Below are 56,557 nucleotides of genomic sequence, written 5' to 3'. Positions count from 1 at the left end.
GCTCGGCCGTGCGCGCCAGTTCCGGCAGCACGACCCCGGCCCGGTGGTCGATCTTGAGCGTCGCGAGCTCGTCGGCGCGCGTGTGCCCGCGGTTGACGATGACGATGGGCTTTCCTGCGCGGTGCGCTCGCCGGGCGAACCGCAGCCCCGACATGACGGTGAGCGAGGACCCGACCACGAGTAGGGCGTCGGCGTCGTCGACGACGGAGAATGCTTGCTCTACAAGGGGTTTGGGTACCGCTTCGCCGAAGTAGACGATGTCGGGCTTGAGGATGCCGCCGCACTGCGGACAGTCGATCATCACGAAGTCCGAGGTGTCGGTGAGTGTCGCGTCGGCATCCGGGGCCACCTCGATCGCGCCGCGTCCTGCCACCCGCTCGGCAAAGCCGGGGTTGAGCGACTCGAGCCGTGCGGCGAGCCGATGCCGCGAGATCCGCCAGTCACAGCTCAGACAACGCACGCGTCCGTAGCAGCCGTGGAGTTCGATGACGCCCCGCGTCCCCGCCTTGGTGTGGAGCATGTCCACGTTCTGCGTGATGACCGTCGACACCCGCCCGGCCCGCTGCAGATCGGTGAGCGCCAGGTGCGCGGAACTGGGGCGCGCGGCGTCCATGTGACGCCAGCCGAGATGGTTGCGCGCCCAGTAGTGTCGCCGGAACTCCGGCGACGACAGGAACATCTCCAGCGTCATCGGGGTACGCGGCGGCGAACCCGGGCTGCGGTAATCCGGGATGCCGGACTCGGTGGAGATGCCGGCGCCGGTCAGGACCGCCGCCCGGCATCCGGCGAGCATGTCGGCGGCCTCGGCGATGCGGTCCTCGACGTCGGCGTCGAGCGGGGTGGGCTCGACGGGGATGTCACCGAGCTGAAGACGAGTGCGCACCCTGCCCAGGATAGGCAGGGTGCGCACTCGTCGAGGTCTCACGTCGCCGAGGCACCGTCGGGAGAGCGGTCGGTCATGGCGTCGGCGAGAGACAGTGTTGTCAGGAGACGGGGGCGTCCTCGGCGTGCTTGCCGGCCGGCTGCGGGACGGCGACGAGGGGGTAGACGCCGTTCTCGTCGTGCACCTCGGTGCCGACGACCGGCGGGTTGAACACGCACAGCATCCGCATCCGGGTGTCGGCGGTGACGGTGTGGCGCTCGTGCCCGTTCAGCAGGTACATCGTGCCGGGTGCCAGGGGATAGGTCTCACCGGTCTCCCGGTCGAGCAGCGTCCCGGTGCCCTCCACCAGCCAGACGGCCTCGATGTGGTTGGCGTAGTGGAACTCGTTCACGCTACCGGCGTTGATGGTGGTCTCGTGGAACGAGAATCCCACCCCATCGCCGCCGAGGACGATGCGCTTGGAGCGCCAGTTGCCCTTCGGATCGGCGACGTCGCGCTCGGTACCGGTGATCTCTTCGGTGGTTCGGACGATCATCCGATCACCTCCTTGACTGCGTCGGAAAGGATGGACAGGCCGCGATCGAGGTCCGCGCGGGAGATCGTCAGCGGCGGGAGCAGCTTGACGACCTCGTCGGACGGCCCCGAGGTCTCGGCGAGCAACCCGTTTCCGAAGGCCTGCGCGCAGACCTTGCCGGCGGCGGTGTGGTCCTCGAAGGCCAGGCCGCGGACCATCCCGCGACCGCGGGTGGAGATGCCGTCGTAGCGGTTGCAGAGGTCGGAGAAGACCTCGTGGATGCGGTCGCCCTTCTCGTGGATCTCGCGGCTGAGGGTGTCATCGGTCCAGTAGGTCTCGATGGCCTTGGCCGCGGTGACGAAGGCGGGGTTGTTGCCGCGGAAGGTGCCGTTGTGCTCGCCCGGGGTCCAGACGTCGAGTTCGGGCTTGAACAGGGTCAGCGCGAACGGCAGGCCGTAGCCGCTGATCGACTTCGAGAGGGTGACGATGTCGGGCTTGATGCCGGCGTCCTCGAAGGAGAAGAACTCGCCGGTGCGGCCGCATCCCATCTGCACGTCGTCGACGATCAGCAGGATGTCGCGGCGCCGGCAGAGGTCGGAGAGAGCGCGCAGCCACTCGGCGCGGGCGACGTTCACGCCGCCCTCACCCTGGACGGTCTCCACGATCACCGCGGCGGGACGGTTCAGTCCGCTGCCGGAATCGTCGAGCACGCGCTCGAACCAGGCGAAGTCCTCGACGACTCCGCCGAAGTAGTTGTCGAACGGCATCGGCGTCGCGTGCACCAGCGGGATGCCGGCGCCGGCGCGCTTCATCGAATTCCCGGTCACCGACAGCGATCCCAGGGTCATGCCGTGAAACGCGTTGGTGAAGCTGATGATCGACTCGCGGCCGGTCACCTTGCGGGCCAGCTTCAGCGCCGACTCGACGGCGTTGGTGCCGGTGGGGCCGGGGAACTGGATCTTGTAGTCCAGCCCGCGGGGTTCGAGGATGTGCTGGGTGAACTTCTCGATGAAGTTGCCCTTGGCGACGGTGGCCATGTCGAGGCCGTGGGTGATGCCGTCGTCGGCGATGTAGTCGATCAGAGCCTTCTTCAGCTCCGGGTTGTTGTGGCCGTAGTTCAGCGAGCCCGCGCCGGCGAAGAAGTCGAGGTATTCCCGACCGTTCTGGTCGGTGATGTAGGACCCCTTGGCGGTGGTGAACACGGCAGGCCAGTTACGGCAATAGCTGCGGACCTCGGACTCGTGTGCGGTGAACACCGAGTCGTCGAAGGTCTTGTCGAGAACAGGGGTGGTGTCGAGAAGTTGCATGTCCTGCTTCCTTCTTCATTGTGACCGCGCTCGTAGAAGGTGAGCGCAGGAGTTCCGGCGTGGTGGTTCGACGACCGTGGGTACCCAGAACTCTCGAAATGTATGCCGGATTTCGGCACTTCTATCCGAGTGATGCCAACAACGGTGTGGCACAGAGTATTTCGCCTGTGATCGATCTGACTATCGTGACCGAGGCGTCGGGATCGCGCGCGGGCCGTCAGGGCTCGGGGATCTCCGGTTCGAGCATGTAGAGGTCCTCGGGCTCGTGTGAGTCCGGAAAAGTGTTGGCGTCGAAGAGATCTCGACGCTCGAATCGAAGGCCTCGGGCCTTGGCAACCGAGGCGAACAGTCGCTGCGACGCGATGTTGTCCGGGCTGATCGTGGTGTGCATGGCCACCATTCCCTGCCGGTTCGCACGGTCGAAGAGGTGATGCAGCATGGACGCGGCGACGCCGTGCCCGCGCATCGAATCGTTGACGGCGACCTGCCAGACCATCAGGGTCGACGGATCGTTCTGGCGGCGGTATCCGGTGACGAAACCGACCGGATTGCCGTCGACTTCGGCGACGATGGACGTCTCGGCGAAGTCATGGCACCAGAGTACGTAGGCATACGACGAGTTGACGTCGAGAACCTTTGAGTCCGAAGCGATTTCCCAGATTCGGGTTCCGTCGGCGACCGTCGGCATCCGATAGTCGACCGTGAGGACAGGTGTTGGGGCCGTTCCTGTTTGTGAAGGGCTCATAACGCTTTCGACGCTAACGAAGGGTCACACCGAAGTCACCCAGCGGCAGAAATTGCCCCATCGAAGCACTACCTTCCCCCTGCTCAGCCATGCAATGTGAATTGGGTCACAACCGTGTTACCCGGAGGTGGGATGTGGGTGTTCGGAGGGTGGGAGAATGGCCGCATGACGAGGATCATCGCGGGCCGGCTGCGGGGGAGAAGGTTGCGCGTCCCGGGCGAGGGAACACGTCCCACATCCGACCGTGTGCGCGAATCCGTCTTCAACATCCTGCAGGCGCGATACGACGTCGACGGCATGCGGGTCCTCGACCTCTACGCCGGATCCGGGGCGCTCGGGATCGAGGCCGTCTCCCGCGGTGCGGCGAACGTCACATTCGTCGAGTCCTCGCGCAAGGCCGGCTCGGTGATCGCCGGCAACGTGAAGGAGTGCGGCATCGGCGGCGTCGCCACGGTGGTGTCGCGGCCGGTGTCGTCGTTCCTGTCGGTCGCGTCGGGCACGCCCTATGATCTCGTCTTCTCCGACCCGCCCTATTCGCTCGACGCGGAAGCCCTCGCCGAGGACCTCCGGCTGCTCGCCGGGTCCCATCTGGCCGACGGGGCGCTGGTCGTCGTCGAGCGGTCTGCGCGCTCCGACGACGACATCTGGCCGGCGGGTTTCGAGATCGTGGTGGACAAGAACTACGGGGACACCCGGGTGGAGGTCGCCGAGTACACCGGCGCCTGAGGTGTGCGTCACCGGGTCGACGCGTCGGCGGTAAGTTCAGGCCATGACGACGGCAGTGTGTCCCGGTTCTTTCGATCCCTTCACCCTCGGCCACCGTTATGTGGTGGAACGAGCGGCGGCGTGCTTCGACGAGGTCGTGATCACGGTGGTGGTCAACCCGAACAAGCGGGGAATGTTCAGCATCGACGAGCGGATCGCGCTCATCGAAGAGGACTGTGCCGACCTCCCCGGCGTTCGCGTCGATCGCTGGGAGGGGCTGCTCGTCGACTACCTGAAGCAGGAGTCGATCCGCACGATCGTCAAGGGCCTGCGTTCGGCGGTGGACTTCGACTACGAGGTGCCGATGGCGCAGATGAACCGCGACCTCGCCGACGTGGAGACCGTCTTCCTCCTCACCGATCCCCGCTTCGCGCACGTCTCCAGCTCGCTGGTGAAGGAGGTCGCCAAGCTGGGCGGCGACGTCACCCCCTTCCTGTCGCCGCACATCCACAAGGCGCTCGTCGCGAAGGTCACCGGAGAGCGCTCGGTCTGATTCTCGGTTCCCCGGTCTCGGGTTCTCCGTCGGAAATCACCTGCGGGAACCCGCGACACGCCACACGCGCTTCACCAGTCACAGACACAACATTCGGCACAATGGCCTCAGATTCACCAACTGTTGCAAACAGGCAAGCGCCGGATTGGGGTGGCTGTGTACCGCGTATTTGAGGCTCTCGACGAGCTCGTCGCCATTGTCGAGGAGGCGCGCAGCGTGCCGATGACCGCCGGCTGCGTCGTCCCGCGCGGCGACGTGCTGGAACTCCTCGACGACATCAAGGACTCGATCCCGGGTGAACTCGACGACGCCCAGGACGTCCTCGACCAGCGTGAGACCCTGCTCGGCGACGCGCGCGAGCACGCCGAGACCACCATCGCCAAGGCCGACTCGGAATCGGAGGCCGTCCTCGCGCACGCCCGCGCCGAGGCCGACCGCATCCTCTCCGAGGCCAAGGCGCAGGCCGATCGCATGGTCGACGAGGCGAGCGCGCACTCCAAGTCGCTGATCGAGGACGCGACCGAGGAGGCCCGCCGCCTGCAGACCAGCGCCGCACGTGAGTTCGAGGCCGTCACCGGCCGGGCGCGCGCCGAGGCCCAGCGCACCATCGACGCCGCCAACAACACCTACGACAAGTCGGTGGCCGACGGCATCGCCGAGCAGCAGCGCCTGGTCTCCGAGACCGAGGTCGTGGCCGCGGCCAAGTCGGAGGCCGAGCGCATCATCGACGCCGCCCACGCCGAGGCGGACCGCCTGCGCGGCGACTGCGACGTCTACGTCGACGAGAAGCTGGCGCAATTCGAGGAGATCCTCACCGGCACCCTGCGCTCGGTGAACCGCGGACGCCACCAGCTGCGGACCGGCGCCGGCATGCACGACTACGTCGAGTACCCGCGCAGCGTCGACGAGACCCGCGAGGCCACGCATTCGCGTGACACGCACCGCGGTTCCTACGACCGCGACCAGGGCTCGCCGCTCGCCGTGTGACCAGGGCCGACCCCGGTGTCGACACACGCCGCCGGGGGCGGTCGATGATTCGGTGATCCGGGCGTATCGTGCAGCTTGTGTCTGATCATGCTGTGACATCAGAAACCGCCCCCGGCGGCGAATCCGCCCCGCGGCGCGACCCCTTCGTTCTCGACGTCCGGTCGATCAACCGCCGCCCCGGCACGATGACCGAGGTGCACCGGACCATCGAGACGACGGTCCGTCTCGGCGTCGAGATGATCGGCGTCCCGGTGGGCTCCGACGTCGACCTCGACCTGCGGCTCGAGTCGGTGAGCGAGGGAATCCTGGTGACCGGCACCGCATGCGGTGAGACCGTCGGCCAGTGTTCGCGCTGCCTCGAGCCCGTCGACGGCACGGTGACGGTGTTCCTGACCGAGCTGTTCGCCTACCCCGACAGCGTCACCGAGCAGACGACCGAGGAAGACGACGTCCACCGCATCGTCGACGACCGGATCGACCTCGAGCAGGCGATCATCGACGCGGTGGCACTCGAGCTCCCGATGTCGCCGCTGTGCGAGCCCGACTGCCCCGGCCTCTGCCAGGTGTGCGGGATCCGGCTGGCCGTCGCCGAGCCCGGTCACGGGCACGATGTGATCGACCCGCGGTGGGCGGGGCTCGCCGGCAAGTTCGCCGAACTCTCCGAGGACAAGGGGGACGCGGGGGACGAGACGAAGGGCGACCGGTAGCACCGTGACTGAGACGCCCGACGAGGCCGGCCGGTTCGCCGCGCTGCTCGAAGCACTCGACACCGACATCCCCGAAGAGCTCCTCACGCTGGCACTGACGCATCGTTCCTACGCCTATGAACACGGCGGCCTGCCGACCAATGAGCGCCTGGAGTTCCTCGGTGACTCCGTGCTCGGCGTGGTGATCACCGAACGGCTCTACCTGCGTTACCCGGACCGTCCGGAGGGTGAACTCGCGAAGATCCGCGCGAGCGTGGTCAACATGCACGCCCTCGCCGACGTGGCCCGCGGTCTCGGCGACGAGGGAGGCCTCGGCAAGTACCTGTACCTCGGTCGCGGAGAAGAGATGACCGGCGGCCGCGACAAGGACTCGATCCTCGCCGACGGACTCGAGTCGATCTTCGGGGCGGTGTTCCTCAGCCACGGCCTCGAGACGTCGCGGCGGGTCATCCTGCGCCTCTTCGACGAGCGCATCGACAAGGCCGGCCGGCTCGGTGCCGGGCTGGACTGGAAGACCTCGCTGCAGGAGCTCAGCTCCGAGCGCGGTTTCGGTCCGCCGCAGTACCAGATCTCCTCGACGGGTCCCGACCACAACAAGGAGTTCACCGCGATCGCGGTGGTCGCGGGGGAGAACCTCGGCGAGGGCGTGGGCCGCACCAAGAAGGAGGCCGAGCAGCAGGCCGCCGCCCACGCGTGGAAGGCGCTGACCGAACGCGGCGCCGATGCCGAGGCCGAGGCGTCGTCGGAATCGGCGTCCTGATCGCACTGGTAGATGCCTGAACTCCCCGAGGTCGAGACCGTCCGAATGGGTCTCGAGAAACATCTCCGCGGGCGCGCAGTGGCCTCTGTGGAGGTCCTCCACCCGCGGGCCGTGCGCCGCCACATCGGCGGCGAACCGGACCTGATCGGGCGGCTGACCGGCAAGCACGTGACCGGTGTGCGTCGTCGCGGCAAGTACATGTGGATCGACGTCGCCGACGCCGCGGACCGTGCTGCTCTGGTGGTGCACCTCGGCATGAGCGGCCAGATGCTCATCGCCCGTGAGGGCGCCCCCGACCACACCCACCTGCGCATCCGCGCCGCTCTCGACGACGGCAACGAACTGCGCTTCGTCGACCAGCGCACCTTCGGGGGATGGCATCTCGACGACTACGTGGTCGACGACCACGGCGTCGATGTTCCCGTGTCGGTCGCGCACATCGCGCCGGATCCCTTCGACCCGGTCTTCGACGCCGTGGTGGTCGTGGACCGCATGCGCGCCAAGCACTCCGAGATCAAACGCGTCCTGCTCGATCAGACGGTCATCTCCGGTGTCGGCAACATCTACGCCGACGAAGCGCTGTGGCGGGCGCGATTGCGCGGGACCCGGGTCGCGGAGTCGATCAGCCGAAAGAAGTTGCGGGAACTGATCGATGCCGCCACCGCGGTCATGTCCGAGGCGGTCGAGGTCGGCGGGACGTCCTTCGACTCGTTGTACGTCAATGTCAACGGACAATCCGGCTACTTCGAGCGCTCACTGAACGCCTATGGGCGCGAAGGGCTTCCGTGTAAGAGGTGCGGGACGATCATGCGCCGGGAGTCGTTCATGAACCGCAGCTCGTACTTCTGCCCGAAGTGTCAGCGCCGCTCGGGTCGATAGGGAAGGCGTGGCGTCTCGGGCCTGCACCCTGCGGCGCCGCCCCGCGGACGGCCGCTGACAGGCGCCGACGCCGCGCGGGAAGTCGTCCACACGACGCGGGCGCAGGTGTCTCGGGAATGTCTGCCCGGCCGGGGACCTTACTATTGTCCGCGGCGTCCGAGCCGCCCCGCCTTCTGAGAGGACTCGCCTGAGCATGACCACCGAGCAGAACACGCCAGCCGCCGAGCCGGCGCACACCGAGCTGTGGGTCGAGCGGACCGGAACCCGCCGCTACACCGGGCACAGTTCGCGCGGCGCCGAGGTGCTCATCGGGTCGCAGGACGTCGACGGCGTCTTCACCCCGGGTGAGCTGTTGAAGATCGCGCTCGCCGCCTGCACCGGCATGGCGTCGGACCGCCCGCTCTCGCGCCGCCTCGGCGACGACTACGACGCCACCATCCGCGTCAGCGGCGACGCCGACCGCGAGAACGAGGTGTACCCGCGCCTCGAGGAGATCCTCGAACTCGACCTCTCCGAGCTCGACGCCGACGCCGCCGATCGGCTCCTCGTCGTCGTGCGGCGCGCCATCGACGCCGTCTGCACCGTCGGGCGCACCATCAAGGCCGGCGCCGAGGTCGACCTGAAGATCACCACGGAATAGCGAGCCGCCATGAGCACCGACAACACTCCGGGCGCCGGCAACACCGAGCAGGTCAGGCTGTCGGCATTTGTCCACGGCCACGTCCAGGGCGTCGGGTTCCGATGGTGGACGCGGTCGCACGCGCTGGAACTCGGGCTGGTCGGCTCGGCGTCGAATCTGGCCGACGGACGGGTGCACGTGGTGGCCGAGGGCCCGCGTGACAAGGTCCTCGCGCTGCTCGACGCGTTGCGCTCCGGCACGACCCCCGGACGGGTGGATCTGGTCGTCGAGAGCATCGATCCGCCGCGGGGAGGCCTCGTCGGCTTCGTGGAGCGGTGAGTGTCACCCGGATCGCATCGCGATGGTGAGTAGTCTGTACCGTCGTGCACCTCAAAAGCCTGACCCTGAAGGGCTTCAAGTCGTTCGCCTCGGCGACGACCCTGCGCTTCGAGCCGGGTATCACGTGCGTCGTCGGCCCCAACGGCTCCGGTAAGTCCAACGTCGTCGACGCCCTGACCTGGGTCATGGGCGAGCAGGGCGCCAAGGCGCTGCGCGGCGGCAAGATGCAGGACGTCATCTTCGCGGGCACCTCGGGCCGCCCGCCGCTCGGCCGTGCCGAGGTCACGCTGACCATCGACAACTCCGACGGCGCGCTGCCCATCGAGTACTCCGAGGTCTCGATCACCCGGCGCATGTTCCGCGACGGCGCCGGCGAGTACGAGATCAACGGCAACTCGTGCCGCCTGATGGACGTGCAGGAACTCCTGAGCGACTCCGGCATCGGACGCGAGATGCATGTCATCGTGGGACAGGGTCGCCTGTCGGCGATCCTCGAGTCCCGCCCCGAGGACCGGCGCGCGTTCATCGAGGAGGCCGCGGGCGTCCTCAAGCACCGCAAGCGCAAGGAGAAGGCACTCCGCAAGCTCGACGCGATGCAGGTCAACCTCGCGCGCCTGACCGACCTGACCGCCGAGCTCCGGCGCCAGCTCAAGCCATTGGGCCGCCAGGCCGAGGTGGCGCGCCGTGCGCAGCATGTCCAGGCCGAATTGCGCGATGCCCGGCTGCGTCTGGCCGCCGACGACCTGGTCACCCGGCGGGCGGAGATGGCCGAGCACGCCGCGGTCGAGGAGGAGGTGCGGCGCCGGCAGGACGAGGTCGCCGCCGAGCTCGACCGGGCCAACGCCGAACTCGCCGAACACGAGCAGCAGCTGGCGGAGATCACGCCGGCCGCGGCGGCGGCCGGGCGTGCCTGGTTCCGCCTGTCGGCCCTCGCCGAACGCGTCGACGCCACCCGGCGCGTCGCCGCCGAACGCAGCCGCTACCTCAGCGAGGCGACCACCGAGACGACCGGCCCCGACCCGGAGGAGCTCGAGGCGCAGGCGCTCGAGGCGGCCGAGCTCGAGGCCGAGCTGACCGAGGCCGTCGAGATCGCGGCCGAACAGCTCGAGACCGCCCGCGAGGAGCTGCGCGAACGCGAGGCGATCGCCGAGGAGGCCGAGGCCGCCCACCTCGCCGCGGTCCGGGCCATCGCCGACCGGCGGGAGGGACTCGCCCGGCTCGAGGGGCAGGTCGACAACCTGAGGACCAAGGCCGAGTCGGCCGACGCCGAGGAACAGCGGCTCACCGACGCGATCGCCGATGCCACCGAGCGTGCCGAAGCGGCTATCGCACAACAGGATTCGGCCGCAGGCGAACTTGCCCAACTGGAGGCCTCCGAACAGGCCCTCGACGAACACCACGAACGCTGCGTCGCCGCGCTGAATCTCTCCAACGAGCGCGTCGCGACGCTGCAGGCGCAGCACCGCGAGGCCGAACAGGCCATCGCATCCCTGTCCGCGCGGGTCGAGGCGCTCTCGATGAACCTCGAGCGCAACGACGGCGGGGCATGGCTGCTCGACAACGCACCCGACGGGCTGCTCGGTCCCATGTCGGAACTGGTCACCGTGGAGCCCGGTTTCGAGACCGCGATCGCCGGGGCGCTCGGCCCGGCGGTCGACGGCATCGTGACCGTCGACGGGATCGCCGCGGTCCGCGCCCTCGTGGCGCTCAAGGCCGGCGACGGGGGACGGGCCGCGCTGATCTGCGGCGGGCTCGACGGCGCGGCCGCGCGCGAGCGCGAGGTGCCGCTGCCCGAGGGAGCCCGGTGGGCCTCGTCGGTGGTCCGCTGCGGGCCGGAGATCCGCGGCGCGATCGACACCGTCCTGGCCGACACGATCATCGTCGACGACCCGGCGCAGGGTCTCGAACTCGCCCGCCGCCTCGGTGTCCGGGCCGTGACACCCGCCGGGGACCGCATCGGTCCGGCGTCGATCGAGGGCGGTTCCTCGCGGCGACCGTCGACGCTGGAGGTCCAGTCGGCCATCGACGCCGCCACCGAGGAGCTCGCCGCGACCCGGCGCCGCGTCGAAGAACTCGAGGCAGCGCTCGACGGCGCCCTGACCGAACAGCGTGAGCGCCGCGAGGCCGCAGAGGAGGCGCTGGCCGCGCTGCACGAGTCGGACGCGAGCGTCGGCGCCGCCTACGAGCAGATGGCGCGGCTCGGGCAGGAGATCCGCACCGCCCGCGCCGAGGCGGACAAGTACACCCGGCAGCGCAGCTTCCTGGAGAAGGGCCGCGAGGAGACCCTGCAGAAGCTCCACGAGCTCGAGGAACGCCTGCGCCTCGCCCGGGACGAGACCGAGGTCGGCCCCGAGGTCGACACCGACGACTCGGCACGGGCCGAGGCCGCGGCCGCGGTCGGCATCGCCCGCGGCGCGGAGATGGAGGCGCGGCTCGCCCTGCGCACCGCGGAGGAACGGCTCGCGTCGGTGCGCGGCAAGGCCGACTCGCTGCGCAGCGCCGCCCAGCGCGAACGCGAGGCACGTGAACGCGCCCGGCGCCAGGACGAGATCCGGCGCCAGGCCGCGGGTGTGGCCGCCGCCGTCGAGCGCGCCGGCGCGCAGGTCGCCGAGCGACTCGCCGCCGCCGTCGCCACCGCCCAGGCCGGGCGCGACGAGCTCGAGGAGATCAAGCAGGCGCGGTCGGCGACGCTCGACGAGCTGCGGCTGCGGGCGGGGGAGCTCTCCACCACCCTCAACTCGCTGCGCGACGCCGTGCACCGCGACGAGGTGGCCCGCGCCCAGGTGGCGTTGCGGATCGAACAGCTCGAGGAACAGATCGTCGAGACCTTCGGCATGGCGCCCGACGAGCTGATCGCCGAGTACGGCCCGGATGTGCCGATGCCGCCGTCGGCGCTCGAGATGCAGGAGTACGAGGAGGCCAAGGCGCGGGGGGAGCAGGTCGTCGCGCCGGCTCCGATGCCCTACGACCGCGCCACCCAGGAGGCCCGCGCCAAGAAGGCGCAGAAGGACCTCAACACCCTGGGCAAGGTGAACCCCCTCGCGCTCGAGGAGTTCGCCGCGCTCGAGGAACGCTACAACTTCCTGTCCTCGCAGCTCGAGGACGTCAAGGCTGCCCGCAAGGACCTCCTCGACGTCGTCGACGACGTCGACGCCCGCATCCTGCAGGTCTTCACCGAGGCCTACGCCGACGTCGAGCGGGAATTCGCCCAGGTCTTCCAGACGCTGTTCCCCGGCGGCGAGGGACGCCTCGTCCTCACCGACCCCGACGACATGCTCACCACCGGCATCGAGGTGGAGGCCCGCCCGCCGGGTAAGAAGGTGAAGAGGCTCTCGCTGCTGTCCGGCGGCGAGAAGTCGCTGACCGCGGTCGCGATGCTCGTCGCCATTTTCCGCGCCCGTCCGTCGCCGTTCTACGTCATGGACGAGGTGGAGGCCGCGCTCGACGACACCAACCTGCGGCGTCTCATCAAACTGTTCGAACAGCTGCGGGAGAAATCGCAGCTCATCGTGATCACCCACCAGAAGCCCACCATGGAGATCGCCGACGCCCTCTACGGCGTCAGCATGCGCGGTGACGGCATCACCACGGTCATCTCGCAGCGCATGCGCGGTGTGAACATGCCCGTGGCCCAACAGGAGGACACCAGCCAGTGAACACCGGAATCATCATCGGCATAGTCGTCGCGGTACTCGTCGTGGCGGCGCTGATCGCGCTCGGACTGGTGCTGTCGCGTCGGCGTCGCATCTCGCTCACCGACAAGCCCGAACAGACGCAGATCGTCGACGGCACGACCCGGCAGGTCGACAGATCCGGTGGGTACAAGGCCGGGTCGGGCTTCACGTTCAGCAGAAGCGACTCGGATACCGCGCTGTCCGAACCCCCGAAGCCCGCGCCGAGACCGGCCCCGAAGCCCGAGGCCCCGATCCAGAAGCCGGTCCAGCCGGTGCAGGAGCGCACCGACGTCGACGGCCAGCCCGGTGTCGGAGACGACGCCGCGGTCCCGCGCGATTCCGTGCGCCGTCCCATCCAGGACATCGCTCTGCCCGACGTGACCGAGGAGAAGGCCGCCGAGCCCGAGGCGGAACGGCCGGAGGTCACCGAGCCCGAACCGGAGGCCGCCGAGAAGACCGCCGAGGAGACGGCCGCGGGGGAGACGGTCACAGACGAGGAGACCGAGACCGCGGCCGAGGCGCCCGCAGCCCCGGCCGCGCCCGAGACCTCGGCCGTCGAGCCCGAGGCCCCTGCCGAGGAAGCCGTCACCGTTCCCGACGACGCCTCCGCGGCCACCGCCGCGCCGCCGCGTGAGGAGATCGCGCCCACCGCCGGTCGCCTCGGCCGTCTGCGCGGTCGCCTGGCCCGCTCCCAGGGCGCGATCGGCAAGAGCGTCCTGGGTCTGCTCGGCGCCGGCGACCTCGACGAGGAGAGCTGGGAGGAGATCGAGGACACGCTGCTGATGGCCGACCTCGGCACGGCAACCACCATGACCGTCGTCGAGCGGTTGCGCACCGAACTCGCGGCCAACCCGGTGCGTAGCGCCGAGGAGGCCCGCGCGCTTCTCAAGCGGGTGCTCGTCGAGGAGCTCGACCCCACGCTGGACCGGTCGATCAAGGCGCTGCCGCATGCGGGGCGCCCCGCCGTCGTGCTCGTGGTCGGTGTGAACGGCACCGGCAAGACCACCACCACCGGCAAGCTGGCCCGTGTTCTCGTCGCCGACGGCCGTCGGGTGCTCCTCGGGGCCGCGGACACCTTCCGTGCGGCGGCCGCCGACCAGCTGCAGACCTGGGGCGAACGCGTGGGCGCCGAGATCGTCCGCGGCAAGGAACAGGCCGACCCGGCCGCAGTGGCCTTCGACGCCGTCGACCGCGGCATCGCCACCGGGGTCGACGTGGTCATGATCGACACCGCCGGCCGCCTGCACACCAAGACCGGCCTCATGGACGAGCTCGGCAAGGTCAAGCGCGTCGTGGAGAAGAAGGCCCCCGTCGACGAGGTCCTGCTCGTGCTCGACGCCACGATCGGCCAGAACGGCCTCGCGCAGGCCCGTGTGTTCGCCGAGGTCGTCGACATCACCGGCGTGGTGCTGACCAAACTGGACGGCACCGCCAAGGGCGGCATCGTGTTCCACGTGCAGAAGGAACTCGGCGTCCCCGTCAAGCTCGTGGGCCTGGGCGAGGGCGCCGACGATCTGGCGCCGTTCGAACCCGAGGCGTTCGTCGACGCCCTGCTGTGATCCCCGCCGTGTGAACACGGCTTCGTGCGCCCGGCTCCGTTCGCGAGCCGGGCGCACGCGTGTCTGCACCCGCCCGATCGCTCCCGGGCACGCGTGCGATCCGAGGCCGCGAAGGAACATTCGGTAGGTGAAACGCCGAGACCCGCCTCAGAGACCTCCTGGCGATTTACGTCCGTGAAATATGAATGGCCGATCGGGTTACGCGCCCGAAACGTGAAGGCACCACTGCTGAAACCGAGTGCCGACAGTCTCTTTGAAGGCGCCGAGCCGTCGGCGCATCCTGAGGAGGTTTCTACAGTGGTTTTGGCGCTGCCAGAAGATGCGTTCGGCGCATTCGACACCGGCGACACCGCGTGGATCATCACCAGCGCGGCGCTGGTCCTGTTGATGACACCCGGACTCGCGTTCTTCTACGGCGGACTCGCACGAGGCAAGTCCGTCCTCAACATGATGATGATGTCGTTCATCTCGCTGGCCACCGTCAGCGTGGTGTATGTCCTCTGGGGCTTCTCGATGGCCTTCGGGAACGGCATCACCGGTGACGACGACATCGCCGGGTTGTTCTCGAACCCCTTCTCGCTCTTCGGCTCCGGCCAGCTGGCCGACACCATTCCCGGCCCGGACGGGACCGAGCTGGTCGTGACCGGCGGCAACTCCATCCCGTCGTTCGTCTTCATGGGCTTCCAGCTGACCTTCGCGGTCATCACCGTCGCACTCATCTCGGGTGCGCTGGCCGAGCGCGTGAAGTTCGCCACCTGGACCGTCTTCACCGTCCTGTGGGCGACCATCGTGTACTTCCCGCTCTCCCACATGGTGTGGGGCGGCGGCATCATGTCGGGCGCCGAGAAGGGCTTCGCGTCGTGGATGTTCGGCAGCACCGACGGTGAGGCCAACGTCGCGCCGATCGACTTCGCCGGTGGCACCGTGGTCCACATCAACGCCGGTATGGCCGCTCTGGTCCTGGCCCTGATCGTCGGCAAGCGCGTCGGCTTCGGACGCACCGCCTACCGTCCGCACAACATCCCGTTCGTCATGCTGGGCGCCGCCCTCCTGTGGTTCGGCTGGTTCGGCTTCAACGCCGGCTCGGAGCTGGCCGCCGACGCCGCAACCGGTCTGGTCTGGGTGAACACCACCGCCGCCACCGCCGCCGCGATCATCGGCTGGCTCGCAGTCGAACTCATCCGCGACAAGCACGCCACCAGCGTCGGCGCCGCATCGGGCATCGTGGCCGGTCTGGTCGCCATCACCCCGGCCTGTGGCAACCTGACCCCGGTCGGCTCGCTCATCCTGGGTGTCGTCGCGGGTGCGCTCGCGGCCCTGGCCATCGGCCTGAAGACCAAGTTCGGCTACGACGACTCGCTCGACGTCGTCGGCGTCCACCTGGTCGCCGGCCTGTGGGGCACCGTCGGCGTCGGCCTGCTCGCCGTCGACACCGGCCTCTTCTGGGGCGGCGACTACAAGCAGCTCGTCGTCCAGGTCGTGATCGCGCTGTTCGCCCTCGTGTTCACCGGCGTGCTGACCGCGATCATCGCCCTGGTGCTCAAGCCTCTCGGCTGGCGTGTCAGCGACGAGGACGAGAAGAGCGGCATCGACGAGGCGGAACACGCCGAGACCGCCTACGAACTGGCATGACGCTCCAGACAATCGCTACTACGCTGACACCCGTGGAGAGGGATAACTAATGAAGCTGATCACTGCAATCGTCAAGCCGTTCACGCTCGAGGACGTGAAGGCCGGCCTGGAGCAGGCGGGAATCCTCGGCATGACCGTCAGCGAGGTCCAGGGCTACGGACGCCAGAAGGGCCACACCGAGGTCTACCGCGGCGCCGAGTACTCGGTGGACTTCGTGCCCAAGGTCCGGGTCGAGGTCGTCGTCGACGACGCAGCCGTGGACAAGGTCGTCGACGTCATCGTCGAGGCCGCCCGCACCGGCAAGATCGGTGACGGCAAGGTCTGGGTCTCGCCGGTCGAGTCGGTCGTGCGAGTCCGCACCGGTGAGCGTGGTGGCGACGCTCTGTAAGTGAGCTCGCGCCCTTTCTGAACACCCGAAGGCGGCCCCGCGTCCGACGACCCGTCGGCGCGGGGCCGCACCGTTCACACCCGGTTTCTCCGGCGCACGCGCCGGAAGACCGCCCGAGACCAGGAGACTCCCGTAGCCGCAACCGATCTCGCCAAGACCCGCCGGCAGCTGACCGAGTCGAGCCGGAACGGGAAACTCGACGCACCGGCACTCCGCCAGGTGCTCGTCGACCTGCACGAGTTCTGGCTGACCAGCAAGGGCGCCGAACTCGGCATCAAACCGAACAGTGGATTCGCCATCGTCGCCGTCGGCGGCCTGGGACGCGGTGAGCTGCTGCCGTATTCCGACCTCGACCTGATCCTGCTGCACGACGACATGCCCGCCGAGCGGGTCTCCGAGGTCGCCGACGGCCTCTGGTACCCGTTGTGGGACGCCAACATCCCGCTCGATCACAGCGTGCGGACCGTGCCGCAGGCGCTGCAGGTCGCCGCCGAGGACGTCACCGCCGCGCTCGGGCTCCTCGAGGCCCGCCACATCGCCGGCGACGAGGATCTGTCCTCCCTGCTCATCGGCGGGGTCCGTCAGCAGTGGCGCAACGACATCCGCAACCGCTTCTCCGACGTCGTCGCGCACGCCCAGGACCGGTGGCGTCGCGCCGGCGACATCGCGCATCGTGCCGAGCCCGACCTGAAGAACGGCCGGGGCGGACTCCGCGACGTCCAGCTCCTCAACGCGCTGGCCATCGCCCAGCTCACCCACGGGATGGGCGGGCTGCGACCGGATTCGCCCGGAGCGAGCCCGCAGGCCGCCTACACCCGGCTGCTCGACATCCGGACCGAGCTGCACCGCATCGCCGGGCGCCCGCGCGAGCAGGTGCGGGCGCAGGACGCCGACGAGATCGGCGCCGCGCTGCGGATCGGGGACCGCTTCGACCTCGCGCGGGTCATCAGCGACTCCGCCCGCACCATCAGCTATTCCATCGACGTCGGCCTGCGCACGGCGGGCAACGCGCTGCCGCGCCGCGGCCTGGCCAAGCTCCGCCGGTCGCCGTTGCGCCGTCCGCTGGACGAGGGAGTCGTCGAGCACAGCGGCGAGATCGTGTTGGCGCGCAACGCGATTCCCAGCAAAGACCCCGGTCTGATCCTTCGCGTCGCGGCCGCGTCGGCCCGGACCGGCCTGCCGATCAGCGCCTCCACGCTGAGCCGGCTCGCCGACTACGCGCCCGAACTCCGGGAGCCGTGGCCCGCCGAGGCGCTCAGCGACCTGCTGGTCCTGCTCAGCTCCGGCCACCACATGGTCGATCCGATCGAGGCACTCGACCGCACCGGTCTGTGGGGCCGGCTCCTGCCGGAGTGGGGCGCGGTCCGCGACCTGCCGCCGCGCGACGCGATCCACACCTGGACGGTGGACCGCCACCTGGTGGAGACCGCCGCCTACGCGAGCTCGATGACGACGCGGGTGTCGCGCCCGGACCTGCTCGTGCTCGGTGCGCTCATCCACGACCTCGGCAAGGGGCGCGGCGCGGACCACAGCGTCGTCGGCGCGGAACTCGCGGTCCAGGTCGGCAACAGGTTCGGGCTGTGGCCGCAGGACGTGCAGATCCTGTCGGACATGGTCCGCCACCATCTGCTGCTGCCCCAGGTGGCGACCCGCCGCGATCTCGACGATCCGGCGACCGCCGAGTACGTGGCCACCACACTCGGTCACAACCGGGTCCTGCTCGAACTGCTCGCGGCACTCGCCGAGGCCGACTCCCTCGCGACCGGCCCGGGGGTGTGGGGGGAGTGGAAGGCCTCGCTGATCGGCGAGCTCGTGCGGCGGTCGATGCGCCACATCGAGGGCGCGCCGCTCGAGGCGCCCGAACCGCTGACGCCCGAGCAGCTCGCGGTCGCGGCCGAGGCGGAGTACGCGGTGCGTCTCGTCCGCGCCGACGGTCAGCACACCTACGACGTGACGATGGTCGCGCCCGATCAACCGGGTCTGCTGTCGAAGATGGCGGGCATCCTCGCACTCGGCGGGCTGCGCTCGCACAAGGCGACCGCGCAGAGCCACGAGGGCAAGGCGATCAACTCGTTCGTCGTGGTGCCGGTGTTCGGCAGTCCGCCCGACGCAGGCCTGCTCCGTCAGCAGCTCATCGCCGCGGTCAACGGCAAGCTCGACGTGCTCGGACGCCTCGACACGCGGGAGAAGGAGTCGCCGATCCCGACCATCGCGACCGTGGCCACCCAGCCGGGTGCGGCGGTTGCGCTCGGTGCCAGCGCGGGCAGCACCGATCCCGATGTCGACGGGGCGGGCCACCCGAAGACTGCGGTGCCGGCGCTGTTCGCCGTCGCACCGCCGCGGGTGACGTGGCTCGATGCCCCGGGCTCCGGCGATCCCGGCGACCGGGAGGCCCTGCTCGAGGTGCGTTCCGACGACCGGGTCGGCTTGTTGAGCCGGGTCGCCGCGGTGCTCGAACGCCACGGCGCCGACATCCGATGGGCCAAGGTGTCCACGCTCGGCGCGACGGTCGTCGACATCTTCAGCCTCCGCCTGGCCGAGGACACCGACGAGGCGCGCACGACCATCGCCGAGGCGATCGTCGCCGTGTGCCCGCCGCCGCAGCCCAAGCGCGACCCCGACGGTGACGGCTCGTCGCCCGGCGGTGCGACCTCCAGGTCCGGGGTGCCGATCTCCTGAGTGTGAGGTCACCGGATCCACATGGAAGTATGGGAACCATGTTCGATTCCCTCTCCGACCGGTTGACCGGTGCCCTGAAGGACCTCCGCGGCAAGGGGCGGCTCTCCGACGCCGACATCGACCGCACCTGCCGGGAGATCCGGCTCGCCCTCCTCGAGGCGGACGTCTCCCTGCCGGTCGTGCGTGCCTTCATCTCCCGGATCAAGGAGCGTGCGAAGGGACAGGAGGTCTCGGCGGCGCTCAACCCCGCCCAGACCGTCGTCAAGATCGTCAACGAGGAGCTCATCGGTATCCTCGGCGGGGAGACCCGGCGGATCCAGTTCGCCAAGAACCCGCCGACGATCATCATGCTCGCCGGTCTGCAGGGCGCCGGTAAGACCACCCTCGCCGGCAAGCTCGGCCACTGGCTGAAGAAGCAGGGGCACACCCCGCTGCTCGTCGCCTGTGACCTGCAGCGCCCGGGCGCCGTCCAGCAGTTGCAGATCGTCGGCGAGCGCGCCGAGGTTCCGGTGTTCGCGCCCCACCCGGGAACGGGCGTCGGCGGCGAGGGAGAACTCGGCGTCACCGCCGGCGATCCGGTGTCGGTGGCGAAGGCCGGCGTCGAGGAGGCGAAGGCCAAGCTCTACGACGTCGTCATCATCGACACCGCGGGCCGCCTGGGCATCGACGCGGAGCTGATGAAGCAGGCCTCCGACATCCGCGACGCCACGCAGCCCGACGAGGTGCTGTTCGTCGTCGACGCGATGATCGGTCAGGACGCGGTGACCACCGCCGAGGCCTTCGCCGAGGGCGTGGACTTCACCGGCGTCGTGCTGACCAAGCTCGACGGCGACGCCCGCGGCGGCGCGGCGCTGTCGGTGCGCGAGGTCACCGGCCGGCCGATCATGTTCGCGTCGTCGGGTGAGAAGCTCGACGACTTCGACGTCTTCCACCCCGACCGCATGGCCAGCCGCATCCTCGGCATGGGCGACGTGCTCAGCCTCATCGAGCAGGCCGAGCAGCATTGGGACGCCCAGCAGGCCGAGGCCGCCGCGACCAAGATCACCCAGGGCGAGCTGACCCTCGAGGACTTCCTCGAGCAGATGCTGATGATCCGCAAGATGGGGCCCATCGGCAACATCCTCGGCATGCTGCCGGGCGCGGGCCAGATGAAGGACGTGCTGTCCCAGGTCGACGACAAGCAGCTCGACCGGGTGCAGGCGATCATCCGCGGCATGACGCCGGAGGAGCGGGCGAATCCGAAGATCATCAACGCCTCCCGCCGACTGCGTATCGCCAACGGCTCGGGTGTGACCGTCAGCGAGGTCAACCAGCTCGTCGACCGCTTCTTCGAGGCCCGCAAGATGATGGCCGCGATGTCGGGCCGCATGGGCATGGGCGGAGTGAACCGCAAGTCGAAGAACAAGAAGGGCAAGAAGGGCAAGAAGGGCAAGGGCCGCGGACCCACGCCGCCGAAGATGCGCGGCGGCTTCCCCGGGATGCCCGGCATGCCCGGGATGCCCGGCGGGTTCCCGGACCTGTCGAACATGCCGCCCGGACTCGACGAGCTGCCCCCGGGCCTCGAGGGCATCGACATCTCGCAGTTCCAACAGCCCACCAGGAAGAAGAAGTAACCCATGGGCACCGGCGCGCGTCACTATCGGGGCAACGATCCGCTGACCGGTGAACCGGTCGAGTTCTGGGTGAGCGGTGAGACCATCTCCACCACACCGGTTCCGGGAGCCGAGACCGCGGTCGACGGCGGCTGGATCCTGCCGGGCCTCGTCGACGCCCACAACCACGTGGGCATCGCGCCCGGGCTCGGCGTCGACATCGAGCAGGCCCGCGGATACGCCTACGCCGACGCCCGCGCCGGGACGCTGCTCATCCGCGAGGTCGGGTCCCCGCTGGACACCCACCCGCTCGACGACGACCCGCTGTGCCCGCGGTTCATCCGCGCCGGCAAGCACATCGCGCGCCCCAAGCGGTACCTGCGCGACTACGGCGTCGACCTCGACGACCCCGACGAGCTCGCCGCCGAGGTGGCGCGCCAAGCGCAGGCCGGCGACGGCTGGGTGAAGCTGGTCGGGGACTGGATCGACCGTGAGGTGGGCGACCTGGCGCCGCTGTGGAGTCGCGACCAGCTCGCGGCCGCGGTCGAGGTCGCGCACGCGCACGGCGCCCGGATCACCGCGCATGTCTTCGGCACCGACGCCCTCGTCGACCTGATCGACGTGGGCGTGGACTGCATCGAACACGGCACCGGACTCACCGGCGATCTCATCGACAAGATGGTGGAGCGTTCGATCGCCTTGGTGCCCACGATGATCCAGGTGGACAACTTCCCGGGGATCGCCGACGGCGCGGGCCGGTTCCCGACCTACGCCGCCCACATGCGCAAGCTGTACGCCGACGCGCCGGCGGTGTTCGACGCCGCGCGCGAGGCCGGCGTGGCGATCTTCGCCGGCACCGACGCGGGCGGGTTCGTCGAGCACGGTCGCATCGTCGACGAGATCGAGAAGCTCTCGGCTGTCGGACTCGGCAACGCGGGCGCCATCGCGGCCGCGAGCACCGAGCCGCGGCGGTGGCTCGGCGCGGGCCTCCTCGACGACGGCGATCGCGCGGATTTCGTTGTGTACGAGGAGAATCCGGTTGACGACCTCGGTGTGCTGCGTCACCCCTCGACCGTGGTGTCATCGGGCCGACATCTGTTGTGAGGAACGCCACAAGCGGTTCGCTGGTTGCGTTTCCTACTCGCGCGTAAGGTAGCAACCGCGTTGCAACGGTCCGTGAGGGGACGGACCGAAGAGTTCCGCGCTGACCCTGCCGAATCCAGGGGACCGTCGAGGGGGATCGACGGGGGATACGGTCGGGAGTCGCGCCTGCGCCCGGGGGACGAATTCGTTCGGGGGGCGTGAGAGACGAGCGACGTACGGCATGTGGTTGTTCTCGCGGGGTGGACAACCACATGCCGTTTCTTTTTCACCGGTTTCCGTCGGCCCGTCCGGGTCCGGATGCCGGATTTCATCCCGGGCCGTCCGGTCTGGCAGAATGGTCCGTCGGTTCGTCGGATCCGGTCACGGCCGCCCGACGGTCACACCGAAACAGATCGCAAAACCGGGTCCACCAGTCCGGGTGGACCGCAGAATTGCGCAGTGACCACACGAAAGTAGTGACATGGCTGTCAAGATCAAGCTCACGCGGCTCGGCAAGATCCGCAACCCGCAGTACCGCATCGTCGTCGCCGACGCTCGGACCCGCCGCAACGGCCGGGTGATCGAGACCATCGGCAAGTACCACCCCAAGGAAGAGCCGAGCTTGATCGAGGTCGACTCCGAGCGCGTGCAGTACTGGCTCGGCGTCGGTGCGCAGCCGACCGAGCCCGTCGCGGCCATCCTGAAGATCACCGGTGACTGGCAGAAGTTCAAGGGCCTGCCGGGCGCCGAGGGCACCCTGAAGAAGGCCGAGCCCAAGCCGTCCAAGCTGGACCTGTTCAACGCCGCGCTCGCCGCCGCCGAGAACGAGCCGGTCGCCGAGGCCGTCACCCCGAAGAAGAAGGCCGCCAAGAAGGACGAGGCCCCGGCCGAGGAAGCCGCTGCCGAGGCTCCGGCCGAGGCCGCCGCAGAGGGTGACGCGTGAGCGCTGTCGTCGCCGACGCGGTCGAGCACCTGGTCCGCGGGATCGTCTCCAACCCGGATGACGTCCGGGTCGACCTTGTCACCGGTCGTCGCGGCCGGCTCGTCGAGGTCCACGTGAGCCCCGAAGACCTGGGCAAGGTCATCGGCCGCAACGGCCGGACCGCGACCGCACTGCGGACCCTCGTCGCCGGCATCGGCGGACGCGGCATGCGCGTCGACATCGTCGACACCGACCGCTGATCCGAACAGCACGGGACGCCTCCATCGTGGATCTCGTCGTCGGGCGTGTGGTCAAGTCACACGGCATTCGTGGCGAAGTCGTCGTCGACATCCGTACCGATGAGCCCGAACTGCGCTTCGCGCGCGGTTCGGTCCTGCGCGGGCGTCTGCCGCGCGGGGGCGGGGAACGTGAATTCACCGTGACAGCCGCCCGGGAACATTCCGGGCGGCTGTTGGTGTCTCTCGCCGAGGTCTCCGATCGCGACTCGGCCGACGCGTTGCGCGGAACGCTGTTCCTCATCGACTCCTCGGAGGTCGAGCCCTCCGACGATCCGGACGAGTTCTACGACCACGAACTCGAAGGGGTGCCCGTTCAACTCACCGACGGCACCGGGGTCGGGGTCGTCGAGTCGGTCCTGCACCTGCCCGCGAGCGAGCTGCTCTCCGTGCGGACGACCGACGACCGGGAGGTGCTCGTGCCGTTCGTGAAGGAGATCGTGCCGACGGTGACGCGTGAGCTCATCGTCATCGACCCGCCGGAAGGGCTGCTCGATCCCGAGTCGGCCGACTCGGACAGATGAGGATCGGACGATGAGGATCGACGTCGTCACGATCTTCCCGGAATATCTCACCCCGCTGCGGGTCGCCCTGCTGGGGAAGGCGATCGACGCCGGCAAGATCAGCGTCGACGTCCACGACCTGCGCGACTGGACCCACGACGTCCATCGCAGCGTCGACGACTCGCCGTACGGCGGCGGCCCCGGCATGGTCATGAAGCCCGAGGTGTGGGGTCCCTGCCTGGACGACGTGTGCCCCGACGACGCGCTGCTCGTCGTGCCCACGCCGGCGGGCGTGCCGTTCACCCAGTCCACCGCTCAACGGTGGAGCACCGAGAAGCACCTCGTCTTCGCCTGCGGCCGGTACGAGGGCATCGACCAGCGGGTCTTCGACGACGCGGCGCGCCGGGTGCGCGTCGAAGAGGTCTCGCTCGGTGACTTCGTCCTCATCGGCGGCGAGGTCGCGGCGATGGCGATGATCGAGGCCACCGTCCGTCTCATCGACGGCGTGCTCGGCAATCCCCGGTCGCACCAGGAGGATTCGTTCTCCGACGGTCTGCTCGAAGGGCCGAGCTACACCCGCCCGGTGAGTTGGCGGGGACTCGACGTCCCGCCGGTGCTGCTCTCCGGCGATCACGCGAAGGTCGCGCAGTGGCGCCACGAGCAGGCGCTCGCGCGGACCCGCGAACGTCGGCCCGATCTGCTCGCCGGCACCCCTCACGATCCCGCGGCGGATGTGAATCCCGACGACTGCGGGGAGCCGGATCCCCGCTAGGATCTCCGGGAACCCACGGCCGGGGTGCCGGCCGGAGAACGTCCAGGGGGGATGGCATGCAGGGCTATTCGGCGATGGTCGAGGAACTCGACCGCCAACGCGCCGAACTCACGCGCATCCGCGCCGCCCTGTCGGATCTGACGTCCCGCGCCACCAGTCACGACCGGCTGGTCGCGGTGACCGTCAACGCCCGCGGACTCGCCGTCGACATCTCCATCGAACCCGCGGCGCTGCGGCGCTACCGGGCCGAGCAGCTGTCGGAGCTGCTGACCACCCTCGTCGCCGAGGCCGATCGTGCCCTGGATGCGCGTCGGGCCGAGTTGCTCGCGGCGGCAGAAGTCTCCGAACCCGACTACCGCGACGTCCGATGACCGACTCCGATCCGTCGCACCGGGAAGACGCCAACGGGCGCCTGGCAGTCGACCCCATGGCCGCGACGGATCTCTCGACCCGGCTCGCCAAGGCCGAGACCCGGCTCCAGACAGTGCATTCCGAGCTCCTCGAACTGCTCGCCGACGCCGACACCGCGATCGGGGTCGGGGCGGCGGCCTCGGCATTCCGCCAGGGGTTCGGACCCGCCACTCAGGTGACCGACCTCCTGAGGGACCTGACGACGCGTCTCGGTGCGTACCGAGAGGTCGTCACCCGGGGCGTCGATGCCGTCGCCGATGCCGACCACGACGCCGCCGCGATGCTCGGCGACGAGGCCGCGGGGCCGCAAGCGGGGACGTCGCGATGAGTGATGCGCCCGCCGATCCGATCATCGGTGTTCCGGGCCGATCACCCCGGGAGATCGCGGAGGCGCTGGTACCCGGGATCTGGCCGACCGCGGATGTGGACGGCCTGCGCACGTCGGCGCAGCGCGCCCGGGCGCTGGCCGAGTCGGTGGAACGGGTGGCCGACGTGGTGGCCTCGGCGACGTCGAAGTTCGCGGCGTTGGTGGCGGGGGAGTTCGGCGACGGCGTCGTCGCGTCGCTGACCGGTATCACCCGCACCGCACCGGAGTCCCTGCCCGAGGTGGCCGGGAGGCTGCGTGCGCTGGCATCCTCGCTCGACGACTACGCCGACGTGGTCACCGAGGCCCGCCAACAGATGTCGGCCGTCGCCCTCGTCGCCGATCGCGACCGCCTGCGCGCCGAGGTCCTCGCCGAGGCCGGCGACGCCTCGTGGCAGGTGAGTGCGGCCAGTGCCGGCCGGATGGCGTTGACGGCAGCCGGAGACGACCTCGTCGACCGGTCGGCGGAAGCCGGGCAATCGGCAGGCTCCCATGCGCCGCCCGCCGCCACGGCCGGGATGCTGCCGTTCGCCCCGATGACGGGGGCGCTGGGCGCGGCGGGTGCGGCGGCCGCCGGTGCCGCTCTCGGAGTGATCGGGCCAGATGCGGGGGAGTCGGGTGCCGGCGACCTGGCCTGGCTGCGCCGTCGGGCCGATGCCCTGCAGGCGACGGTGCCCGCGCCGATCGCGGGGTGGTTCCGCACCGCGGTCGGGGTGGGCGTCGGTGCTCGCGGGCGACGCCTGGTGGTGGTCGGGACCAACGATCCGCAGCCCTACCAGCGGCCGGGGCTCGAACTCGCCGACGACGAGGCGTTGACCGCCGACGGGCGGGCACCGGAACTCGCCATCGTCGAACACATGAGGAGCTCGGGGATCAAGCCAGTGGCCATCGCGTCTGCGACCCCGATGGAACCGGCGACGGTGGCGGCGCTGCGGGCCGCCGACATCGTCGTGCTGGACCCCGGCAGCCCATGGTGAGTCCTGGTAGGGCGCGATTTCGTCGCGCGGGGGTCCCTCTGGCACAATAGTCGGGTTGCCTGTCGACGACGCCCCTCACCAGGGACGCGACCGACACGGTACACCGACGACTCGGAGCACGAACCGGTCGAAGCCGCACGGCCCGCCAGGTTCCTCTGCTCAACGTTCACGCCAGACAAGGACCCGAACAATGAACACGCTCGATTTCCTCGACAAGAAGTCCCTCCGCGACGACATCCCGGAGTTCGGACCCGGTGACACCCTCGACGTCCACGTCAAGGTCATCGAGGGCAGCAAGGAACGCATCCAGGTGTTCAAGGGTGTCGTGATCCGTCGCCAGGGCGGCGGCGTCCGCGAGACCTTCACCGTTCGCAAGGTCTCCTTCGGCGTCGGCGTTGAGCGCACCTTCCCGGTCCACAGCCCGAACATCGCCAAGATCGACGTCATCACCCGCGGTGACGTCCGTCGCGCCAAGCTGTACTACCTGCGCGATCTGCGTGGCAAGGCCGCGAAGATCAAGGAAAAGCGCTGACCCGTCTACTCTGACGAGGTGGCCGACACTCAACGACCCCGCGAAGATCACGACGCAGACGATCCGGATCCCGGCAACGGCGACCCCGGTGCCGAGAAGCGCCCCTGGCGACTGAGGTCCGACACGGACGACAGTGACCAGAAGAGCTCTCGGTCCGGATCGTTCCTGCGCGAAGTCGTGATCATCGTGGGGTGCGTTCTTCTTCTGACCTGGGTGCTGCAGACCTTCATCGGCCGGCAGTACGTCATCCCCTCCGAGTCGATGGAATCGACACTGATCGGGTGCGACGGATGCACCAACGACCGGATCGTCATCGACAAACTGGTCTACCGCTTCGGTGACCCGCAGCCGGGGGACGTGGTGGTCTTCGAGGGCCCCACCGAATCCTGGAACGGCGCCTGGGTCTCGCCGCGGTCGACCAACCCGGTGATGCACAAGGTGCAGGACGTGCTGTCCTGGTTCGGTTTCGCGCCGCCGGACGAGAACGACCTCGTGAAGCGAGTCATCGCGACCGGTGGCCAGACCGTCGAGTGCCACAACGACGAAGGCGTCGGTGTGAAGGTGGACGGCAAGCCGCTGCACGAGCCGTACATCAACATGGAGTTGCAGCGACAGACCTACGCGCTCTTCGGGTCCGCCGGTCCCGAGGGCGAGTTGCCGCCGTGTCTCGGACCCGACTTCGGGCCCATCAAGGTGCCCGAGGGCAACGTGTGGGTGATGGGCGACAACCGTCTCAACTCGCAGGACTCGCGGTACCACGTCGACGACGAGTACCAGGGCACCGTCCCCGTCGGCGACATTCGCGGCAAGGTCCGGACCGTCATCTACCCCTTCTCCCGGATCGGTGGTGTCGGTTCGTACAACCCCCAGCAGTGATGGGATGATGCGGAAACCATGAGCCGGTGGCCACCACGTTCACCCATCCGGCGGGCAGCCGGACTGCGCACCTTCGAGTTCGCCCTGCACCGGCACGGTCTCGGTCCCGTCGCCGGGGTGGACGAGGCGGGTCGTGGGGCCTGCGCCGGGCCGCTCGTGGTCGCGGCCTGTGTGCTCAAACCGACCCAACTCGCCTCGCTCGCCGACCTCGACGACTCGAAGCGGCTCACCGAGAAGACCCGGGAGCAGCTGTACAGGTCGGTCACCCGGTACGCCCACGCGTGGAGCGCGGTGGTCATCGAGGCGGAGGAGATCGATCGCATCGGCATCCACGTCGCCAACATCGAGGGAATGCGTCGGGCGATCGCGGCGCTCGACGTGCGACCCGGGTACGTGCTCTCCGACGGTTTCGCGGTGCCGGGATTGCCGGCGCCGTCGCTGCCGGTGATCGGCGGGGACGGGGCGGCCGCCTGTATCGCGGCGGCCAGCATCATCGCGAAGGTCACCAGGGATCGCATCATGGTGGCGATGGACGACGAGCTGCCGGGCTACCATTTCGCGATCCACAAGGGGTACAGCACGGCACTCCACATGGAGCGGATCGACGCCGTCGGTCCGTCGCCGCAACACCGCATGTCATACCGCAACGTGGCGGCACGAGTGGTCGCCGGAACAGAAGACGACAGGGATAGGCTTACAGGATGAGTGCTGAGGATCTCGAGAAGTACGAAACCGAGATGGAACTCTCTCTGTACCGCGAGTACAAGGACATCGTCGGGCAGTTCACCTACGTGGTGGAGACAGAGCGGCGCTTCTACCTTGCCAACGCGGTCGAGATGATTCCGCGCAACACCGACGGCGAGGTGTATTTCGAACTCCGGATGAGCGACGCCTGGGTCTGGGACATGTACCGGCCGGCGCGCTTCGTCAAACAGGTCCGGGTGATCACGTTCAAGGACGTCAACATCGAGGAGCTCGAGAAGCCGGAACTGCGGCTTCCCGACGAGCCATGAAGAGATCTTTGGTGACGCACGGTGTAGACAAACCGTGAGATGTCCACAGATTCGGCCGCGGCGGAGATGATCCCGCCGCGGCCGAACTGTCTGTGGCTGATGCTGTCGCCATGAGCCGACCCGCCCGCCGTGGCAGACCCGCCGACCGACGTGCGCACATCGGGCGCCTGGGTGAGGACGCCGCCGCCGATCACGCCCGGTCACTGGGTTGGGTTGTGCTCGTGCGGAACTGGCGGAATCGATACGGCGAGCTGGACCTGATCGCGGCCGACGGCACGACGCTGGTCGTCGTGGAGGTGAAGACCCGTGCCGGACGCACGTTCGATGATCCGGTCATGGCGGTCACCCCGGCCAAGCTCTCCCGCATGCGCCGGCTGACGCGGATGTGGCTGGCCGAGCAGGAACGTCGCTGGGAGCGGATCAGATTCGACGTCGTGGCCGTCCGGCTCGACGCCCACGAACCAGAAGACCCCGGTGGTGTGCGCATCACACACCACCGGGGCGTGCACGAGTGACAGAGTCCGGGAACTACAGCTTGCTCAGATCGGAGCGGATGAGCATCACGTTGTAGTCGCTCCACCGTGAGGCGTTGAAGTACAGGTACTTGCCCGTATCTGTGGCCTTCAACGCCGGCGAGGTCGGGAGCATCATCGGCGCGTAGAGCACCGGGTTGCCCGCCGGCACGATGGTCCTGGGGTTGCTCCACGGGCCCTGCGGGTTGTCCGCGGTGCGGAGGCGGATGCCGTTGTCGCCGTCGAGCATGATGTATTTGTTCAGGTACGGACTCCAGGACACGGACAGTTCGGTGACCGGCTGGGTGACGACGCGTGCCGAGCCGTCGTCGGGGATCTCGCTGATGTTGTCGACCCAGCCGCGAGACGAGCCCGCCCAGTACTCGTACCTGTCGAGATGGAGGATGTCCTCGGGCTTGAACCGGGCGAGGAATGCGGCGCCGAATCGTCCGTTGGGCGTGCCGAACTGGTAGATGTGATCGTCGCCCGGTTTCCCGCGTGCGTATGCGTTCTGCTGGAACTTGCCGTTGTTGTACTCGGCGGGCGGCAGGTCGAACGGAAGGGCCAGCGAGACCGGCAGCGGGGAGTTGACGAGGATGGTGCTCTGGTCGGTGACCCAGGTCTGGCCGTTGTTGTCGGAGTAGGCGATCGCAGAGAAGTTGGTGTCCCAGTTGCCCGTCGAGCCCCACTTACGGACCGACATGTAGTTGATGTACTGCCGGTGTCCTCCGCCGGGGAGGGGAAGGGAGATCGCCGCGGTGGGGATCGTCGTGACCTCGACGAAGTCCAGACCGAGCGAGGGGATGAGTTCCTGCGCGTAGTTCGGTTCGCCGGGGGCGATCACGGTGCCCGAGTTCGCGTCTCCCGCAACGCCATCCGGGATGGTGATCGTGTCGTCGGAGAAGTCGTCGTCATCGGTGCGTAGCAGGACGTTGTGGCGCCATTGCTGTCCGGCGACGGTGCAGTTGCCGAAGGTGTCGCCGAATGCCATGAGCGTCTGCCCGCTGCCGTTGTCCCAGGCGATGCCGAGGTCGGTGCCGCTGATGGCGAAGCGGTTGTAGGTGTCGTTGTTGCTCTTCGGTCCGGTGACCCAGCTCAACACCTTGGAGATGGTCCCGCTGTAGGCGGGGAGCGGCCCCTGCGGGCCCTGCGGCTGGGCGCTGGGTTCGGACGAACCGAATCCCTGGCTCGAACCGCTTCCGGAGTTGCCGCAGGGCGAGGCCTCGGCGACACCGGTTCCGGCGGACAGGACGACAGCGGAGGCGCCGATCGCTACGGCTGTTGCCAGCGCCAGTCGGACACCTTTGGTGGAACGGCTGGGCACTCAGGACCTCCGCGTGACAGGTGTTACTGAAGTTATTGACGTGACTATTGTTACTAAAGTTGTGTCACGGTACGTGTCTCAGCGGGTCACGATCCGGTGTCAGCGGATGAGATGGCGCGACTCGGCGTCTGTGCGCGATTGCCAGCCGACTCGTTCGAGTTCGGGGATGTCGCTCTCTCGCTCCGGGTAGCCGATGCACAGGTAGGCGACCAGCTTCCAGCGCGGTGGGACACCGAGTGCCGCGGTCACCTCGTCGGGGTCGAGGATGGACACCCAGCCGACGCCGACGCCGCGGGCACGGGCGGCGAGCCACATGGTCGTGATCGCCGCGACCACCGAATATTCGAGGGTCTCCGGGACGGTCTGGCGGCCGAGCCCGTGGCCCTGGGCGGGTTCGGGGTCGCAGAAGACGGCCAGATGAACCGGTGCGTCGTCGAGTCCGGCGAGTTTCAACGACGAGTACAGCTGCGCGCGCTCGCCCGAGTAGCCGTCGAGTGCCTGCGAATTGCAGCGGATGAAGCTGTCGCGCACGACTTCTCGGGCGGTGGTCGTCTGCACCTCGACCCACCGCCAGGGTTGGCTGTTGCCGACCGACGGCGACAGTTCGGCGGCCTCGAGGATCTCGGGGAGGAGGTGGGCGGGGAGAGGCTCGCGACTGAACCGGCGGACGTCACGCCGCCAGCGGAAGAGTCGGTCGAGATCGTCGACGAAGGTTGTGTCGAAGGTTCCGTCGTCGACGGTCCCGGCCGCCGTCTGCATGCTCATCTGTGTCGTCTCCCGTCCCTCGCACCACACCATACTCAGGGGGCAGGGCCTTCCCGGATCTCGAGACACGGGCGTGCCCGCGTCTTGCGGTGCCGGTGACGGTGGTGAACGGCGACGTGAGCATCGGTGCCGGAGTGCGAAACCCGGGCTGCACAGGGCACCATCCCGATTTCTGTCGCATGCGTACGAATGCGGAGTCGGCGACATCAATCGAGGTCGCATCGGCGGATCGATGTCGCCTGCGACATCGACGCCGACACTCGTCCGGTCCCTCTCGGCGACATGTCGTGGACAACCCGTGAACCATCCACAGATCCGGTCCCGCCGACCGGTGGGTGAGGGTCGGAGTCGTCGTCCTCACCCATGCTGTCCCCATGTTGGGGCAAACACAGGCGGTGGGGCTCAACGCCTTTGCCGCGCGCGTCGTCGACGTGCAGGCGAGCATCAGTTCGGGGTTGCCCGGGTTCTCGGTGACCGGAAACCCGGACGCGTCGGTGCGCGAGGCACGTGATCGGGTGCGTGCGGCGATCCGGAACTCGGGGCTCAGCTTCCCGGAGCTGAAGGTGACGGTGGCGCTGTCGCCGGCCGACATGCCGAAGGTGGGTTCCGGATTCGATCTCGCCATGGCGGTGGCGATCCTGGCCGCCACCGACCAGGTCGCCTCCGAGATGCTCGCGTCGACGGTCTTCCTCGGTGAGCTCGGTCTCGACGGCAGGCTCCGGCCGATCCGTGGGGTGCTGCCCGCGGTGATCGCGGCGCGCCAGGCGGGGTACCGGCGAGCGGTCGTCCCCATCGAGACGATCGCGGAGGCGGCCCTGGTCGAGGGAATGGACGTCGGCGGCGCGTCGGACCTCGGCGAGGTGACGCGTTGGCTCGAGGGCGACCACGTACTCGACACGGTGCACGCGGCGCCGGTCACCCAGGCGCCGCCGGTGCCCGACATGGCCGATGTCGTCGGCCAGCACGAGGCGCGCTACGCACTCGAGATCGCCGCGGCCGGAGCGCATCACGTCCTCATGACCGGGCCGCCAGGCATCGGCAAGACCATGCTCGCCCGACGGTTGCCGGGCATCCTGCCACCGCTCGGGCTCGAGGACTCACTCGAGGTGACGGCCATCCACTCGCTGGTGGGAGAGCTGTCCCCGGGACGCCCGCTCATCACCGAGCCGCCGTTCGTCGCACCGCACCACAGCTCGTCGACCACCGCACTGCTCGGCGGCGGACCAGGATTCGCCCGGCCGGGTGCGGTCTCCAAAGCGCATCGAGGCGTGCTGTTCCTGGACGAGTGCGCCGAGATGGGCAGCCACGTGCTGGAATCACTTCGGGAACCCCTCGAGGACGGGGAGGTCCGCGTCCCCCGACGCGACGGCGTCGCCACGTATCCCGCCCGATTCCAGCTGATCCTCGCGGCGAACCCGTGCCCGTGCGCGCCCGCGCACGATGTCGACTGCGTCTGTAGCGCCGTCGTACGACGCCGCTACCTCGGGAAGCTGTCGGGCCCGCTCATGGACCGGGTCGACATCCGCGTGCGCATGGATCCGCCCGGTAACACGGCCCTCATGAGCGGGTCGGGGGAATCGAGCGCCGAGGTCCGGGCGCGGGTCACCGCGGCACGCGCGGCGGCGGTCGAACGCTGGTCCGAATTCGGTTGGCGCACCAACGCCGAGGTCCCCGGCTCGGCCCTGCGGCAGAAGTTCCCACTGACGCCGGAGGTGCTGCGCCCCATCGAGCTGTTCCTGCGCGACGGCCGCGTCACCGCACGCGGAGCAGACCGCGCTCTTCGTCTCGCCTGGACGCTGTGCGACCTGCGCGGCGCCGAGCGGCCCGTCGAAGACGATGTGGCACAAGCGCTCCTGTACCGCGACCGGGGAGCGAGTTGGTGAGCGCGACATACCCCGCCGAACTCATGGCCTGGGCCTACCTCGCGCGGGTCGCCGAACCGCCGTGTGCGGCGGTGATCGCCCTCGTCGACGCGATCGGGCCGGTCGACGCCGCCTCGGCCATCCGGCGACGCTCGGTTCCCGAAGGATTCGGGGCGGTACTCCCCGCGACCGCCGCCCGGCACGATGCCGACTGCGCGACAGCTGATCTCGACGCCGCAGCCGCGGTGGGCGCACGACTGGTCACCCGCTCGGACGCGGAGTGGCCCGCCTGGTCACTCCTCGCCCTGAGTCAGGCCGACACCGCCGCCCGCGGAGGCGCGCCACTGGCGCTGTGGGTGCGCGGTCCGGCGAGGCTCGACGAACTCGTCACGGACTCGGTGGCCCTCATCGGTTCGCGCGCGGCATCGCCGTACGGCGCACACGTCACCGGACTGCTCGCCGCTGGTCTGGCAGGGGAGGGGTTCACGGTGATCTCCGGCGGCGCCTTCGGCGTCGACGGCGCCGCGCACAAGGCGGTCGTGAGGAGCGGGGGTGTGACCGCGGCCGTGATGGCGTGCGGGATCGACCGCGACTACCCGGCGGCGCACTCGGCACTCCTCGGCGAGATCGCCCGCACGGGGGCGGTGATCAGCGAGTACCCGCCCGGGACGACCGCGGCCAGACACCGGTTCCTCACCCGAAACCGGCTCGTGGCGTCCCTGTCGGGCGGGACCGTCGTCGTCGAGGCGGGTCGGCGTTCCGGCGCCGCCAACACCGCGGCGTGGGCCCGCAAACTCGGCCGACCCCTCGGCGCGGTGCCCGGGCCGGTGACGTCCGCGACCTCGGTGGGGTGCCACCGGATGATCGCCGACGGACTCGCCGTGCTCGTCTCCGATGTGGCGTCCGTGGTGGCGCTCGTGCGGCCGGACGGCGGGGGAGACGTGGGTCGCGGCCGGACCAAACCCACCGACGGACTCAGCGAGGACGAGCTCCGAGTCCACGACGCCATCCCGGCCCGAGGCGGCGTGACCATCGAGGAGATCGCCTTCGCCGCCGGGCTCGAGATCGGCGCGGCGCGCACGGCGCTGGCGCGGCTGGAAGTCGGTGGCCTCGTCGAGAACGTCGCCGGGCAATGGCGGCTGGCATCCGGGTGATCTCGGGCTATGTCGCCGACGCCGCCTGGATTCGTTTCATGTCTCCGGCGGCCGACGCGTCGGCGTCGCGGTACCGACCGCGGGTCGGCCTGTGCGGCCGGTGCCGGGTCGGCACGGTGCCGAACTTAGGGGCGCCTAACCGTCAGGCGTAGGGTGTTCGCATGGCCAAGCGTGTCAACACGATGACGGTTCTCCGCCGCGAGCAGATCAGCCCCCACTTCGTGCGCCTGTACCTCGGCGGCGACGGCTTCGACGATTTCTGGGTCGGGCTCGGGTCATCCGACGATCACGACACCGACATGTACGTGAAGTTCGTCTTCGCGCCGGAGGGTGTCGGCTATCCCGAGCCGTTCGACCTGCAGGAACTGCGCAGCACGCTCCCGCCCGAACAGCAGCCGATCCTGCGGACCTACACCGTGCGCCGCGTCGACGCGGCGAAGCGTGAGATTCTCGTCGACTTCGTCGTCCACGGCGACGAGGGCATCGCCGGTCCGTGGGCGAAAACCGTCGAGCCCGGCACGACTGTCCGGTTCGTCGGACCGGGGAGCGGCTACCGGCCGCGGGGTGACGCGCCGTGGCACCTGCTCGCCTCCGATGAGGCGGGCCTGCCGGCCGTCGCCGCGGCGCTCGAGGCGCTGCCCGACGATGCGGTCGCGAAGGTGTTCATCGAGGTCGCCGGCCCCGAGGACGAGCTCGACCTCATCGCCCCGCCCGGTGCCGAGATCACCTGGGTGCACCGCGGCGGACCGGCGGGGGAGGTCGACGACTCGCTGGCCGGGGACAACGCGCCGCTCATCGCGGCCGTCCGCGCGGCCGAGTGGCTCGACGGCGAGCCGCACGTGTTCATCCACGGCGAGGCGCAGGCCGTGATGCAGAACCTGCGTCCCTACATCCGCAAGGAGCGCGGCGTGAGCGCCGCCAACGCGTCGATCTCGGGGTACTGGCGCCGCGGCCGGACCGAGGAGGGCTTCCGGAAGTGGAAGGCGGAGCTCCGCGCCGCCGAGGAGGGGGCGAAAGCGGGAGCCTGAGCATCGATCCGGCCACGATGCGCGTGTGCGGTTGCACGGCCGTCCCGCGCGCGCTGTGCTGACGGGCATGCTCGACGACTTCGCCGACCACCTGCGCCTGGAGATGGGGCGCAGCGAACACACCGTCCGCGCCTACGTCGGCGGCGCCCGGGCGTTGCTGTCGTTCGCCGGCGCACGCGGCGTCGCGGCGTCCGACATCGACCTTGCGCTGCTGCGGTCCTGGCTCGCCGAGCTGACCCGGCGCGGAGCCGCCCGCACCACGATCGCCCGGCAGGTCTCCGCGGCGAAGACGTTCTGCGCGTGGGCCGTTCGCGAGGGGATCATGGCGACCGACCCGTCCCAGCGACTCAAGGCGCCCAAGGCACACCGGACACTGCCCGCGGTGCTGGCGCCGGAACAGGCAGACGCCGCGATCGCGGCCACGACCGCCGAACGGGACCCCGACGACCCGATCGCCCTGCGCGACCGCCTGATCGTCGAACTCCTCTACGCCAGCGGCATCCGCGTCGGCGAGCTGTGTGGACTCGACGTCGACGACGTCGACACCGGGCGGCGCATCCTGCGGGTCATCGGCAAGGGGGACAAGGAACGGTCGGTGCCCTACGGCGATCCGGCCGCCCGCGCCCTCGACGACTGGCTGCGGCGGGGACGGCCGCGACTGGCCATCGCGGAATCGGGTCCCGCGCTGCTCCTCGGCGCACGCGGCCGGCGACTCGATCAGCGCATGGCTCGAAGCGTCGTGTCGCACGCGGTGGAGGCGGCCGGTGGCCCGGCGATGGGGCCGCACGGGCTGCGCCACAGCGCGGCCACCCATCTCCTCGAGGGTGGCGCCGACCTACGCGTCGTCCAGGAACTGCTGGGACACTCGTCGCTCGCGACCACGCAGATCTACACGCACGTCAGCGTCGAACGCCTTCGTGCGGTTCATCGGCAGGCCCATCCACGAGCGTGAGGTCACCGCGTCGATCGGCGGCCGGGGATCGAGACCCGTCCACGGGGAGCAAGCGCACCCGGACGGCGCCCAGCAGTCCCAACGGGTCGAGGTATGCCGCCTCGCGACCGCTGCCGCGCCGCGCGCCCCAGTGCAGGCAGGCCACCGCGGGACATCCCGGGTGTCCGGCCACCACGGTGCCGATCACCTCGCCGCGGGACACGTGCCCGCCCCGGGCGACCGACGCCCTCACCGGCTCGTACGTCGTGATGATCCCGTCGGGGTGGGCGATCGACACGACACCGCGCCCGGCGACGTCGCCGGCGAACCGCACCCGCCCGGCCCCCGACGCCGTGACCGGGGTGCCCGGCGCGGCCGCCAGGTCGACCCCGCGGTGGCCGGGCAGCCATCGCTTCTCCGGGGCGTCGAAACCGGTCACCACCACCGGTTTCGGAGGCAGCGGGGGAGAATGGCGGAGCGCCTGTGCGCCCGCTGTGGGCGAGGGGACGCAGACCAGGGCGACGAGCACGACGAGCACATGACGAACGACCGGCGGCATGTCTCTTGGACGCGCCGGGTCGTCGTCCGGATCCATCGGGCCCGCGCGGGGACCAAGCGTTTTGGTTCTCGCAGGTCGCGGGCGTAAACTCCTCTGCGCACCTCGTCGATTTCTGACGGGGTGACTTCGCGCGCCTGCGAACACACGCCGAGTGGGCGGTCCCGGGCACGGTCTCCACGGCCGGTCTGGGTGACACCCGGCGGCAGGCGCCAGGGTCGGCACCGACCGGTGCCGACGGACAACTGCGAGACAAAGGAACAATCATGGCTGTCGTGACCATGAAGCAGCTGCTTGACAGCGGCGCACACTTCGGGCACCAGACCCGCCGTTGGAACCCGAAGATGAAGCGGTTCATCTTCACCGACCGCAACGGCATCTACATCATCGATCTGCAGCAGACGCTGACCTACATCGACAAGGCCTACGAGTTCGTCAAGGAGACCGTCGCCCACGGCGGCACCATCCTGTTCGTCGGCACCAAGAAACAGGCTCAGGAATCGATCGCCGCAGAGGCCACCCGCGTCGGCATGCCGTACGTCAACCAGCGTTGGCTCGGCGGCATGCTCACCAACTTCTCGACCGTCCACAAGCGCCTGCAGCGCCTGAAGGAGCTCGAGACCATGGAGCAGACCGGTGGCTTCGAGGGTCGCACCAAGAAGGAAGTCCTGATGCTGACCCGCGAGAAGAACAAGCTCGAGCGCACGCTCGGCGGCATCCGGGACATGGCCAAGGTTCCGTCGGCCATCTGGGTCGTCGACACCAACAAGGAGCACATCGCCGTCGGTGAGGCCCGCAAGCTGAACATCCCGGTCATCGCGATCCTGGACACCAACTGCGACCCGGATCTCGTCGACTACCCGATCCCGGGCAACGACGACGCCATCCGCAGCGCCGCTCTGCTCACCCGCGTCATCGCCTCGGCCGTGGCCGAGGGCCTGCAGGCCCGCGCCGGTGCCGCCGGTGGCGACGCCAAGCCGGAGGCCGGCGCCGCCGAGCCGCTCGCCGAGTGGGAGCAGGAACTGCTGACCCAGGCTGCTGCACCGGCCGGCGAGAACGCCGCGACCGACCAGGCCGCCCAGTAACACCCGGCCCGGGCAACTCCACCACACTCTTTCCGAAGGAGGCTCGCCAACGATGGCGAACTACACCGCAGCCGATGTGAAGCGTCTCCGTGAGCTCACCGGCTCTGGAATGCTGGACTGCAAGAACGCGCTGGCCAACAACGACGGCGATTTCGACAAGGCCGTCGAGGAGCTGCGCATCAAGGGTGCCAAGGACGTGGGCAAGCGTGCCGAGCGCTCCACTGCCGAGGGCCTGGTCGCCGCCAAGGACGGTGCCCTGATCGAGATCAACTCGGAGACCGACTTCGTCGCCAAGAACGACGAGTTCCAAAAGCTCGCCGAGGACATCGTCACCGTCGCCGCGCAGGTCAAGACCAACGACGTCGAGGAGCTGAAGAAGGCTGCTCTCGGTGACGGCACCGTCGCCGACGCCGTCGCGGCCCTCTCGGCCAAGATCGGCGAGAAGCTCGAACTGCGTCGCGTCGCCTACTACGACGGCCCGGTCGCCGTGTACCTGCACAAGCGGGCCTCGGATCTCCCGCCGGCCGTCGGTGTGCTGGTGTCCTACGACGGCGAGGGCGAGGCCGCCGAGGAGGCCGCCCGCAACGCCGCCATGCAGGTCGCCGCGCTGAAGGCCAAGTACGCCACCCGCGAAGAGGTTCCGGCCGACGTAGTGGAGAACGAGCGTCGCATCGCCGAGGAGACCGCCAAGGCCGAGGGCAAGCCGGAGAAGGCGCTGCCCAAGATCGTGGAGGGTCGCGTCAACGGCTTCTACAAGGACGTCGTGCTGCTCGACCAGCCGTCGGTGCAGGACTCCAAGAAGACCGTCAAGGCCCTGCTCGACGAGGCCGGAGTGACCGTCAAGGGCTTCACCCGCTTCGAGGTCGGCCAGGCCTGACCCATCGATCCGGTTCTGCCGGAAAGAGACTCGACTCTCGCCCCGTCTCCCGTCGTGGAGGCGGGGCGAGAGTCGTCCGTGCGTCCCCCGGAATCGGCCGAAGGGTGAGCGTGTCGTGGGTCGCGGAGGGCGAGGACGTACCATGGATGACCGAACCGACGAGTGAGGAAGCGAATGAGCGAACCGTCCGACCCGACGCCATCCGACAACACCAAGACCGAGCGTTCGGGATTCAAGCGAGTCCTGTTGAAGCTGGGTGGTGAGATGTTCGGCGGCGGCGAGGTCGGTCTGGATCCCGATGTCGTCGCAACGGTCGCCGACCAGATCGCCGACGTCGTCAACTCCGGCGTGCAGGTGGCCGTCGTGATCGGCGGGGGCAACTTTTTCCGCGGCGCCGAACTGCAGCAGCGCGGCCTCGACCGCGCGCGGTCGGACTACATGGGCATGCTCGGCACGGTCATGAACTGCCTTGCTCTCCAGGACTTCCTCGAGAAGCGCGGCATCAACACCCGCGTGCAGACGGCCATCACCATGGGCCAGGTCGCCGAGCCGTACCTGCCGCTGCGCGCCCAGCGTCACCTGGAGAAGGGGCGCGTGGTCATCTTCGGCGCCGGCATGGGCATGCCGTACTTCTCCACCGACACCACCGCCGCGCAGCGTGCGCTGGAGATCAAGGCCGAGGTCGTGCTCATGGCCAAGGCCGTCGACGGAGTGTACGACGCCGATCCCCGCACCAACCCCGACGCCAAGCTCTTCACCGAGATCACCCATCGCGAGGTGCTCGACAAGGAACTCAAGGTCGCCGACGCGACCGCCTTCAGTCTCTGTATGGACAACAAGATGCCGATCTTGGTGTTCAATTTGCTCCAAGAGGGGAACATCGCCCGCGCGGTCGCAGGGGAGCGGATCGGCACGCTGGTCAGCACCTAGAGGGTCCCCGGTTCGACCCGCCACACCCACAATCGGCCACCGCGAGGGGGCCTGACGGAACGGAACAAGGAAAAGATGATCGACGACGCGTTGTTCGACGCCGAGGAGAAGATGGAGAAGGCTGTCTCCGTCGCCCGGGAGGACATGACCTCCATCCGCACCGGACGTGCGAACCCGGCCATGTTCAAGGGCATCAACATCGAGTACTACGGTGCCGTGACCCCGGTGACCCAGGTCTCCTCCATCACCACGCCCGAGCCGCGCCTCGTCGTCATCAAGCCCTACGAGGCGTCGACCCTGCGCGACATCGAGACCGCGATCCGCAACTCCGACCTCGGCGTGAACCCGACCAACGACGGCAACATCATCCGCGTGGCGATCCCGCAGCTGACCGAGGAGCGTCGTCGCGAGCTGGCCAAGCAGGCCAGGGCCAAGGGCGAGGACGCCAAGGTCGCCATCCGCAACGTCCGCCGCAAGGCCGTCGACGAGCTCAAGCGCATCCAGAAGGACGGCGAGGCCGGCGAGGACGAGGTGACGCGCGCCGAGAAGGAGCTCGACAAGACCACGGCCAACTACGTCGCCCAGGTCGACGAGCTCGTCAAGCACAAAGAGTACGAATTGCTCGAGGTGTGAGCGAGAAGACGTCCGACCCGGAGAAGAAGTCGCGCGCGGGTCGTGATCTGCCGGCCGCCATCGCCGTCGGTGGCGGCCTCGGCGCCGCGATCATCCTGATCCTGCTGTTCGCGCCGATGCTCTGGTACGTCCTGGTGACGGCCGCTCTCGCGGTCGCGACCTGGGAGGTCACCAAGCGGCTCGGCGATGCGGGATACAAGGTCGCCTCCTGGCCGCTGCTGATCGGCGGCCAGGTCGTCATGTGGATCAGCTGGCCCTACGGGCCGTCCGGGGTGCTGATCGCGTTCGTGGCGACGGTCCTGGTGTCGATGGTCTGGAAGCTGCTGGCGCAGGGCATCTCCAACGCCCCGGAGAATTACCTCAAGGACCTCGCCCTCACGGTGTTCGTGCTGGCCTGGTTGCCGTTGCTGGCGTCCTTCGGCGTCCACCTCGTCACCCAGCCCGACGGCGCCGCCCGGGTCGCGACGCTGATGGTCGTGGTGGTGTGCTCCGACGTGGGCGGTTATGCCTCCGGCGTGCTGTTCGGCAAGCATCCCATGGCCCCGGCGATCAGCCCGAAGAAGTCCTGGGAGGGGCTGGCGGGGTCGCTGGTCGTGGGCACCATCGGCGCGGTGGGTTGCGTCTGGCTGCTGCTCGACAACCACTGGTGGATCGGACTGGTCCTCGGACCGGTGCTCGTCGTCTGCGCCACGCTCGGCGACCTGGTGGAGTCACAGGTCAAGCGGGATCTCGGCATCAAGGACATGGGCACCCTGCTGCCCGGTCACGGCGGGATCATGGACCGCCTCGACAGCCTGCTGCCCTCGGCGTTCGTCGTCTGGGCGGTGTTGACGGCGCTGCTCTGAGACAGGTTCTCTTCCAGAACAGATCAGGCCCGGACGGTGTCCGGGCCTGATCTGTTCTGGACTGCGTTCGGGTCGGCTACTGATGATCGGGCAGGCTGGAGGCCTTCTTCAGCGCCCGGCGCAACTGCAACATCCGCAGACCGCCGATCAGGGCGACGACCAGCGCGCCCGCGATCGCGGCGATGAGCAGGCTGACGCCGAGGGGGAGGTTGACCTCCCAGAAGATCAGCTCGATCCTCTGGTTCTCCAGGTTCTGGACGATGAACACGAGCAGCAGGACCAGGATCACCGCGCCGATGATGACGCCGAACCAGGTGGCCCGGGTCTTGGTGTGCTCGATCTCGGCGACGGTCTGCCGCAGGCGGTCGTGGTCGACCGCGACCGGATCGGGCGTGTCGGAGACCGGGACCGGTGGTTCGGCGTGCGGGTCGTGTCCGCCCTGCGAGCCCCACTGCGGGACCGCGCCCCCGCCTCGACGGTGATCGGGTGTCGTCATGGGTCAATCATGACATGCGACAATGACCAGATGACCTCATTACCGCTGGTGTTCGACGCGCCGAAACGTGGACGGCCGCCGACACACTTCGCCGACCTCGACCGGGCCGGTCGCGTGGCGGCGTTGGCAGAGCTGGGGCTTCCGAGGTTCCGGGCCGACCAGCTCGCCCGGCAATACTATTCGCGGCTCAACGGCGACGTCGAGGAGATGACCGACCTGCCCGCGTCGGCGCGTCCGGGCGTGCGGGACAAGCTCTTCCCGCAGCTGCTGACGCCGGTCCGGCACATCGCCTGCGACGACGGGTCCACCCGTAAGACGCTGTGGCGCCTGCACGACGGCACCCTGCTCGAGAGCGTCCTGATGCGCTACACCGACCGCAACACCCTGTGCATCTCCAGCCAGGCCGGATGTGGCATGGCCTGCCCGTTCTGCGCCACCGGACAGGGCGGCCTCGACCGCAACCTGTCGACCGCGGAGATCGTCGACCAGGTGCGGGCGGCGGCGCGGGCCTTGCGCGACGGCGAACTCGGTGAGCCGGGACGCCTGTCGAACGTCGTGTTCATGGGCATGGGGGAGCCGTTGGCCAACTACAAGCGCGTGGTCGGCGCGGTCCGTCAGATCACCTCGCCGGCGCCCGACGGCCTGGGCATCTCCGCCCGGCACGTGACGGTGTCGACGGTCGGCTTGGCCCCGTCGATCCGGCGCCTGGCCGACGAGGGGCTGTCGGTCACGCTCGCGGTGTCGCTGCACACTCCCGACGACGAGCTGCGCGACACGTTGGTCCCGGTGAACAACCGGTGGTCGGTCGCCGAGGTGCTCGAGGCGGCCCGCTACTACGCCGACAAGACCGGGCGCCGCGTGTCGATCGAGTACGCGCTCATCCGCGACGTCAACGATCAGCCGTGGCGTGCGGACATGCTGGGGGAAAAGCTGCGCAAGGCACTCGGTCCGCTCGTGCACGTGAATCTCATCCCGCTCAACCCGACCCCGGGTTCGGAGTGGGACGCCAGCCCCAAGCCGGTGGAACGCGAATTCGTCCGGCGCGTGCGTGCGAAGGGCGTGTCGTGCACCGTCCGGGACACCCGCGGCCAGGAGATCGCGGCCGCCTGCGGGCAGCTCGCGGCCGAGGAGCGCTAGCTAGACACCTCCCGAACAGCAGAAAACGCCGAGCAGCTCGCGCTCGGCGTTTTTCTTGAGATCAGAAGTGGATCAGGACCACTTGCCGCGGCTCATCCACCAGCCGCGGATCGCGAGGACCAGGATGCCCACGGCGAACACGACGAGGTAGATGTCCTCCACGCGGCCGTTGTGGTTGCCGATCAACATCAGCAGCAGGAAGGCGGCGAAGAACACCGCGGCGCCGTAGAAGGTCTTGGTGGCCACTCCGTGCCAGCCGAAACGAGCCGACGGTGCATCAGCGGGCTCGCGACGCCAGCCGGTGTCGATGAACTCGGTGTGCTCCACATCGGTGCTTGCCACAGCCACTCCTCACAGCGCGGGTTGTCAGATGTCTGACGAACGGTAGTAGTTCTCGATCAGCATAGCGGCACACCCCTATCGCGGGCCCTGCCCGGTCGGCGATTCGGTGACACAATTCGGCGCATGGCTTCCTCAGCGTCCTCGCACGAGCCCTCGTCCGGGTTCCGGCTGACCCCGGGACCGGGTCGTTGTCTGGCCGACTACCGCACCGAGGACTATCCCCGCGACATGATCGGCTACGGCGCCACACCTCCGGATCCGCAGTGGCCGGGCGGGGCGAAGATCGCCGTGCAGTTCGTCCTCAACTACGAGGAGGGCGGCGAGAACAACCCGCTCGAGAACGACCCGGGCAGCGAGACGTTCCTGTCGGAGATCATCGGCGCGCAGGCGTTCCCGAACCGGCACATGTCGATGGAGAGCATGTACGAGTACGGGTCCCGGGCGGGCGTGTGGCGCGTGCTGCGGACGTTCGAGCGTCGCGGCCTGCCGCTGACGATCTTCGCCGTCGCGCAGGCCATGGCACGCAATCCCGAGGCGGCGACCGCCTTCGTCGAACGCGGCGACGAGATCGCCTGCCACGGTTACCGATGGCTCAACTATCAGCTCGTCGATCCCGAGATCGAGCGCGAGCACATGCAGGCCGGCATCGACCTGCTCACCGAGATCACCGGGCAGCGCCCCCTCGGTTGGTACACCGGACGCGATTCGCCCAACACGCGGCGGCTCGTCGTCGAACAGGGCGGCTTCGTCTACGACGCCGACAGCTACGCCGACGACCTGCCCTACTGGGTGAAGGTGCCGCGCGGCGACGACCTCGTCGACCACCTCGTCGTGCCCTACACACTCGACACCAACGACATGCGATTCGCCTCGCCGGGCGGCTTCCCGTCCGGCGAGCAGTTCTTCGCCCATCTGCGCGACGCCTTCGACGTGCTCTACCGGGAGGGGGTCGAGGGTGCGCCGAAGATGCTCTCGGTGGGCCTGCACTGCCGGCTCGTCGGGCGTCCGGCGCGGCTGGCCTCGCTCGAGCGTTTCCTCGACCATGTGCAGTCGCACGACGACGTGTGGATCACCCGCCGCATCGACATCGCCGAGCACTGGCGGAAGGCGCATCCGGCGAGCTGACGGTGCATCCGGCGCCCTGACAGGGACGGCTGACAGAATGGGTGGGTGCCCACACGTGTGTTGATCCTCGGCTCTACCGGTTCCATCGGCGTCCAGGCGCTCGAGGTGATCGCCGAACATCCCGACCGTTTCACCGTCGCCGGACTCGGTGCCGGTGGCGGCAACATCGACCGGCTCGCGCAGCAGGCCGCCGACTTCGGGGTGCCCGCATCGCGACTGGCTGTCGCCGATGCCGCCCGCGCGGCCGAACTCGCGCGGCGACTCGACGCGCCGGTGATCGGCGGCCCGGACGCCATGGTCGACCTCATCGAGTCGGTCGCCGCCGACGACGGCGTCGACGTGGTCCTCAACGCGGTCGTCGGGTCGATCGGGCTGGCCCCGAGTCTCGCGGCGCTTCGCGTCGGCGCACGTCTGGCGCTGGCGAACAAGGAGTCGCTCGTGGCGGGCGGCTCGCTGGTGCTCGACGCCGCCGCGCCCGGGCAGATCGTGCCGGTGGACTCCGAGCACTCGGCGATCGCGCAGTGCCTGCGCGCCGGCACCGTGGCCGAGGTCGACCGGCTGGTCCTCACCGCCTCGGGCGGTCCGTTCCGCGGCTGGACCCGCGAGCAGCTCGAGGACGTCACCCCCGAGCAGGCCGGCAAGCACCCGACCTGGTCGATGGGCCCGATGATCACCCTCAACTCCGCGACGCTGGTCAACAAGGCGCTCGAGGTCATCGAGGCGCACCTGCTGTTCGACGTCGACTACGACCACATCGACGTGACCGTCCATCCGCAGTCCATCGTCCACTCGATGGTCACCTTCGTCGACGGCGCGACCGTGGCGAAGGCATCGCCGCCCTCGATGAAGCTGCCGATCGCCCTGGCCCTGGGCTGGCCCGACCGGGTGCCCGGCTCGTCGCGGGCGTGCGACTTCTCGACCGCGTCGGCGTGGACCTTCGAGCCGGTCGACGACGAGGTCTTCCCGGCCATCGAGCTCGCGCGCGCGGCCGGCCGGGCCGGCGGCAGCCTGACCGCGGTCTACAACGCCGCGAACGAGGCCGCCGCGGAGGGGTTCTTCGCCGGTGCGATCCGCTTCCCGCGCATCGTGGAGATCGTCGGCGAGGTGCTCGGCGAGGCGGATCAGTGGCGTGCCGAGCCAGGTACTGTGGAAGAGGTCTTCGCCGCCGATCGGTGGGCTCGCGAACGCGCTTCCGCGCTGGTCGCGGCCTCGTCGTGATCGGCGCGCAGGCCGTCGAACCCAGTGGTCCGGATGGAGTGAGTACGTGAGTTTCGCGATCGGTGTCACGCTCTTCGCGTTGGCGCTGTTGCTGTCGATCGCCTGGCATGAGTGTGGTCACATGTGGGCCGCCCAGGCGACCGGCATGAAGGTGCGGCGGTACTTCGTCGGTTTCGGACCGACTCTCTGGTCGACGCGCCGCGGCGAGACCGAGTACGGCATCAAGGCGATCCCGCTCGGCGGGTTCTGCGACATCGCCGGCATGACCCCGCACGAGGAACTCGCCGACGACGAGCAGGACCGGGCGATGTACAAGCAGAAGCCCTGGAAGCGGCTCGTCGTGCTGTTCGCCGGACCCGCGCAGAACCTCATCCTCGGCTTCGTCCTGATCATCATCGTCGGCCTCACCTTCGGGCTGCCCGACCTCAGCCCGCCGCCCACCCCGGCGAAGGTGGCCGCCACCCAGTGCGTCTCGTCGACGATCACCATCGCCGACGGCAAGCAGACCAACTCGCCGTGCACCGGTCCCGGCCCCGCCGCTGCCGCCGGCCTGCGCCCCGGTGACGAGATCGTCGCCGTCAACGGCACGCCGGTCGACAAGGCCGCCGACCTGACCCCGGTCATCCGCGAGGCCACCGGCCCGGTGGTGCTCACCGTTCAGCGCGGCGACGAGCGCCTCGACCTGACGATGACGCCGGAGCCGGTCACGGTGACCGCGACCGGTTCCGACGGCTCCACCGAGAGCGTCTCGTACAACATGGTCGGCATCGCCTACGACGCGCCGCCGGCGATCCTGCACTACAACGCGCTCACCATCGTCCCCGGCGCGCTGGGCTTCACCGGCGACCTCGTCGTCGAAACCTGGAACGCGCTGCTGTCGCTGCCCGGCAAGATCGGCGCGCTGTGGACCGCGGTGACCGGTGGCGAGCGCGCGCTCGACACCCCGGTCAGCGTCTACGGCGCGTCGGTGCTCGGCGGGCAGGCCGTCGAACGCGGCCTCTGGGACATGTTCTGGATGCTGCTGATCAGCATCAACTTCTTCCTGGCCCTGTTCAACCTGATCCCGCTCCTCCCGCTCGACGGGGGCCACATGGCGATCGTGGGCTACGAGAAGGTCCGCGACACGGTCCGCCGCTGGTTCGGGCGCGCGCCCGGCGCGGCCGTCGACTACTACAAGCTGCTGCCGATCACCTACGCCGCGGTGGTGGTGATGGCCGGCTTCATGGTGTTGACGCTCACCGCCGACATCGTCAACCCGATCGATCCGTGGTGACCCTCCGCCCCGAATACCACCTGACCCCGACCCCAGCCAGCCACACACCCGACTCACAGAGGTGAACGAGATGAACGCCCCGAATCCTGCCAACGCCGTGCCGATCGGCCTCGGCATGCCGGCCGGACCCCCGCCGGTGCTGGCCCCGCGCCGCAAGACCCGGCAGTTGTTCGTGGGCCCGGTCGGGGTCGGCAGCGACCACCCGATCTCGGTGCAGTCGATGACGACCACCAAGACCCACGACATCAACGCCACCCTGCAGCAGATCGCGCAGCTGACCGCGTCGGGATGCGACATCGTGCGCGTGGCGTGCCCGCGTCCGGAGGACGCCGAGGCCCTGCCGATCATCGCCAAGAAGTCGAAGATCCCGGTGATCGCCGACATCCACTTCCAGCCGAAGTACATCTTCGCCGCCATCGACGCCGGATGCGCCGCGGTGCGCGTGAACCCCGGCAACATCAAGGAGTTCGACGGCCGGGTAAAGGAGGTCGCCAAGGCCGCCGGCGACGCGGGCATCCCGATCCGGATCGGCGTCAACGCCGGGTCGCTCGACAAGCGCATCCTGGCCAAGTACGGCAAGGCGACCCCGGAGGCGCTCGTCGAGTCGGCGCTGTGGGAGGCGAGCCTGTTCGAGGAGCACGGCTTCGGCGACATCAAGATCTCCGTCAAGCACAACGACCCGGTGATCATGGTCGAGGCGTACCGCCAGCTCGCGGCCCAGTGCGACTATCCGCTGCACCTCGGCGTCACCGAGGCCGGCCCGGCGTTCCAGGGCACCATCAAGTCGGCCGTCGCGTTCGGTGCGCTGCTCAGCGAGGGGATCGGCGACACCATCCGCGTCTCGCTGTCGGCGCCGCCGGCCGAGGAGATCAAGGTCGGCGACCAGATCCTGCAGTCGCTGAACCTGCGGCCCCGCAAGCTCGAGATCGTGTCGTGCCCGTCGTGCGGCCGTGCCCAGGTCGACGTCTACAAGCTGGCCGACGAGGTCACCGCCGGCCTCGAAGGTCTCGAGGTGCCGCTGCGCGTCGCGGTCATGGGATGCGTCGTCAACGGGCCGGGCGAGGCGCGCGAGGCCGACCTCGGCGTGGCCTCCGGAAACGGCAAGGGGCAGATCTTCGTCAAAGGCGAGGTCATCAAGACCGTGCCAGAGGCGCAGATCGTGGAGACATTGATCGAAGAAGCGCTGCGGATCGCCGAGGAATCAGGACACACTGGAGACGGCACGTCCGCCGGCTCTCCGGTCGTCACCGTCTCCTGAGGTCGTCGGGCGCTGTCGCGAGTCCCGGGTCGGGAAGTGAGGAGCGGTGGTGCTGAAGCTACTGGGCGACAAACCGCTCGGCGCGCGTGACGCGGCCGCGGTCGAACGCGTCCTCGCCTCGGATCCCGTGGCGATGTGCATGGTGGCCGCACGGTTCGAGACCCACGGCATCAACCCGCGCCTGCTCGGCGGTGAGTTCTGGACGGCCGACGACCCGTCGACGTCGCTGTGCTTCTCCGGGGCCAACCTGATACCGCTCATCGGGGCACGCGCCGACCTAGACCACTTCTCCGACCGCGCCGTCGCCGCGCCGCGCGCCTGTTCGTCGATCGTCGGGCGCGCCGAGCTCGTCCTGCCCATGTGGGAGCAGATCGAGCCCGTGTGGGGGCCCGCCCGCGAGGTGCGGCCCGTGCAGCCGCTGCTCGCCCTCACGAGACCGCCCAAGGTCGCGCCCGACGCCGAGGTCCGGCTCGTCACCCTCGACGATCTCGACGCGTACATGCCCGCCGCGATCGACATGTTCATCGGCGAGGTGGGCGTCGACCCGACGGCAGGGGACGGCGGTCGGTCGTACCGTCGGCGTCTGGCCTCGCTGATCTCCGCGCACCGGGTCTTCGCGCGTTTCGACGGACCGGACGTCGTGTTCAAGGCCGAGATCGGTTCGATGTCCCGGCGCGTCGGGCAGATCCAGGGCGTGTGGGTGGCCCCGGACCGGCGCGGGGAGGGGCTCGGGATGGGCGGCACCGCCGCCGTCGCGGATGCCGTCGCGGCACAGGGCCGGCTGCCGAGCCTGTACGTCAACAGCTTCAACACCACCGCGCGCGCGGTGTACGAGCGGATCGGGTTCACGCAGGTGGGCACGTTCGCGACCGTGCTCGTGGACTGATCCGCCCGCGCCGGGTGTCCGCCCCGGGCAGGTCACATCCGCTGCGCCCGCGTGGCGTCCCGGCGATCGGGTGCCGCGGCCATAGACTCGACCGCGATGTGGCGCACGCGAATCCGATGGACCCCGGCGGTGATCGTCGCGATCTGCACTGTCCTGATCGCGGCGACCGTCGGGTGTTCGACGTCCGAGGACGACGGCCCCCGCCGGGCGGCCGAACGGTTCCTCGAGGCCTACTCCCAGCAGGACCTCGACACCGCGGCGAGCCTCACCGACGCCTCGGACACGTCGTTGCGGGCGATGGAATCGGCATGGTCGGGTCTGGCCGCAGAGGCGCTCGAGGCGAAGGCCGGCCGGGTCCGCGTCACCGGTGACACCGCCGAGGTCCAGGTCGCCTACACCTGGACGCTGCCGCGCGGGCGGGAGTGGTCCTACGACACCGCCCTGCGGATGGGGCGTGTCGACCAGGGCTGGGCGGTGCTGTGGGCCTCGACCGCAGTGCATCCGAAACTCGGTGCCGACCAACGACTCTCACTGCAGATCATCGAGGCGCCGCGCGCCACGGTGAACGAGTCCGACGGCTCGGAGGTCATGGTCAACGGCACCGTGGTCGGCGTGAACTTCGATCCGGTGGAGGCCGCCGAACAGGGTGCCTCGATCCCGGACTCGGTCACCTCCGCGGTCGCGGTGCTGCGCGGGTTCAACCCGGATCTCGACGAGCAGGCCATCACCGAGCAGGTGACCTCGAACCGCCGGCAGTACCCGCTCGCGCGGATGACCCACGCGCAGTTCGACCGCCTGCGCGACCGGCTCGCCATTCCCGGTGTGGTCACCAACGAGCAGGCCGAACTCGTCCCCAAGGACCCGAAGTTCGCCCCGGCGCTGCTGACCGAGGTCAAGAAGGTCGTCGACGGCGAGGTCGCGGGACGCGCCGGGTGGCGGGTCGTGTCGGTGAACCCGAACGGACTCGACGCCGACGTCCTCGCCGACCACGCGCCCGATCCGTCGCCGGCGATCTCGCTGAGCCTGTCGCGCACGGTGCAGACCGCGGCGCAGCGGGCGGTCAACGCCACCAACCGGTTCCAGATCGCGATGGTGGTGGTGCAGCCGTCCACCGGGCGCATCCTCGCGGTCGCGCAGAACCCGGCCGCCGACGCGCAGGGTCCGATCGCCACGACGGGCCTGTACCCGCCCGGTTCGACGTTCAAGATCGTCACCGCGGCCGCCGCGATCAACCGCAAGATGGCCACCCCGGACACCATCGTTCCCTGCCCGGGCGAGATCCAGATCGGTCCGCGACTGATCCCGAACTACGACGGCTTCTCGCTCGGCGCGGTGCCGATGCTGCAGGCGTTCGCCTCGTCGTGCAACACCACCTTCGCCAAGCTGGCCAGCCAGATGGGACCGTCGGACCTCGCACACACCGCCGCGGCGATGGGCATCGGACAGCAGTACTCGATCGCCGGCCTCGACGCGGTGTCCGGGTCGGTGCCGATCGAGAACGAGCTGGTGGCGCGCAGCGAGGACGGCTTCGGCCAGGGCAAGGTCCTGGTCTCGCCGCTCGGTCTGTCGCTGGTCGCCGCGACCGTCGCGAACGGCGTGAAGGCGCCTGTGCCGCAACTGATCCTGGACAAGCCGACTGTCGTCGAGGGGCCCACCCCGACGATGCCGGCCGAGGTCTACCGCCAGCTGCGGCCGATGATGCGCGCGGTGATCACCAGCGGTACCGCGACGGTGATCGACGGTCGGGGAGCGGTGTACGGCAAGACCGGTGAGGCCGAGTTCTCCGGCGGCTCGCACGCCTGGTTCGCCGGCTACCGCGGCGACATCGCGTTCGCGACGCTCGTCGTCGGCGGCGGTGACTCCAACAACGCGGTGGCGGTCACCCGCGACTTCTTCGACGCGCTGGGACCCGGCTACGGCGTGTGACCCGCCGGGTTGGGGTGTCAGCGCGGCGTGCGCTCGGGCAGGATGACCTGCCGCCCGTTGTGGGTGAGCACCTCGACCGGGTGGTCGTAGGTTCTGGTGAGCAGTTCGGTGGTCATCACCTCGTCGGTCGGCCCCACCGCCAGCAGCTCGCCGTGCTTCATCACCGCCACGCGGTCGGCGTAGGCGGCGGCAAGCGTGAGGTCGTGGACGACGAGCAGCACCGCGTTGCCCTGGTCGCGGTGGGCGCCCAGGATCTCCAGGACCTGCTCCTGGTGATGGATGTCGAGTGCCGCGGTCGGCTCGTCGAGCATCATCACCGGGGTGTCCTGGGCGAGCGCCTGGGCCAGCGACACGCGTGCCTGCTGGCCGCCGGACAGATGGGCGAAGGGGCGGTCGACGATCTCGGTGAGTTCGCACAGCTCGACGGCGTCGGCGATGATCTTCGGGGAGTCGACTGCCCGCGGCGTCCGCAGCCACGGGTAGCGGCCCATGGCGACGACCTCGGCGACGGTGAACGGCGTGTCGAGCCGGTTCTGCTGGGTCACCACGCTGCGATGGCGCGCGAGTTCGCGCAGGGGCGTGGTCGCCACGTCCCGGCCGTCGATGTGCACCCTGCCGCCCGACGGCTTGCGGGTTCCCGAGAGCACCGACAGCAGCGTCGACTTGCCGCAGCCGTTGGGGCCGACCAGGGTCACGAGCTCACCGGGGTGCACCTCGAGCGAGACGCCGCGGACGACCTCTCGGCCGCCGAGCGAGACCCGCACGTCCTCTGCGACGATGCCCGGCGTCGTCGCGGGCCGCCCGCCGGTCACCAGCCCGCTCCCGCGCGACGGCTGCGGCGCAGCAGGATGAAGAAGACCGGCCCGCCGATCAATGCGGTGAACATGCCGAGCGGCAGATCGGCGTCGCCGACCATCGTGCGGGCCGCGAGGTCGGCGCCGGTGATGACGAGCGCGCCGCCGATCACGCTGGTGGGCAGCAGGATCGAGTGCCTGGGGCCGACGATGAGCCGCATCACGTGTGGGACCACCAGGCCGACGAAGGCGATGATCCCGGCGAAGGCCACGGCCGCCGCGGTGAGGATCGCGGTCAGCACGATGGCCAGGCGACGGACGCCCTCCACGTTGACGCCCAGCGACGCGGCCTGGATCTCGCCGAGGGCGAGGAGGTCGAGCTTGTGGACCAGGAGCACGCACGCCGCGACGCCGACGACGACCAGCGGCGCGACCACGAGGATCTCGCTCCAGTTGCCGCTCGCCAGGGAGCCCAGCTGCCAGAAGACGATCTGCTCGCGGGCGGCGGTGGAGGCGACGAAGGTGAGGAATGCGATGACGCCGGCGGCGAAGGCGTTCACCGCGATGCCGGTGAGCACCAGCATGATCGCCGACGACGAGCCGTCGCGCAGCGACAGCACGTAGACCGCCGCTGCGGTCACCAGGCCGAACACGAACGCGGCGCCGGCCAGCGCCCAGTTGTTCGCGGCGCCGCCGGCTCCCGCCGAGCCGCCGGCCAGGACGATCACCAGGCAGGCGCCGATCGCCGATCCCGACGAGACGCCGATGATGCTGGGTTCGGCGAGCGGGTTGGCCAGCACGCCCTGCAACAGGCAGCCGGCCGCGCCGAGGGCCGCGCCGACGAACAGGCCGAGCACGATGCGCGGGAACCGCACGTTCCACAGGGCGCCCTCGCCGTTGGGATGCGATGGCAGCGGCCCGATGTCGAGATGCCAGTGGTGGGCGATGCTGCCCAGCACCTCGAGGGGCGGGACGTGGACCTGGCCGATGCCGGCGGAGATGATCGCGAGCACCGCGGTCGCCGCCACCATCACGGTCACGACGACGTTGTTGCGGACCTTGTGCGAGGTTCCCACTGGCGCAGGCGCGGCCGCCGGTGTCTCTTTCGTCGTCACGGAGGCGCTCATACGTAGATCGCTTTCGCCAGTGCGGCCAGGACGAGGCCTACGTCGGGTCCGAAGGTGAGGATCTTGGTCTCGTCCATCTGGACGACGCGGCCGTTGCGCCCGGCCTCGGTCTCGGCGATGCCGGGCAGTTTCAGCACGCCCTCGGGCCCGCCCACGGTCGCCGCGCCCTCGGTCATGACGATGATCACGTCGGGGTCGGCGTGGATCATGGCCTCGGCGGTGACCGCGGTGAACGCGCCGGTGAGGTCGGCCTCGGCGCCGGCGTCGCGGCCGCCGAGTTCGGTGATCAGGTCGTCGACGCCGGAACCGGGGCCCGCGAGCAGCAGCAGGTTGCTGCCGCGGATGTAGAGGAAGGCCATGGTCGGGTCGCCGGACGGCTTCGGCACGAGTTCGCGGGCGGCGTCGATCTGCTCGTTGGTGCGCTCGACGAGCTTCTCGCCCTCGGCCGGGACGCCGAGCGCCCGTGCGACCGACCGCATCAGGGTGTCGTTGGACGCCAGGTCGCGCGTCGCGGGGAACACCACGACGGTGACGCCGGAATCGCGGATCTGGTCGACGGCGTTGGCCGGCACCGTCGACTCGCTGACGAGGATGATGCTCGGGTCGAGTGCCAGGACGGCCTCCGCGTTGAGCGAGTGCCCGCGGTTGGTGACTATCGGCAGTCCCGCGGCGGACGGGAACGCGGTCGCGGTGTCGCGGCCGACCACGTTCGGGCCGAGGCCGAGCGCGAAGACGATGCTGCCGAGGGTGCCGCTGACGTCGACGGCGACGATCCGGCTGACATCGGTCACCTCCACCTCGCCGTAGCGGACGGAGTCGACCGTGACCGGCAGGCGCGGAGTCGGATTCGTGGTGACGGGGGTGATCTCGGTGGTCGCGAGCTCCGCCGTCTGCGGGCCGTTGCGCAGGTGCGCGGTCGGCGAGACGCGCTCCTGCTCGATGGGCGTGACGAAGCACGCCGAGGCGGCCAGCGCGACGACGGTGGTCACGAGCAGAACCAGTAGGGTTCGCACCGATCTGCTCGACGAACTCACCGTCACCACCTTCGAATCCTCTTCTGCGCCATCAGCGGCACACTTTGGTCAGCCAAAGCTTACTTAAGTTCGCCTTCTTGACCGCACACCGGCCCACCCCGGCGCACGGTTAAGGTGGTCACATGCCAGTTCGCAGTGCCCTCACGCCAGGTACCCCGACGCCGATCCGGACCGTCCCCGACCACATCGAGCGTCCGGAGTACGCGTGGAAGCCGACGGTCAACGAGGGACACGAGCCGTGGGTGCAGACCCCGGAGACCATCGAGAAGATGCGGATCGCGGGCAAGATCGCGGCGAACGCTCTCGTCGAGGCCGGCAAGGCGGTCGCGCCGGGCGTCACCACCGACGAGCTCGACCGCATCGCGCACGAGTACATGATCGACCACGGCGCCTACCCGTCGACGCTGGGCTACAAGGACTTCCCGAAGTCGTGCTGCACCTCGCTCAACGAGGTGATCTGCCACGGCATCCCGGACTCGACCGTCATCCAGGACGGCGACATCGTCAACATCGACGTCACGGCCTACATCCACGGCGTCCACGGCGACACCAATGCGACCTTCCTCGCCGGTGACGTCGACCAGGAGGTCCGAGATCTCGTCGAGCGCACCCGCATCGCGACCGAGCGCGGCATCAAGGCGGTCAAGCCGGGCCGCGAGCTCAACGTCATCGGCCGCGTCATCGAGTCCTACGCGAACCGCTTCGGCTACAGCGTGGTTCGCGACTTCACCGGCCACGGCATCGGCGAGACCTTCCACAACGGCCTCGTCGTGCTGCATTACGACCAGCCGAATGTCGACACCGTCATCGAGCCGGGCATGGTGTTCACGATCGAGCCCATGATCAACCTCGGCGGCCTGGCGTGGGAGATGTGGGACGACGGCTGGACCGTGGTGACCGCCGACCGCAAGTGGTCGGCGCAGTTCGAGCACACCCTCGTCGTCACCGAGGACGGCGCGGAGATCCTCACCCTGCCCGACGAGTGACCCCGCGCGGGGAGACCGGTCCGACGGGCGGCGCGCTGCTGGTCGGCGGAACCAGCAGCGACGCGGGCAAGAGCCTGGTCGTGGCCGGACTGTGCCGCGCGCTCGCCAGGTCCGGGGTGCGGGTGGCGCCGTTCAAGGCGCAGAACATGTCCAACAACTCCGTCGTCACCCCCGACGGCGGGGAGATCGGCCGAGCCCAGGCGTTGCAGGCGTTCGCATGCGGGCTCGAACCGTCGACGCGCTTCAATCCGGTCCTGCTGAAGCCAGGCAGCGACCGGCGCTCCCACGTCGTGTTGCGGGGGCAGCCCGCAGGGGACGTCGGCGCCCGCGACTACGTCGCCTGGCGGTCGCGGCTGCGTCGCGTCGTCGTCGAGGAACTCGACTCGTTGCGTCGCGACTTCGACGTCGTCATCTGCGAGGGCGCCGGATCTGTCGCCGAGATCAACCTCCGCGACGGCGACATCGCCAACATGGGCCTCGCGCAGGCCGCGCGGCTGCCGGTGCTGCTCGTCACCGACATCGACCGGGGCGGGTCCCTGGCCCACCTGTTCGGGACGACCGCGGTCCTCGGCGACGAGGACCAGGCGCTCATCGCAGGGTTCGTGATCAACAAGTTCCGCGGCGACCGGTCGATCCTCGAGCCCGGACTGGAACAGCTCCGCGGGCTCACCGGCCGTCCGACCCTGGGCGTGATCCCGTACTCCGACGAGTTGTGGCTCGACGCCGAGGACTCGCTCGCCGCCCCGGTCGGGCGCCGCATCGGTCCGCGCTCGGACTCCGGCGCCGGCGGGGCGGGCCGGTTGCGCGTCGCCGCGATCCGCCTGCCGCGCATCTCCAACTCCACCGACGTCGAGGCCCTGGCGTGCGAACCCGGCGTCGACGTGACGTGGGTCGACGACCCGGGCAGCGTCGCGGCCGCAGACCTCGTCGTGCTGCCCGGCACCCGTGCGACCGTGGCCGACCTCGCGTGGTTGCGCGAGCGGGGCCTCGCCGCGGCCCTGACCGCACGCGCGGAACGGGGAGGTCCGGTCGTCGCCGTCTGCGGGGGCTTCCAGATGCTGGCCCGCACCATCGACGATCCGGTGGAGTCCGGGCGCGGCCGCGTCGACGGTCTCGGCCTGTTCGACCTGACGATCGAGTTCGGCGCCGACAAGACCTTGCGCCAGGCGACCGGCACCGGGCCCGGGGGAGAGGCCATCCACGGTTACGAGATCCGCCACGGGCGTGTCGGGGAGTCGGCGGAGGACACCTGGATCACCGACGACGAGCTCGGCGGCGAGGGCGCCCGGCGCGGCCCGGTTCGCGGCACGCACTGGCACGGGCTGCTCGCCTGCGACGAGTTCCGGCGCTCCCTGCTCGCCGAGGTGGCGGCCGAGTCGGGCCGCTCCGACTTCGCCGTCGCCGCCGACACCGACTTCGCCGCGGCACGTCGTCGCCAGGTCGACCTGATGGCCGACCTCGTCGAGACACACCTCGACCTCGACGCTGTGACCGACCTCATCGCCCATGGTCCGACGTTTTCGACCTCGCTGATCCGCCACCATCTGGAGCCCTACCGGCCCCGTGCGTAGGCGCTATCGTGGCCAGATGACAGAAGAACAGCGTCAGGTGACCGTCGACGGCCTCACCTTCGACGTCCGGATCTCCGGCCCGGAGCGCGGACCCTGGGTCCTGCTGCTCCACGGATTCCCGGTCAACGGGACCTGCTACGATGCCGTCCTCCCGCGCCTGCACGAGTCCGGGCTGCGCACGGTGGTGCTCGACCAGCGCGGCTACAGCCCCGGCGCCCGCCCGCCGGCCGTCGAGGACTACCACCTCGACCACCTCGTCTCCGACGTGATCGGCGTGCTCGACGAGCTCGGCATCGCCTACGCGATCCTCGTCGGGCACGACTGGGGCGGCATCCTCGCCTGGCACCTCGCCGGCAAGTACCCCGACCGGTTCACCGGCCTCGTGGTCGCGAGCACCGGCCACCCGTCGGCGATGCGCGACGCGCTCGCGGCCAGTGACCAACGCGAAAGATCCTCCTACATCAAGGATTTCATCGCCGAGGGTGCCGAGGAGAGGCTGTTGGCCGACGACGGCGCCGTGCTGAGGAAGGCGGGTGTGACCGCCGAGGAGCTCGCACCGCTGCGCGAGCCGGGCGCACTGACCGCGGCGCTGAACTGGTATCGCGCCAACT

Annotated in this window: 58 protein-coding genes (2 of these 58 running past the window's edge); 46 read left to right on the top strand and 12 right to left on the bottom strand. The window is 69.5% G+C overall.

Going from position 1 to position 56,557, the window contains the following annotated elements:
* The 4 genes from E1P53_RS05595 to ectA form a co-directional block, all read right to left on the bottom strand.
* Window positions 1–883: the 5' portion of an NAD-dependent protein deacetylase gene (locus tag E1P53_RS05595; RefSeq protein WP_131733671.1), read on the bottom strand. 38 nt of this gene lie to the left of the window's left edge; the window shows 883 of its 921 coding nt (coding positions 1–883); its start codon is at window positions 881–883; its stop codon lies off the left edge, out of view.
* Window positions 884–983: 100 nt separating this feature from the next.
* Complete coding sequence (locus E1P53_RS05590; RefSeq protein ID WP_006898484.1) at window positions 984–1,418, bottom strand: ectoine synthase; 435 nt, start codon at window positions 1,416–1,418, stop codon at window positions 984–986.
* The gene (gene ectB / locus E1P53_RS05585; protein WP_006898485.1) at window positions 1,415–2,704 is read right to left on the bottom strand and encodes a diaminobutyrate--2-oxoglutarate transaminase; all 1,290 of its coding nucleotides are present in this window, start codon (window positions 2,702–2,704) and stop codon (window positions 1,415–1,417) included. The genes E1P53_RS05590 and ectB overlap by 4 nt, the downstream gene beginning before the upstream one ends.
* 217 nt (window positions 2,705–2,921) lie before the next feature.
* Window positions 2,922–3,449, bottom strand: coding sequence for a diaminobutyrate acetyltransferase (gene ectA, locus E1P53_RS05580; RefSeq protein ID WP_131733670.1), 528 nt, complete (start codon window positions 3,447–3,449; stop codon window positions 2,922–2,924).
* A 165-nt stretch (window positions 3,450–3,614) separates the two neighbouring features.
* On the opposite strand from ectA, the gene rsmD reads away from it, so the two are divergent.
* The 27 genes from rsmD to E1P53_RS05445 all read left to right on the top strand — a co-directional run bounded on the left by rsmD (window position 3,615) and on the right by E1P53_RS05445 (window position 28,786).
* A complete protein-coding gene (rsmD, locus tag E1P53_RS05575) occupies window positions 3,615–4,175 on the top strand; it encodes a 16S rRNA (guanine(966)-N(2))-methyltransferase RsmD (protein ID WP_131733669.1) in 561 nt (186 codons plus the stop codon).
* A 43-nt stretch (window positions 4,176–4,218) separates the two neighbouring features.
* Complete coding sequence (gene coaD, locus E1P53_RS05570) at window positions 4,219–4,707, top strand: pantetheine-phosphate adenylyltransferase (RefSeq protein WP_109237715.1); 489 nt, start codon at window positions 4,219–4,221, stop codon at window positions 4,705–4,707.
* 156 nt (window positions 4,708–4,863) lie between these two features.
* The gene (locus tag E1P53_RS05565; protein WP_006898489.1) at window positions 4,864–5,694 is read left to right on the top strand and encodes a DivIVA domain-containing protein; all 831 of its coding nucleotides are present in this window, start codon (window positions 4,864–4,866) and stop codon (window positions 5,692–5,694) included.
* Between the two features lie 92 nt (window positions 5,695–5,786).
* Entirely contained in the window at window positions 5,787–6,401 is a 615-nt protein-coding gene (locus E1P53_RS05560; protein ID WP_006898490.1) for a YceD family protein, read from the top strand.
* Between the two features lie 4 nt (window positions 6,402–6,405).
* Window positions 6,406–7,161, top strand: coding sequence for a ribonuclease III (rnc, locus tag E1P53_RS05555; protein WP_006898491.1), 756 nt, complete (start codon window positions 6,406–6,408; stop codon window positions 7,159–7,161).
* A gap of 12 nt (window positions 7,162–7,173) precedes the next feature.
* Window positions 7,174–8,040, top strand: a complete 867-nt coding sequence (gene mutM, locus E1P53_RS05550; RefSeq protein WP_131733668.1) for a bifunctional DNA-formamidopyrimidine glycosylase/DNA-(apurinic or apyrimidinic site) lyase — start codon at window positions 7,174–7,176, stop codon at window positions 8,038–8,040.
* A gap of 193 nt (window positions 8,041–8,233) precedes the next feature.
* On the top strand, window positions 8,234–8,680 hold the full coding sequence (locus E1P53_RS05545; RefSeq protein ID WP_006898493.1) for an OsmC family protein: 447 nt from the start codon (window positions 8,234–8,236) through the stop codon (window positions 8,678–8,680).
* 9 nt (window positions 8,681–8,689) lie between these two features.
* Window positions 8,690–8,998, top strand: coding sequence for an acylphosphatase (locus tag E1P53_RS05540; protein WP_131733667.1), 309 nt, complete (start codon window positions 8,690–8,692; stop codon window positions 8,996–8,998).
* Between the two features lie 44 nt (window positions 8,999–9,042).
* Window positions 9,043–12,654, top strand: coding sequence for a chromosome segregation protein SMC (gene smc / locus E1P53_RS05535; RefSeq protein WP_131733666.1), 3,612 nt, complete (start codon window positions 9,043–9,045; stop codon window positions 12,652–12,654).
* A complete protein-coding gene (ftsY, locus tag E1P53_RS05530; protein WP_131733665.1) occupies window positions 12,651–14,231 on the top strand; it encodes a signal recognition particle-docking protein FtsY in 1,581 nt (526 codons plus the stop codon). The genes smc and ftsY overlap by 4 nt, the downstream gene beginning before the upstream one ends.
* Window positions 14,232–14,528: 297 nt before the next feature.
* On the top strand, window positions 14,529–15,863 hold the full coding sequence (locus tag E1P53_RS05525) for an ammonium transporter (RefSeq protein ID WP_006898497.1): 1,335 nt from the start codon (window positions 14,529–14,531) through the stop codon (window positions 15,861–15,863).
* A 49-nt stretch (window positions 15,864–15,912) separates the two neighbouring features.
* Window positions 15,913–16,251 carry a P-II family nitrogen regulator gene (locus E1P53_RS05520; RefSeq protein WP_004572306.1) on the top strand — a complete coding sequence of 113 codons (339 nt, stop codon included), beginning with the start codon at window positions 15,913–15,915 and terminating at the stop codon, window positions 16,249–16,251.
* A gap of 168 nt (window positions 16,252–16,419) precedes the next feature.
* Window positions 16,420–18,930: a [protein-PII] uridylyltransferase gene (locus E1P53_RS05515; RefSeq protein WP_230823444.1), complete on the top strand. Its 2,511-nt coding sequence runs from the start codon at window positions 16,420–16,422 to the stop codon at window positions 18,928–18,930.
* A 38-nt stretch (window positions 18,931–18,968) separates the two neighbouring features.
* On the top strand, window positions 18,969–20,543 hold the full coding sequence (ffh, locus tag E1P53_RS05510; RefSeq protein ID WP_006898499.1) for a signal recognition particle protein: 1,575 nt from the start codon (window positions 18,969–18,971) through the stop codon (window positions 20,541–20,543).
* 3 nt (window positions 20,544–20,546) lie between these two features.
* Window positions 20,547–21,626 carry an amidohydrolase family protein gene (locus E1P53_RS05505; RefSeq protein WP_131733664.1) on the top strand — a complete coding sequence of 360 codons (1,080 nt, stop codon included), beginning with the start codon at window positions 20,547–20,549 and terminating at the stop codon, window positions 21,624–21,626.
* 460 nt (window positions 21,627–22,086) lie between these two features.
* Window positions 22,087–22,548 carry a 30S ribosomal protein S16 gene (rpsP, locus tag E1P53_RS05500; protein ID WP_109237724.1) on the top strand — a complete coding sequence of 154 codons (462 nt, stop codon included), beginning with the start codon at window positions 22,087–22,089 and terminating at the stop codon, window positions 22,546–22,548.
* Entirely contained in the window at window positions 22,545–22,787 is a 243-nt protein-coding gene (locus tag E1P53_RS05495) for an RNA-binding protein (protein WP_006898502.1), read from the top strand. The genes rpsP and E1P53_RS05495 overlap by 4 nt, the downstream gene beginning before the upstream one ends.
* Window positions 22,788–22,813: 26 nt before the next feature.
* Window positions 22,814–23,347, top strand: a complete 534-nt coding sequence (gene rimM / locus E1P53_RS05490) for a ribosome maturation factor RimM (RefSeq protein ID WP_006898503.1) — start codon at window positions 22,814–22,816, stop codon at window positions 23,345–23,347.
* Window positions 23,348–23,357: 10 nt separating this feature from the next.
* Window positions 23,358–24,098, top strand: coding sequence for a tRNA (guanosine(37)-N1)-methyltransferase TrmD (trmD, locus tag E1P53_RS05485; RefSeq protein ID WP_006898504.1), 741 nt, complete (start codon window positions 23,358–23,360; stop codon window positions 24,096–24,098).
* A 56-nt stretch (window positions 24,099–24,154) separates the two neighbouring features.
* Window positions 24,155–24,469: a YbaB/EbfC family nucleoid-associated protein gene (locus E1P53_RS05480; protein ID WP_006898505.1), complete on the top strand. Its 315-nt coding sequence runs from the start codon at window positions 24,155–24,157 to the stop codon at window positions 24,467–24,469.
* Window positions 24,466–24,837 (top strand): hypothetical protein, encoded by a 372-nt coding sequence (locus E1P53_RS05475; RefSeq protein ID WP_040526109.1) that lies wholly within the window; start codon window positions 24,466–24,468, stop codon window positions 24,835–24,837. Before E1P53_RS05480 ends, E1P53_RS05475 begins: the two co-directional genes overlap by 4 nt.
* Window positions 24,834–25,850 carry a hypothetical protein gene (locus E1P53_RS05470; protein ID WP_006898507.1) on the top strand — a complete coding sequence of 339 codons (1,017 nt, stop codon included), beginning with the start codon at window positions 24,834–24,836 and terminating at the stop codon, window positions 25,848–25,850. Before E1P53_RS05475 ends, E1P53_RS05470 begins: the two co-directional genes overlap by 4 nt.
* 190 nt (window positions 25,851–26,040) lie before the next feature.
* The gene (gene rplS, locus E1P53_RS05465; protein WP_006898508.1) at window positions 26,041–26,382 is read left to right on the top strand and encodes a 50S ribosomal protein L19; all 342 of its coding nucleotides are present in this window, start codon (window positions 26,041–26,043) and stop codon (window positions 26,380–26,382) included.
* Window positions 26,383–26,400: 18 nt separating this feature from the next.
* Complete coding sequence (gene lepB / locus E1P53_RS05460) at window positions 26,401–27,258, top strand: signal peptidase I (protein ID WP_006898509.1); 858 nt, start codon at window positions 26,401–26,403, stop codon at window positions 27,256–27,258.
* An 18-nt stretch (window positions 27,259–27,276) separates the two neighbouring features.
* Complete coding sequence (locus E1P53_RS05455) at window positions 27,277–27,963, top strand: ribonuclease HII (RefSeq protein ID WP_006898510.1); 687 nt, start codon at window positions 27,277–27,279, stop codon at window positions 27,961–27,963.
* The gene (locus E1P53_RS05450) at window positions 27,960–28,271 is read left to right on the top strand and encodes a DUF2469 domain-containing protein (RefSeq protein WP_005198978.1); all 312 of its coding nucleotides are present in this window, start codon (window positions 27,960–27,962) and stop codon (window positions 28,269–28,271) included. Before E1P53_RS05455 ends, E1P53_RS05450 begins: the two co-directional genes overlap by 4 nt.
* A 110-nt stretch (window positions 28,272–28,381) precedes the next feature.
* Window positions 28,382–28,786 carry a YraN family protein gene (locus E1P53_RS05445; RefSeq protein ID WP_006898511.1) on the top strand — a complete coding sequence of 135 codons (405 nt, stop codon included), beginning with the start codon at window positions 28,382–28,384 and terminating at the stop codon, window positions 28,784–28,786.
* A gap of 13 nt (window positions 28,787–28,799) precedes the next feature.
* On the opposite strand, the gene E1P53_RS05440 is transcribed toward E1P53_RS05445, so the two are convergent.
* On the bottom strand, window positions 28,800–30,107 hold the full coding sequence (locus E1P53_RS05440) for a glycoside hydrolase family 183 protein (protein WP_131733663.1): 1,308 nt from the start codon (window positions 30,105–30,107) through the stop codon (window positions 28,800–28,802).
* A 99-nt stretch (window positions 30,108–30,206) separates the two neighbouring features.
* On the bottom strand, window positions 30,207–30,866 hold the full coding sequence (gene bluB, locus E1P53_RS05435) for a 5,6-dimethylbenzimidazole synthase (protein WP_040526151.1): 660 nt from the start codon (window positions 30,864–30,866) through the stop codon (window positions 30,207–30,209).
* Window positions 30,867–31,246: 380 nt separating this feature from the next.
* Here bluB and E1P53_RS05430 point away from each other — a divergent pair, with 380 nt between their 5' ends.
* The 4 genes from E1P53_RS05430 to E1P53_RS05415 all read left to right on the top strand — a co-directional run bounded on the left by E1P53_RS05430 (window position 31,247) and on the right by E1P53_RS05415 (window position 35,868).
* Complete coding sequence (locus tag E1P53_RS05430; protein WP_131733662.1) at window positions 31,247–32,755, top strand: YifB family Mg chelatase-like AAA ATPase; 1,509 nt, start codon at window positions 31,247–31,249, stop codon at window positions 32,753–32,755.
* Window positions 32,756–32,778: 23 nt separating this feature from the next.
* Window positions 32,779–33,888: a DNA-processing protein DprA gene (dprA, locus tag E1P53_RS05425; protein ID WP_181954815.1), complete on the top strand. Its 1,110-nt coding sequence runs from the start codon at window positions 32,779–32,781 to the stop codon at window positions 33,886–33,888.
* Window positions 33,889–34,049: 161 nt separating this feature from the next.
* A complete protein-coding gene (locus tag E1P53_RS05420) occupies window positions 34,050–34,916 on the top strand; it encodes a siderophore-interacting protein (RefSeq protein WP_006898516.1) in 867 nt (288 codons plus the stop codon).
* A 67-nt stretch (window positions 34,917–34,983) separates the two neighbouring features.
* Window positions 34,984–35,868, top strand: a complete 885-nt coding sequence (locus E1P53_RS05415; protein ID WP_040526153.1) for a tyrosine recombinase XerC — start codon at window positions 34,984–34,986, stop codon at window positions 35,866–35,868.
* On the opposite strand, the gene E1P53_RS05410 is transcribed toward E1P53_RS05415, so the two are convergent.
* On the bottom strand, window positions 35,816–36,406 hold the full coding sequence (locus E1P53_RS05410) for a M23 family metallopeptidase (RefSeq protein ID WP_083900162.1): 591 nt from the start codon (window positions 36,404–36,406) through the stop codon (window positions 35,816–35,818). The two genes, E1P53_RS05415 and E1P53_RS05410, sit on opposite strands and share 53 nt — an antisense overlap.
* A 263-nt stretch (window positions 36,407–36,669) precedes the next feature.
* Between E1P53_RS05410 and rpsB the strand changes: the two genes are divergently transcribed.
* The 5 genes from rpsB to E1P53_RS05385 all read left to right on the top strand — a co-directional run bounded on the left by rpsB (window position 36,670) and on the right by E1P53_RS05385 (window position 40,773).
* Window positions 36,670–37,488, top strand: coding sequence for a 30S ribosomal protein S2 (gene rpsB, locus E1P53_RS05405; RefSeq protein ID WP_006898519.1), 819 nt, complete (start codon window positions 36,670–36,672; stop codon window positions 37,486–37,488).
* A 52-nt stretch (window positions 37,489–37,540) separates the two neighbouring features.
* A complete protein-coding gene (gene tsf / locus E1P53_RS05400; protein ID WP_006898521.1) occupies window positions 37,541–38,365 on the top strand; it encodes a translation elongation factor Ts in 825 nt (274 codons plus the stop codon).
* Between the two features lie 174 nt (window positions 38,366–38,539).
* Window positions 38,540–39,295 (top strand): UMP kinase, encoded by a 756-nt coding sequence (gene pyrH, locus E1P53_RS05395; protein ID WP_006898522.1) that lies wholly within the window; start codon window positions 38,540–38,542, stop codon window positions 39,293–39,295.
* Window positions 39,296–39,370: 75 nt separating this feature from the next.
* Entirely contained in the window at window positions 39,371–39,928 is a 558-nt protein-coding gene (frr, locus tag E1P53_RS05390; RefSeq protein WP_131733660.1) for a ribosome recycling factor, read from the top strand.
* Complete coding sequence (locus tag E1P53_RS05385) at window positions 39,925–40,773, top strand: phosphatidate cytidylyltransferase (protein WP_006898524.1); 849 nt, start codon at window positions 39,925–39,927, stop codon at window positions 40,771–40,773. Before frr ends, E1P53_RS05385 begins: the two co-directional genes overlap by 4 nt.
* 76 nt (window positions 40,774–40,849) lie before the next feature.
* Here E1P53_RS05385 and E1P53_RS05380 read toward each other — a convergent pair whose 3' ends face one another.
* On the bottom strand, window positions 40,850–41,269 hold the full coding sequence (locus tag E1P53_RS05380) for a LapA family protein (RefSeq protein ID WP_006898525.1): 420 nt from the start codon (window positions 41,267–41,269) through the stop codon (window positions 40,850–40,852).
* A 30-nt stretch (window positions 41,270–41,299) separates the two neighbouring features.
* On the opposite strand from E1P53_RS05380, the gene rlmN reads away from it, so the two are divergent.
* A complete protein-coding gene (gene rlmN, locus E1P53_RS05375) occupies window positions 41,300–42,406 on the top strand; it encodes a dual-specificity RNA methyltransferase RlmN (RefSeq protein WP_006898526.1) in 1,107 nt (368 codons plus the stop codon).
* A gap of 72 nt (window positions 42,407–42,478) precedes the next feature.
* On the opposite strand, the gene E1P53_RS05370 is transcribed toward rlmN, so the two are convergent.
* On the bottom strand, window positions 42,479–42,748 hold the full coding sequence (locus E1P53_RS05370) for a DUF2631 domain-containing protein (RefSeq protein WP_131733659.1): 270 nt from the start codon (window positions 42,746–42,748) through the stop codon (window positions 42,479–42,481).
* 123 nt (window positions 42,749–42,871) lie between these two features.
* Between E1P53_RS05370 and puuE the strand changes: the two genes are divergently transcribed.
* The 6 genes from puuE (at window position 42,872) to E1P53_RS05340 (ending at window position 50,434) form a co-directional block, all read left to right on the top strand.
* A complete protein-coding gene (gene puuE, locus E1P53_RS05365) occupies window positions 42,872–43,873 on the top strand; it encodes an allantoinase PuuE (RefSeq protein WP_181954805.1) in 1,002 nt (333 codons plus the stop codon).
* 45 nt (window positions 43,874–43,918) lie between these two features.
* A complete protein-coding gene (gene dxr / locus E1P53_RS05360; RefSeq protein WP_006898530.1) occupies window positions 43,919–45,091 on the top strand; it encodes a 1-deoxy-D-xylulose-5-phosphate reductoisomerase in 1,173 nt (390 codons plus the stop codon).
* Between the two features lie 46 nt (window positions 45,092–45,137).
* The gene (locus tag E1P53_RS05355) at window positions 45,138–46,364 is read left to right on the top strand and encodes a M50 family metallopeptidase (protein WP_006898531.1); all 1,227 of its coding nucleotides are present in this window, start codon (window positions 45,138–45,140) and stop codon (window positions 46,362–46,364) included.
* 70 nt (window positions 46,365–46,434) lie between these two features.
* Entirely contained in the window at window positions 46,435–47,622 is a 1,188-nt protein-coding gene (ispG, locus tag E1P53_RS05350; protein WP_006898532.1) for a flavodoxin-dependent (E)-4-hydroxy-3-methylbut-2-enyl-diphosphate synthase, read from the top strand.
* A gap of 49 nt (window positions 47,623–47,671) precedes the next feature.
* Window positions 47,672–48,508, top strand: a complete 837-nt coding sequence (locus E1P53_RS05345; protein ID WP_165484396.1) for a GNAT family N-acetyltransferase — start codon at window positions 47,672–47,674, stop codon at window positions 48,506–48,508.
* Window positions 48,509–48,604: 96 nt separating this feature from the next.
* Window positions 48,605–50,434, top strand: a complete 1,830-nt coding sequence (locus E1P53_RS05340) for a penicillin-binding transpeptidase domain-containing protein (protein WP_131733657.1) — start codon at window positions 48,605–48,607, stop codon at window positions 50,432–50,434.
* A 17-nt stretch (window positions 50,435–50,451) separates the two neighbouring features.
* Here the strand turns inward: E1P53_RS05340 and E1P53_RS05335 are convergent, their stop codons facing one another.
* From E1P53_RS05335 to E1P53_RS05325, 3 genes are read right to left on the bottom strand one after another with little or no spacing between them, the layout of a single operon-like run.
* The gene (locus E1P53_RS05335) at window positions 50,452–51,249 is read right to left on the bottom strand and encodes a heme ABC transporter ATP-binding protein (RefSeq protein WP_131733838.1); all 798 of its coding nucleotides are present in this window, start codon (window positions 51,247–51,249) and stop codon (window positions 50,452–50,454) included.
* The gene (locus tag E1P53_RS05330; RefSeq protein WP_131733656.1) at window positions 51,243–52,355 is read right to left on the bottom strand and encodes a FecCD family ABC transporter permease; all 1,113 of its coding nucleotides are present in this window, start codon (window positions 52,353–52,355) and stop codon (window positions 51,243–51,245) included. The genes E1P53_RS05335 and E1P53_RS05330 overlap by 7 nt, the downstream gene beginning before the upstream one ends.
* Window positions 52,352–53,368 carry a heme/hemin ABC transporter substrate-binding protein gene (locus E1P53_RS05325; RefSeq protein ID WP_131733837.1) on the bottom strand — a complete coding sequence of 339 codons (1,017 nt, stop codon included), beginning with the start codon at window positions 53,366–53,368 and terminating at the stop codon, window positions 52,352–52,354. The genes E1P53_RS05330 and E1P53_RS05325 overlap by 4 nt, the downstream gene beginning before the upstream one ends.
* A gap of 143 nt (window positions 53,369–53,511) precedes the next feature.
* On the opposite strand from E1P53_RS05325, the gene map reads away from it, so the two are divergent.
* The 3 genes in view from map to E1P53_RS05310 are tightly spaced (at most 16 nt apart) and all read left to right on the top strand, a layout consistent with a single transcriptional unit that may run on beyond the window.
* Window positions 53,512–54,375, top strand: coding sequence for a type I methionyl aminopeptidase (map, locus tag E1P53_RS05320; RefSeq protein WP_006898538.1), 864 nt, complete (start codon window positions 53,512–53,514; stop codon window positions 54,373–54,375).
* On the top strand, window positions 54,372–55,946 hold the full coding sequence (locus E1P53_RS05315; protein ID WP_131733655.1) for a cobyric acid synthase: 1,575 nt from the start codon (window positions 54,372–54,374) through the stop codon (window positions 55,944–55,946). The genes map and E1P53_RS05315 overlap by 4 nt, the downstream gene beginning before the upstream one ends.
* A 16-nt stretch (window positions 55,947–55,962) precedes the next feature.
* Window positions 55,963–56,557 carry the 5' portion of an alpha/beta fold hydrolase gene (locus tag E1P53_RS05310; RefSeq protein WP_210756467.1) on the top strand. It continues 230 nt past the right edge of the window, so the window shows 595 of its 825 coding nt (coding positions 1–595); the start codon lies at window positions 55,963–55,965; the stop codon falls past the right edge of the window.

The sequence above is a fragment of the Gordonia paraffinivorans genome (assembly GCF_900683595.1).
Classification (GTDB): domain Bacteria; phylum Actinomycetota; class Actinomycetes; order Mycobacteriales; family Mycobacteriaceae; genus Gordonia; species Gordonia paraffinivorans.
The sequence above is the reverse complement of the archived record's forward strand: the minus strand, read 5'-3'. Positions and strand labels throughout refer to the sequence as shown.

Bases quoted from the DNA above. Each gene is read 5' to 3' on its own strand.
- E1P53_RS05590 (WP_006898484.1), bottom strand. From the start codon at position 1,418: ATGATCGTCCGAACCACCGAAGAGATCACCGGTACCGAGCGCGACGTC.
- ectB (WP_006898485.1), bottom strand. From the start codon at position 2,704: ATGCAACTTCTCGACACCACCCCTGTTCTCGACAAGACCTTCGACGAC.
- ectA (WP_131733670.1), bottom strand. From the start codon at position 3,449: ATGAGCCCTTCACAAACAGGAACGGCCCCAACACCTGTCCTCACGGTC.
- rsmD (WP_131733669.1), top strand. From the start codon at position 3,615: ATGACGAGGATCATCGCGGGCCGGCTGCGGGGGAGAAGGTTGCGCGTC.
- coaD (WP_109237715.1), top strand. From the start codon at position 4,219: ATGACGACGGCAGTGTGTCCCGGTTCTTTCGATCCCTTCACCCTCGGC.
- mutM (WP_131733668.1), top strand. From the start codon at position 7,174: ATGCCTGAACTCCCCGAGGTCGAGACCGTCCGAATGGGTCTCGAGAAA.
- E1P53_RS05545 (WP_006898493.1), top strand. From the start codon at position 8,234: ATGACCACCGAGCAGAACACGCCAGCCGCCGAGCCGGCGCACACCGAG.
- E1P53_RS05540 (WP_131733667.1), top strand. From the start codon at position 8,690: ATGAGCACCGACAACACTCCGGGCGCCGGCAACACCGAGCAGGTCAGG.
- E1P53_RS05520 (WP_004572306.1), top strand. From the start codon at position 15,913: ATGAAGCTGATCACTGCAATCGTCAAGCCGTTCACGCTCGAGGACGTG.
- ffh (WP_006898499.1), top strand. From the start codon at position 18,969: ATGTTCGATTCCCTCTCCGACCGGTTGACCGGTGCCCTGAAGGACCTC.
- E1P53_RS05505 (WP_131733664.1), top strand. From the start codon at position 20,547: ATGGGCACCGGCGCGCGTCACTATCGGGGCAACGATCCGCTGACCGGT.
- rpsP (WP_109237724.1), top strand. From the start codon at position 22,087: ATGGCTGTCAAGATCAAGCTCACGCGGCTCGGCAAGATCCGCAACCCG.
- trmD (WP_006898504.1), top strand. From the start codon at position 23,358: ATGAGGATCGACGTCGTCACGATCTTCCCGGAATATCTCACCCCGCTG.
- E1P53_RS05480 (WP_006898505.1), top strand. From the start codon at position 24,155: ATGCAGGGCTATTCGGCGATGGTCGAGGAACTCGACCGCCAACGCGCC.
- E1P53_RS05475 (WP_040526109.1), top strand. From the start codon at position 24,466: ATGACCGACTCCGATCCGTCGCACCGGGAAGACGCCAACGGGCGCCTG.
- E1P53_RS05470 (WP_006898507.1), top strand. From the start codon at position 24,834: ATGAGTGATGCGCCCGCCGATCCGATCATCGGTGTTCCGGGCCGATCA.
- rplS (WP_006898508.1), top strand. From the start codon at position 26,041: ATGAACACGCTCGATTTCCTCGACAAGAAGTCCCTCCGCGACGACATC.
- E1P53_RS05455 (WP_006898510.1), top strand. From the start codon at position 27,277: ATGAGCCGGTGGCCACCACGTTCACCCATCCGGCGGGCAGCCGGACTG.
- E1P53_RS05450 (WP_005198978.1), top strand. From the start codon at position 27,960: ATGAGTGCTGAGGATCTCGAGAAGTACGAAACCGAGATGGAACTCTCT.
- E1P53_RS05445 (WP_006898511.1), top strand. From the start codon at position 28,382: ATGAGCCGACCCGCCCGCCGTGGCAGACCCGCCGACCGACGTGCGCAC.
- bluB (WP_040526151.1), bottom strand. From the start codon at position 30,866: ATGCAGACGGCGGCCGGGACCGTCGACGACGGAACCTTCGACACAACC.
- E1P53_RS05430 (WP_131733662.1), top strand. From the start codon at position 31,247: ATGTTGGGGCAAACACAGGCGGTGGGGCTCAACGCCTTTGCCGCGCGC.
- dprA (WP_181954815.1), top strand. From the start codon at position 32,779: ATGGCCTGGGCCTACCTCGCGCGGGTCGCCGAACCGCCGTGTGCGGCG.
- E1P53_RS05420 (WP_006898516.1), top strand. From the start codon at position 34,050: ATGGCCAAGCGTGTCAACACGATGACGGTTCTCCGCCGCGAGCAGATC.
- E1P53_RS05415 (WP_040526153.1), top strand. From the start codon at position 34,984: ATGCTCGACGACTTCGCCGACCACCTGCGCCTGGAGATGGGGCGCAGC.
- E1P53_RS05410 (WP_083900162.1), bottom strand. From the start codon at position 36,406: ATGCCGCCGGTCGTTCGTCATGTGCTCGTCGTGCTCGTCGCCCTGGTC.
- rpsB (WP_006898519.1), top strand. From the start codon at position 36,670: ATGGCTGTCGTGACCATGAAGCAGCTGCTTGACAGCGGCGCACACTTC.
- tsf (WP_006898521.1), top strand. From the start codon at position 37,541: ATGGCGAACTACACCGCAGCCGATGTGAAGCGTCTCCGTGAGCTCACC.
- pyrH (WP_006898522.1), top strand. From the start codon at position 38,540: ATGAGCGAACCGTCCGACCCGACGCCATCCGACAACACCAAGACCGAG.
- frr (WP_131733660.1), top strand. From the start codon at position 39,371: ATGATCGACGACGCGTTGTTCGACGCCGAGGAGAAGATGGAGAAGGCT.
- E1P53_RS05380 (WP_006898525.1), bottom strand. From the start codon at position 41,269: ATGACGACACCCGATCACCGTCGAGGCGGGGGCGCGGTCCCGCAGTGG.
- rlmN (WP_006898526.1), top strand. From the start codon at position 41,300: ATGACCTCATTACCGCTGGTGTTCGACGCGCCGAAACGTGGACGGCCG.
- puuE (WP_181954805.1), top strand. From the start codon at position 42,872: ATGGCTTCCTCAGCGTCCTCGCACGAGCCCTCGTCCGGGTTCCGGCTG.
- ispG (WP_006898532.1), top strand. From the start codon at position 46,435: ATGAACGCCCCGAATCCTGCCAACGCCGTGCCGATCGGCCTCGGCATG.
- E1P53_RS05340 (WP_131733657.1), top strand. From the start codon at position 48,605: ATGTGGCGCACGCGAATCCGATGGACCCCGGCGGTGATCGTCGCGATC.
- E1P53_RS05330 (WP_131733656.1), bottom strand. From the start codon at position 52,355: ATGAGCGCCTCCGTGACGACGAAAGAGACACCGGCGGCCGCGCCTGCG.
- map (WP_006898538.1), top strand. From the start codon at position 53,512: ATGCCAGTTCGCAGTGCCCTCACGCCAGGTACCCCGACGCCGATCCGG.